The organism is Pseudomonas cedrina subsp. cedrina (assembly GCF_001983175.1).
Classification (GTDB): Bacteria; Pseudomonadota; Gammaproteobacteria; order Pseudomonadales; family Pseudomonadaceae; genus Aquipseudomonas; species Aquipseudomonas cedrina.
This window is the reverse complement of the sequence record NZ_MNPW01000018.1, coordinates 1-56,318: the sequence shown is the minus strand read 5'-3', so window position 1 is coordinate 56,318 and position 56,318 is coordinate 1. Positions and strand designations below refer to the sequence as shown.

Annotated in this window: 52 protein-coding genes, 2 tRNA genes and 3 pseudogenes (1 of these 57 running past the window's edge); 23 read left to right on the top strand and 34 right to left on the bottom strand. The window is 60.5% G+C overall.

Annotation, left to right across the window (positions count from 1 at the left end; genetic code table 11):
- On the bottom strand, positions 1–104 hold the 5' portion of the coding sequence (locus BLL36_RS27705; RefSeq protein ID WP_083735348.1) for a LysR family transcriptional regulator. It extends 850 nt beyond the left edge of the window; only the first 104 of its 954 coding nucleotides appear in the window; it begins with the start codon at positions 102–104; its stop codon lies off the left edge, out of view.
- A gap of 115 nt (positions 105–219) precedes the next feature.
- Here BLL36_RS27705 and argC point away from each other — a divergent pair, with 115 nt between their 5' ends.
- Complete coding sequence (argC, locus tag BLL36_RS27700) at positions 220–1,149, top strand: N-acetyl-gamma-glutamyl-phosphate reductase (protein WP_076954785.1); 930 nt, start codon at positions 220–222, stop codon at positions 1,147–1,149.
- A gap of 69 nt (positions 1,150–1,218) precedes the next feature.
- Here argC and BLL36_RS27695 read toward each other — a convergent pair whose 3' ends face one another.
- The 3 genes from BLL36_RS27695 to BLL36_RS27685 form a co-directional block, all read right to left on the bottom strand.
- Positions 1,219–3,651: a TonB-dependent siderophore receptor gene (locus BLL36_RS27695; protein ID WP_076954784.1), complete on the bottom strand. Its 2,433-nt coding sequence runs from the start codon at positions 3,649–3,651 to the stop codon at positions 1,219–1,221.
- 78 nt (positions 3,652–3,729) lie between these two features.
- Positions 3,730–4,728: a FecR family protein gene (locus BLL36_RS27690; RefSeq protein WP_076954783.1), complete on the bottom strand. Its 999-nt coding sequence runs from the start codon at positions 4,726–4,728 to the stop codon at positions 3,730–3,732.
- A gap of 6 nt (positions 4,729–4,734) precedes the next feature.
- The gene (locus BLL36_RS27685) at positions 4,735–5,253 is read right to left on the bottom strand and encodes a sigma-70 family RNA polymerase sigma factor (protein ID WP_076954782.1); all 519 of its coding nucleotides are present in this window, start codon (positions 5,251–5,253) and stop codon (positions 4,735–4,737) included.
- Positions 5,254–5,454: 201 nt separating this feature from the next.
- Between BLL36_RS27685 and BLL36_RS27680 the strand changes: the two genes are divergently transcribed.
- A tRNA-Val gene (locus BLL36_RS27680) sits at positions 5,455–5,530 on the top strand.
- 19 nt (positions 5,531–5,549) lie between these two features.
- Positions 5,550–5,626, top strand: a tRNA-Asp gene (locus tag BLL36_RS27675).
- A 164-nt stretch (positions 5,627–5,790) separates the two neighbouring features.
- Here BLL36_RS27675 and BLL36_RS27670 read toward each other — a convergent pair.
- Both BLL36_RS27670 and BLL36_RS27665 read right to left on the bottom strand, forming a co-directional pair.
- Entirely contained in the window at positions 5,791–6,753 is a 963-nt protein-coding gene (locus BLL36_RS27670) for a quinone oxidoreductase family protein (protein WP_076954781.1), read from the bottom strand.
- Between the two features lie 112 nt (positions 6,754–6,865).
- Positions 6,866–7,615, bottom strand: coding sequence for an SDR family NAD(P)-dependent oxidoreductase (locus BLL36_RS27665; RefSeq protein ID WP_076954780.1), 750 nt, complete (start codon positions 7,613–7,615; stop codon positions 6,866–6,868).
- 160 nt (positions 7,616–7,775) lie between these two features.
- On the opposite strand from BLL36_RS27665, the gene BLL36_RS27660 reads away from it, so the two are divergent.
- The 5 genes from BLL36_RS27660 (at position 7,776) to BLL36_RS27640 (ending at position 13,217) form a co-directional block, all read left to right on the top strand.
- Positions 7,776–8,681 (top strand): LysR family transcriptional regulator, encoded by a 906-nt coding sequence (locus BLL36_RS27660; RefSeq protein WP_076954779.1) that lies wholly within the window; start codon positions 7,776–7,778, stop codon positions 8,679–8,681.
- Between the two features lie 152 nt (positions 8,682–8,833).
- Positions 8,834–9,685: an AraC family transcriptional regulator gene (locus BLL36_RS27655; RefSeq protein WP_076954778.1), complete on the top strand. Its 852-nt coding sequence runs from the start codon at positions 8,834–8,836 to the stop codon at positions 9,683–9,685.
- Between the two features lie 306 nt (positions 9,686–9,991).
- Positions 9,992–12,301 carry a TonB-dependent siderophore receptor gene (locus BLL36_RS27650; RefSeq protein WP_076954777.1) on the top strand — a complete coding sequence of 770 codons (2,310 nt, stop codon included), beginning with the start codon at positions 9,992–9,994 and terminating at the stop codon, positions 12,299–12,301.
- Between the two features lie 114 nt (positions 12,302–12,415).
- A complete protein-coding gene (locus BLL36_RS27645; protein ID WP_231998955.1) occupies positions 12,416–12,835 on the top strand; it encodes a hypothetical protein in 420 nt (139 codons plus the stop codon).
- The gene (locus BLL36_RS27640; protein WP_076954775.1) at positions 12,816–13,217 is read left to right on the top strand and encodes a hypothetical protein; all 402 of its coding nucleotides are present in this window, start codon (positions 12,816–12,818) and stop codon (positions 13,215–13,217) included. The genes BLL36_RS27645 and BLL36_RS27640 overlap by 20 nt, the downstream gene beginning before the upstream one ends.
- 224 nt (positions 13,218–13,441) lie before the next feature.
- Here BLL36_RS27640 and BLL36_RS27635 read toward each other — a convergent pair whose 3' ends face one another.
- From BLL36_RS27635 to BLL36_RS27625, 3 genes are read right to left on the bottom strand one after another with little or no spacing between them, the layout of a single operon-like run.
- Positions 13,442–13,921 (bottom strand): YbaK/prolyl-tRNA synthetase associated domain-containing protein, encoded by a 480-nt coding sequence (locus BLL36_RS27635; RefSeq protein ID WP_083735347.1) that lies wholly within the window; start codon positions 13,919–13,921, stop codon positions 13,442–13,444.
- A gap of 16 nt (positions 13,922–13,937) precedes the next feature.
- The gene (locus tag BLL36_RS27630; RefSeq protein ID WP_076954774.1) at positions 13,938–14,696 is read right to left on the bottom strand and encodes a sulfite exporter TauE/SafE family protein; all 759 of its coding nucleotides are present in this window, start codon (positions 14,694–14,696) and stop codon (positions 13,938–13,940) included.
- Between the two features lie 4 nt (positions 14,697–14,700).
- Positions 14,701–15,786, bottom strand: a complete 1,086-nt coding sequence (locus BLL36_RS27625; RefSeq protein WP_076954773.1) for a TauD/TfdA family dioxygenase — start codon at positions 15,784–15,786, stop codon at positions 14,701–14,703.
- A gap of 109 nt (positions 15,787–15,895) precedes the next feature.
- Between BLL36_RS27625 and BLL36_RS27620 the strand changes: the two genes are divergently transcribed.
- Complete coding sequence (locus tag BLL36_RS27620) at positions 15,896–16,828, top strand: LysR family transcriptional regulator (protein WP_076954772.1); 933 nt, start codon at positions 15,896–15,898, stop codon at positions 16,826–16,828.
- A 13-nt stretch (positions 16,829–16,841) separates the two neighbouring features.
- Here the strand turns inward: BLL36_RS27620 and BLL36_RS31835 are convergent, their stop codons facing one another.
- Positions 16,842–17,066, bottom strand: a complete 225-nt coding sequence (locus BLL36_RS31835) for a VOC family protein (protein WP_394329504.1) — start codon at positions 17,064–17,066, stop codon at positions 16,842–16,844.
- A 414-nt stretch (positions 17,067–17,480) separates the two neighbouring features.
- Here BLL36_RS31835 and BLL36_RS27610 point away from each other — a divergent pair, with 414 nt between their 5' ends.
- The 3 genes from BLL36_RS27610 (at position 17,481) to BLL36_RS27600 (ending at position 22,178) form a co-directional block, all read left to right on the top strand.
- Positions 17,481–19,064 carry a BCCT family transporter gene (locus BLL36_RS27610; RefSeq protein WP_076954771.1) on the top strand — a complete coding sequence of 528 codons (1,584 nt, stop codon included), beginning with the start codon at positions 17,481–17,483 and terminating at the stop codon, positions 19,062–19,064.
- An 85-nt stretch (positions 19,065–19,149) separates the two neighbouring features.
- Positions 19,150–21,159 (top strand): CocE/NonD family hydrolase, encoded by a 2,010-nt coding sequence (locus BLL36_RS27605; protein ID WP_076954770.1) that lies wholly within the window; start codon positions 19,150–19,152, stop codon positions 21,157–21,159.
- 83 nt (positions 21,160–21,242) lie between these two features.
- A complete protein-coding gene (locus tag BLL36_RS27600) occupies positions 21,243–22,178 on the top strand; it encodes a LysR substrate-binding domain-containing protein (protein ID WP_076954769.1) in 936 nt (311 codons plus the stop codon).
- A 164-nt stretch (positions 22,179–22,342) separates the two neighbouring features.
- On the opposite strand, the gene BLL36_RS27595 is transcribed toward BLL36_RS27600, so the two are convergent.
- The gene (locus BLL36_RS27595; RefSeq protein WP_076954768.1) at positions 22,343–23,512 is read right to left on the bottom strand and encodes a catalase family protein; all 1,170 of its coding nucleotides are present in this window, start codon (positions 23,510–23,512) and stop codon (positions 22,343–22,345) included.
- Complete coding sequence (locus tag BLL36_RS27590; RefSeq protein WP_076954767.1) at positions 23,509–25,317, bottom strand: di-heme-cytochrome C peroxidase; 1,809 nt, start codon at positions 25,315–25,317, stop codon at positions 23,509–23,511. Before BLL36_RS27590 ends, BLL36_RS27595 begins: the two co-directional genes overlap by 4 nt.
- A 257-nt stretch (positions 25,318–25,574) precedes the next feature.
- Here BLL36_RS27590 and BLL36_RS27585 point away from each other — a divergent pair, with 257 nt between their 5' ends.
- From BLL36_RS27585 to BLL36_RS27570, 4 genes are all read left to right on the top strand, one after another.
- A complete protein-coding gene (locus tag BLL36_RS27585) occupies positions 25,575–26,306 on the top strand; it encodes an FKBP-type peptidyl-prolyl cis-trans isomerase (protein ID WP_076954766.1) in 732 nt (243 codons plus the stop codon).
- Positions 26,307–26,788: 482 nt separating this feature from the next.
- Positions 26,789–27,247, top strand: a complete 459-nt coding sequence (locus BLL36_RS27580) for a YkvA family protein (protein WP_076954765.1) — start codon at positions 26,789–26,791, stop codon at positions 27,245–27,247.
- A 106-nt stretch (positions 27,248–27,353) separates the two neighbouring features.
- Positions 27,354–27,695, top strand: a complete 342-nt coding sequence (locus BLL36_RS27575; RefSeq protein WP_076954764.1) for a helix-turn-helix domain-containing protein — start codon at positions 27,354–27,356, stop codon at positions 27,693–27,695.
- On the top strand, positions 27,692–28,063 hold the full coding sequence (locus BLL36_RS27570) for a hypothetical protein (protein WP_076954763.1): 372 nt from the start codon (positions 27,692–27,694) through the stop codon (positions 28,061–28,063). The genes BLL36_RS27575 and BLL36_RS27570 overlap by 4 nt, the downstream gene beginning before the upstream one ends.
- Here the strand turns inward: BLL36_RS27570 and BLL36_RS27565 are convergent.
- The 8 genes from BLL36_RS27565 to BLL36_RS27530 all read right to left on the bottom strand — a co-directional run bounded on the left by BLL36_RS27565 (position 28,060) and on the right by BLL36_RS27530 (position 37,673).
- Positions 28,060–29,829, bottom strand: a complete 1,770-nt coding sequence (locus tag BLL36_RS27565; RefSeq protein WP_076954822.1) for a bifunctional diguanylate cyclase/phosphodiesterase — start codon at positions 29,827–29,829, stop codon at positions 28,060–28,062. The genes BLL36_RS27570 and BLL36_RS27565 overlap by 4 nt on opposite strands.
- Positions 29,830–29,947: 118 nt before the next feature.
- Positions 29,948–32,029, bottom strand: coding sequence for a carboxy terminal-processing peptidase (locus BLL36_RS27560; protein ID WP_197678455.1), 2,082 nt, complete (start codon positions 32,027–32,029; stop codon positions 29,948–29,950).
- 291 nt (positions 32,030–32,320) lie between these two features.
- Positions 32,321–32,974 (bottom strand): HAD family hydrolase, encoded by a 654-nt coding sequence (locus BLL36_RS27555; RefSeq protein WP_076954761.1) that lies wholly within the window; start codon positions 32,972–32,974, stop codon positions 32,321–32,323.
- A gap of 29 nt (positions 32,975–33,003) precedes the next feature.
- Complete coding sequence (locus tag BLL36_RS27550; protein ID WP_076954760.1) at positions 33,004–33,993, bottom strand: ABC transporter ATP-binding protein; 990 nt, start codon at positions 33,991–33,993, stop codon at positions 33,004–33,006.
- Positions 33,990–34,790 (bottom strand): ABC transporter permease, encoded by an 801-nt coding sequence (locus BLL36_RS27545; RefSeq protein ID WP_076954759.1) that lies wholly within the window; start codon positions 34,788–34,790, stop codon positions 33,990–33,992. Before BLL36_RS27545 ends, BLL36_RS27550 begins: the two co-directional genes overlap by 4 nt.
- Positions 34,777–35,613, bottom strand: coding sequence for an ABC transporter permease (locus tag BLL36_RS27540; RefSeq protein ID WP_076954758.1), 837 nt, complete (start codon positions 35,611–35,613; stop codon positions 34,777–34,779). The genes BLL36_RS27545 and BLL36_RS27540 overlap by 14 nt, the downstream gene beginning before the upstream one ends.
- Positions 35,610–36,416 carry an alkaline phosphatase family protein gene (locus BLL36_RS27535; protein WP_076954757.1) on the bottom strand — a complete coding sequence of 269 codons (807 nt, stop codon included), beginning with the start codon at positions 36,414–36,416 and terminating at the stop codon, positions 35,610–35,612. The genes BLL36_RS27540 and BLL36_RS27535 overlap by 4 nt, the downstream gene beginning before the upstream one ends.
- 180 nt (positions 36,417–36,596) lie before the next feature.
- Positions 36,597–37,673: an ABC transporter substrate-binding protein gene (locus tag BLL36_RS27530; protein WP_076954756.1), complete on the bottom strand. Its 1,077-nt coding sequence runs from the start codon at positions 37,671–37,673 to the stop codon at positions 36,597–36,599.
- 347 nt (positions 37,674–38,020) lie between these two features.
- On the opposite strand from BLL36_RS27530, the gene BLL36_RS27525 reads away from it, so the two are divergent.
- On the top strand, positions 38,021–38,734 hold the full coding sequence (locus tag BLL36_RS27525) for a UTRA domain-containing protein (RefSeq protein ID WP_076954755.1): 714 nt from the start codon (positions 38,021–38,023) through the stop codon (positions 38,732–38,734).
- Between the two features lie 714 nt (positions 38,735–39,448).
- Here BLL36_RS27525 and BLL36_RS27520 read toward each other — a convergent pair.
- The 8 genes from BLL36_RS27520 to BLL36_RS27485 are packed head-to-tail and all read right to left on the bottom strand — an operon-like array spanning position 39,449 to position 45,599.
- Positions 39,449–40,402: a metal ABC transporter solute-binding protein, Zn/Mn family gene (locus BLL36_RS27520; protein WP_076954821.1), complete on the bottom strand. Its 954-nt coding sequence runs from the start codon at positions 40,400–40,402 to the stop codon at positions 39,449–39,451.
- A complete protein-coding gene (locus tag BLL36_RS27515; protein ID WP_076954754.1) occupies positions 40,402–41,301 on the bottom strand; it encodes a metal ABC transporter permease in 900 nt (299 codons plus the stop codon). The genes BLL36_RS27520 and BLL36_RS27515 overlap by 1 nt, the downstream gene beginning before the upstream one ends.
- The gene (locus tag BLL36_RS27510; RefSeq protein ID WP_076954753.1) at positions 41,298–42,044 is read right to left on the bottom strand and encodes a metal ABC transporter ATP-binding protein; all 747 of its coding nucleotides are present in this window, start codon (positions 42,042–42,044) and stop codon (positions 41,298–41,300) included. The genes BLL36_RS27515 and BLL36_RS27510 overlap by 4 nt, the downstream gene beginning before the upstream one ends.
- The gene (locus BLL36_RS27505; protein ID WP_076954752.1) at positions 42,041–42,961 is read right to left on the bottom strand and encodes a metal ABC transporter substrate-binding protein; all 921 of its coding nucleotides are present in this window, start codon (positions 42,959–42,961) and stop codon (positions 42,041–42,043) included. Before BLL36_RS27505 ends, BLL36_RS27510 begins: the two co-directional genes overlap by 4 nt.
- Before the next feature lie 19 nt (positions 42,962–42,980).
- The gene (locus BLL36_RS27500) at positions 42,981–43,541 is read right to left on the bottom strand and encodes a DUF6162 family protein (RefSeq protein ID WP_076954751.1); all 561 of its coding nucleotides are present in this window, start codon (positions 43,539–43,541) and stop codon (positions 42,981–42,983) included.
- On the bottom strand, positions 43,538–43,867 hold the full coding sequence (locus BLL36_RS27495; protein ID WP_076954750.1) for a hypothetical protein: 330 nt from the start codon (positions 43,865–43,867) through the stop codon (positions 43,538–43,540). Before BLL36_RS27495 ends, BLL36_RS27500 begins: the two co-directional genes overlap by 4 nt.
- On the bottom strand, positions 43,864–44,400 hold the full coding sequence (locus tag BLL36_RS27490; RefSeq protein WP_076954749.1) for a thiamine pyrophosphate-binding protein: 537 nt from the start codon (positions 44,398–44,400) through the stop codon (positions 43,864–43,866). Before BLL36_RS27490 ends, BLL36_RS27495 begins: the two co-directional genes overlap by 4 nt.
- Positions 44,397–45,599, bottom strand: coding sequence for a PepSY-associated TM helix domain-containing protein (locus tag BLL36_RS27485; protein WP_076954748.1), 1,203 nt, complete (start codon positions 45,597–45,599; stop codon positions 44,397–44,399). Before BLL36_RS27485 ends, BLL36_RS27490 begins: the two co-directional genes overlap by 4 nt.
- A gap of 288 nt (positions 45,600–45,887) precedes the next feature.
- Here BLL36_RS27485 and BLL36_RS27480 point away from each other — a divergent pair.
- Positions 45,888–46,346: pseudogene (locus tag BLL36_RS27480) on the top strand (aconitase family protein); the annotation flags it as partial.
- Positions 46,337–46,710: pseudogene (locus tag BLL36_RS27475) on the top strand (3-isopropylmalate dehydratase small subunit); the annotation flags it as partial. The pseudogenes BLL36_RS27480 and BLL36_RS27475, both read left to right, overlap by 10 nt.
- Before the next feature lie 133 nt (positions 46,711–46,843).
- On the opposite strand, the pseudogene BLL36_RS27470 reads toward BLL36_RS27475, so the two are convergent.
- The 3 genes and pseudogenes from BLL36_RS27470 to soxR all read right to left on the bottom strand — a co-directional run bounded on the left by BLL36_RS27470 (position 46,844) and on the right by soxR (position 48,986).
- Positions 46,844–47,453, bottom strand: a pseudogene (locus BLL36_RS27470) (LysR family transcriptional regulator).
- An 80-nt stretch (positions 47,454–47,533) separates the two neighbouring features.
- Entirely contained in the window at positions 47,534–48,409 is an 876-nt protein-coding gene (locus BLL36_RS27465) for an alpha/beta fold hydrolase (protein WP_076954747.1), read from the bottom strand.
- Between the two features lie 127 nt (positions 48,410–48,536).
- Complete coding sequence (gene soxR / locus BLL36_RS27460) at positions 48,537–48,986, bottom strand: redox-sensitive transcriptional activator SoxR (protein WP_076954746.1); 450 nt, start codon at positions 48,984–48,986, stop codon at positions 48,537–48,539.
- A 101-nt stretch (positions 48,987–49,087) separates the two neighbouring features.
- Here soxR and BLL36_RS27455 point away from each other — a divergent pair, with 101 nt between their 5' ends.
- On the top strand, positions 49,088–49,453 hold the full coding sequence (locus BLL36_RS27455) for an antibiotic biosynthesis monooxygenase (protein ID WP_076954745.1): 366 nt from the start codon (positions 49,088–49,090) through the stop codon (positions 49,451–49,453).
- Here BLL36_RS27455 and BLL36_RS27450 read toward each other — a convergent pair.
- Positions 49,442–50,545 (bottom strand): sigma-54 interaction domain-containing protein, encoded by a 1,104-nt coding sequence (locus BLL36_RS27450; protein ID WP_076954744.1) that lies wholly within the window; start codon positions 50,543–50,545, stop codon positions 49,442–49,444. The genes BLL36_RS27455 and BLL36_RS27450 overlap by 12 nt on opposite strands.
- A gap of 274 nt (positions 50,546–50,819) precedes the next feature.
- On the opposite strand from BLL36_RS27450, the gene BLL36_RS27445 reads away from it, so the two are divergent.
- The 3 genes from BLL36_RS27445 (at position 50,820) to BLL36_RS27435 (ending at position 54,340) form a co-directional block, all read left to right on the top strand.
- The gene (locus BLL36_RS27445) at positions 50,820–51,089 is read left to right on the top strand and encodes a hypothetical protein (protein WP_076954743.1); all 270 of its coding nucleotides are present in this window, start codon (positions 50,820–50,822) and stop codon (positions 51,087–51,089) included.
- Positions 51,090–51,321: 232 nt separating this feature from the next.
- Complete coding sequence (locus BLL36_RS27440) at positions 51,322–52,482, top strand: cysteine desulfurase family protein (protein WP_076954742.1); 1,161 nt, start codon at positions 51,322–51,324, stop codon at positions 52,480–52,482.
- A gap of 49 nt (positions 52,483–52,531) precedes the next feature.
- Positions 52,532–54,340 carry an aminopeptidase P family protein gene (locus BLL36_RS27435; protein WP_076954741.1) on the top strand — a complete coding sequence of 603 codons (1,809 nt, stop codon included), beginning with the start codon at positions 52,532–52,534 and terminating at the stop codon, positions 54,338–54,340.
- A 62-nt stretch (positions 54,341–54,402) separates the two neighbouring features.
- Here BLL36_RS27435 and BLL36_RS27430 read toward each other — a convergent pair whose 3' ends face one another.
- Entirely contained in the window at positions 54,403–54,684 is a 282-nt protein-coding gene (locus tag BLL36_RS27430; protein WP_016980214.1) for a hypothetical protein, read from the bottom strand.
- 164 nt (positions 54,685–54,848) lie between these two features.
- Entirely contained in the window at positions 54,849–55,736 is an 888-nt protein-coding gene (gene rhtA / locus BLL36_RS27425) for a threonine/homoserine exporter RhtA (RefSeq protein ID WP_076954740.1), read from the bottom strand.
- Positions 55,737–56,318 lie beyond the last annotated feature (582 nt).

The window sequence follows — 56,318 nt, the reverse complement described above, 5'->3', positions numbered from 1 at the left end:
ACCGTGGGCGGCGCCAGGTGCAATGCACGCGCCGCCTCGGCAAACGAACCCAGGTCGGCAATGGCAACCAATGTGCGCAGACGGTCCAGGCTGATTTCGCGCATGGCGTCTCCTTTGTTCAGAAAACCTGAATGTGATCGTTGGTAAATGCAACTTTTCCTATCTTAGCCCTTCACGGAGGATGGGCACCCCTTTGATTCCGACCTCCGAGCGCATCCAATGGCAAGTCCTCTTGTATTTATCGATGGCGACCAGGGCACCACCGGGTTGCAAATCCATCAACGCCTGCGCGAGCGCAGCGATCTGCAGCTTATTGCGCTCAGCCCCGAACATCGCAAGGACCCGCAACGTCGCGCCGAAATGATCAATGCCTGCGATATCGCGATTCTCTGCCTGCCCGACCAAGCCGCGAGCGACGCCGTAGCCAGCGTCGAAAACCCCGCGGTGCGGTTGATCGATGCAAGTTCGGCGCATCGCACCCATCCAGACTGGACCTATGGTTTCGCGCAGATGAGCGTGGAGCAGGCCAAACGAATCGCCGGCGCGCGGCGGGTCAGCAACCCCGGTTGTTATCCCACCGGAGCGATCGGCCTGCTGCGGCCCTTGTTGGAGGCCGGGTTGCTGCCCAGGGATTACCCGATGAGCATTCATGCGGTGTCGGGCTATTCCGGACAAGGGCGGGTTGGCGTGCAAGCCCATGAGGGTGAGTCCGCCTCCCAGGCGCCTGCGTTTCAGGTGTATGGCCTGGGGCTGGCGCACAAGCATGTGCCGGAGATCCAGCAGCACAGTGGCTTGACCGAGCGGCCACTGTTTGTGCCGGCATATGGGGCGTTCCGGCAAGGGATCGTGCTCACCATACCGTTGCAGCTTCGGTTGCTGGCGCCCGGCATCGATGCCGGACGGTTGCACGCATGCCTGCTGCAGCACTACGCCGAGATGGAGCATGTGCAAGTAATGTCGATGCACGAGGCCAGGCAATTGACCAGCCTGGATCCGCAGGCGCTTAACGGGACTGACAGCATGCGTTTGGTGGTGTGTGAAAATGCCGAGGCGGGGCAGGTGTTGTTGGCGGCCGTGTTTGACAACCTTGGGAAGGGCGCCGCGGGAGCGGCCGTGCAGAACCTGGATTTGATGCTTGCGCGAACATGACGTCGGCTGACCACCGGTGCAACGCCGCCGATCACTTGTGATGATCGGCGGCGTTGTCCATTCGGGCTTCTAGAAATTCCAGCGAGTAGTGACCATGAAGTTGCGCGGCTCACCGTAAGCGGCGGAGTTATAAAAGCCGATGTTGGTGTAGTAGTGCTTGTCGAACAGGTTGTTGACGTTCAGCGTCGCCGACAGGTTTTTAGTCACCTGATACTTGGTCATCAGGTCCACCAGCCAATAAGCGTCCTGGGAAAATTCTTCGTACTGCTGGTGCGGAGTGTTGTAGATGTCCTGCCAGCCCACGCTCTGCCAGCGCACGCCGCCGCCGACGGTCAGCTTGTCCAGGTTGCCCTTGAGTTTATAGGTCGTGAACAGCTTGACCTGATCTTCAGGCTCGAAGGTGGAGATCTTCACGTCCTTGTCGTCGCGTACGACCTTGTGGGTATAGCCGGCCTGGAGTTGCCAGCCGGGGGCAATTTCGCCGGACATCTCCAGCTCATAACCTTTGGTGACGGCCTTGCTGCTCTTGTAGGCGTAGTTGTTCGGGGTTGGCTTCTGGTTGTTGTACTCGTCATCCGAGAGGGCGCGGTTGGACTCGTGGATTTCAAAGTAGGCCGCGCTGGCGTTCACGCGACCGTCGAGGAAGTCGGCTTTCAGCCCCAGCTCCCAGTTCTGGCCTTCATCCGGCTCAAGCAGTTTATTGTCGCGATCGCGGTTGTAGTTCTCCTGCGGCATGAAGATATCGGTGTAGCTGGCGTAGACCGCGTACGTGTCATTCAAGTCGTACACGGCGCCGATGTACGGCACGAATCGTCCGGACTCGCGATAATTGGGGTTATAGCCCGTGACCTGGTAGTTGACCACGCGCCCGCCCAATAGCAGCTTGAGATCGTCGGCGAGATTCAGGCGGGTGGTCACATAGGCGCCGGTCTGGCGCACGGTGTCATCGGTCAGCGATTGCGCGCGGCCCCAATCGGGGATTGCGGCGTGGCCGTGCCAGTTGTTGAAGTCGACGATATTGGGGGCGAGGTTCCAGTAGCCTTTGCCTTTCCACTCCGAGGCGCTGATGGAACCGCCCAGCACCAACTCGTGTTCGCGGCCGCCCAGGTTGAACGGGCCGCTCACATACAGGTCGGCGGAGTCACTGACAGTTTCGCCGGTGTACTTGCCCGAGGTGAGCTGCGCGGTGCCGTCCGGCTGTGGCTGGTCGCCCTGGATCGAGCCCATCAGGGCGTGGTAGCCGTTGATCTTGTGATCCAGTTGCAGCTTGGTCACCCAGCCATTACCCAGGTCGTGTTCGAGCATCGCGAATACGGTACGGGTGTATTGCTCCCAACTGCTCCAATCGGCAGCGTTATTGAACGAGCGCTTGACGCTGTTGCGGTCGCCGTTGGAATTGATCAGCGGGAAACTGCCCGACCATGAAGAGCCTTTGGGCAGGGTGTCCTGGTAATCGCCGCCGACGGTGAGCAGCGTATCGGGGGACAGGTCGAACTCCATGATGCCGTAGTACGTCGGGCTCTGGCGCGAGTAGTGGTCCATGAACGAATGCTTGTCCTGGTAGGCCGCTACGGCCCTGCCACGCACGTTGCCGCTTTCGGTCATCGGGCCGCTGACATCCAGCTCGCTGCGGTAGTTGTCCCAGGAACCGGCGCCTAGGGTTGCGTGCCCCTGGAAGTCGGCGGTAGGTTTCTTGCGCACCAGGTTGATCGTCGCACCCAGTGAGCCGGCACCGGTGAGCAAGCCGGTGGCACCCTTGAGCACTTCGACACGGTCGTAGATCGCCATGTCGCTCAGGGTATTGCCCGCCGAATAGGCAACGTTGCGCGACGTGGAGGGGATACCGTCGTACTGGAAGTTGTTGATGGAAAAGCCGCGGGCGTAGTAGTTGGTGCGCTCGGTGTCGAAGGCCGAAACGGTGATGCCCGGGGCGTGGCGCATCACGTCGTCGACGTTGTTCAGGCCGAAGTCATCCATGTGCTGGCGGGTGACCACGCTCACCGACTGCGGGGTTTGCTTGGGCGTCAACACCAGGCGCGTGGACGTGGCGATCGTGCCGGGCGTGTAGGAACCAGTGTCTTCGGTGACGTTGCCCAATTGGTTGGCGGTGACGGCGGTCGGGCTCAGTTCCATGGTGCCGTTGCCCGCAATGGGGACGGGCTGCAGTGCATAAACCTGGTCGCCTTTTACCGCACGGTAGCCGCTGCCTTGCAGCAGCCTGTCGAAACCGTCCTGCAGCGCGTAATGACCTTTCAGGCCTGGGCTGTCGAGGCCTTGCAGTTCGCGGGACTGGAACACGATCGCCACACCCGCCTGCTGCGCAAAGCGGTTGAGCGAACTGCCCAGTGGCCCGGCCGGGATGTCGTACGTCTGGGCGGCGACGCTGACGGTATCCGCCCAGGCCAGGCTGACGTTCAGGCTGGTGGCGGTGAATATGGCCAGGGACAGTGGCGCGCTTTTAAGTAGGCGAAAGCGTCCGCGCGGGTAGGAAGGGGTGTGCATGGTGAAGGCAGTCCTTTACGTGTCGAATTACCTTCCTTGACGGGCAGCCTCGAAAAAACCGGAAGCAAATGCGAATAATTATTTATTGGGCGTTGTTTTATTGGAGGGGGTTTCAGGACTCACCACGATTAACCAGGGGGTAAAGGTCTGTACTTGGATCGGCAATGTTTGCGCCAGTAGTTGCAAGGCATGCTCGCTATTATCGAGCGGAATCACGGCAGACACGCGCAGGCCTTGCAGGGCGCGGCGATCAAATTGCACGCGGCCGGCGCGATGCCGGGCAATTTCATCCAGCACCTCGGGCAAAGGCCGGTTTTCCACCACCAACTGGTGGCGGCGCCAGGCTTGATCGATGCTCGAAGGGTCAATAGTGCCGGCCAGGCGCACGTCGTTTGCGCGCATCATGGCCTGCGAGCCGGCGTCGACTTCCAGGGTCTGCTGGCCGTCGGCGCTTTGCGCAGCCACGCGCGACTCCAGCATGCTCAGCACAGTGACATCCCCCTCGCGCTTGACCACGAAGCGCGTGCCCAGCGCACGCAGCGTGCCTTGAGGTGTTTGCACGACAAACGGCCGCGTGCGGTCGTGAGCGACCTCCACCCGAATTTCACCTTGCAACAGTTCAATGCGGCGCTGTTTGTCATCGAAGTACAGATTTGCCGAACTGATGCCGTTAAAGGCCAACACAGAGCCATCCGCCAGGTGCAAGGTTTGCCATTGGCCAGGGCCGTTGCGCACATCGGCCATCCACTGCTGGGGATAAGGGCTGACCAGCAGGGCCGCCGCCGGGATCGCCAGGCTGCACGCCAATGCCAGCGCGCGAACAACGTTTTTGCGGCGACGCTTGTCGGGCTGGGTGAATGCTGCGCTCAACGCCGCCCGCGCCGGTGCTTTCTTGCCGCGCAGGGCCTGCATGCGGAAAATGACGGCTTCCATCCGTGCGGCCGCCGCGGCGTGATGCGGGCCTTGTTGTTTCCAGCTCTCAAACGCCAGGCGCTGGGCCTCGTTCAATTCGCCCTCGTGCAGGCGCAGCAACCATTCGGCGGCTTGCTCTTCGATTTGATGAGGGGTGTGCGACATGCTTGATCAAGTGTCCATACTGTGGCCGCAATGCACGAGCGCCTGGATCAGGTATTTGCGCACGGTGCGTTCCGACAGCTTGAGCCGCCGGGCGATTTGCTGCTGGGTCATTTCTTCAAGGTAATACAGCACGAACGCTTGGCGTGAGTATTCGTGCAAGCCTTCCAGGATAAACGCGATCTGTTCGAGGGCTTCGAGGGTAGCGTGGATCTGTTCCGGGGATTGGAACCCTTCGAGCGCGTCCACGGTGAGCGCCAGCTCCTGCAGGTAAGCCTGTTCAATCTGCCTGCGCCGCGCCTGATCAATGAGCAGGCGCCTGGCCGTGGTGCTCAAGTACGCCCGGGGTTCGCGGATACCGGCAACGGCTTCGCGCGCGTTCAGGATGCGTGCGAATGTATCCTGTGCCAGGTCCGCTGCGTTCTGTCGGCAGCCCAGCTTGCGCCGCAGCCAGGTGAGCAGCCACCCATGATGCTCGCTGTAGAGCTGGGCAATTTCCCTTTGGAATGGCGGTTCACCCACAGACATAAGCGTGGCTCAGGCGTTATTGAGAATAATTTCTAATTGTGCGGCCAAGCGCGGGTTAAACGCAATAGACTCGCATTTGCACGAGCCAAACCCGGTTTTCCAGGGGCTGTGTCGGGATCGAGAAAATATTTGAAATAAACTGCATTTAAATCAAGACATTGCGGATTATTGCTGTATGATGCGGCCCACACCGAAAGTGAAGGGTGATTAGCTCAGCTGGGAGAGCATCTGCCTTACAAGCAGAGGGTCGGCGGTTCGATCCCGTCATCACCCACCATTCGCTTGATGTGTTACGCGCAGCGGTAGTTCAGTCGGTTAGAATACCGGCCTGTCACGCCGGGGGTCGCGGGTTCGAGTCCCGTCCGCTGCGCCATATTCGGTTACCTGGAACGCTGAACGCCAGGTACCACAGGAAGCCCGCTCATTGAGCGGGCTTTTTTTCGTCTGCAAACAGCGTGTTCATCATGAACACCCTGGTGTGCCGCAGAGGCGCCAGCGCAAGAAGCCGGGATTGCCATGAACGGCGGTTGCCCAGCCTCAGGGAATCAGCAAAATCGAGCCGATATGCTTGCGCGACGCGATGGCTTGATGGGCCAGCGAGGCGTCTTCCAGTCGATAACGGGAGAGTTCCACGGAGCCCAGCGCGCCCTCGCGGAAACGCTCGAACAACTCCGATGCCGCCATGTCCTGATTGTTTGCATTGACATACTGCGGCGTTGAAGGCTGAACATATCGAATGCCGTGAGCCGCCAGCAAGGCAGTGTCTGCCGTGACCCCGCCCGAAGCGTTGCCAACGTGAATGAGATCGCCACCGTCGCGCAGCACGTTGATCGAAGCATCCAGCGTGTCCCGACCGACCAGGTCGTACACCACGTCGACGCCAAAACCGCCGTTTTTGGCTTTGATTCGTTTAGCCAGATCGGGCTCGTCCGCATGCAACACGTGATCGAGCCCCCAGCTCTGGACGATGGCAGCCTTGCTCGCTGAACCCACTGTCGCGATGACGGTGGCGCCCAGCGATTTCACCCAACGCACAAGCAAGCTCCCGACGCCGCCGGATGCGCCATGCACCACGACGGTTTCTCCGGCCTGAACCCCATGAACCTGCCTGACCAACGCCCAAGCCGTCAGCCCTTTCGACAGCAGCCCGGCAGCCTGCTCAGTGGAGATGTCGTCAGGCAGTTTGATCAGTGCGCTGGCGTCGATCACCCGACGATCCGCGTAGGCGCCGAACGCGAAGAAGTAGGCGACGCGATCACCCACCTTCAGGTGCTTCACGCCATCGCCGATGGCCTCGACAATGCCCGCCGCCTCGACGCCCATGCCGAATGGCAGCGCAACCTTGAACGTGCCATCCCTGAACATCGTATCGACGAAATTGACCCCGATTGCTTCGTGGCGTATCAGCACCTGCCCATGGGAAGGTGGCTCCAGTTCGAACGTTTCGTGATTCAGAACGTCGGGTGTTCCTTGCTGGTAAATCCGGATGCGTTGATTCATGACGGCCTCGTAATTGGAAATTTTAAAAGCCTAAAATCGACCTTTCGAAGGTAAGCAGTGCCACGCGGAGGGATATCGGCACTGCCAATCGGATCGATGCGCTTGGGGTCTGTCAGGCGCTCTGGCCGCCATCGACGTTGAGGGTGGCGCCCGTGATGTAGGAAGCCTCGGGGCCTGCAAGGAAGGACACGGCAGCGGCGATGTCCTGCGGCTGACCGTAACGTCCCAGCGCAGTCTGGCCTGCAAGGAATGGCGCGTGATCGGCGGTCTCAGGGTTCATCTCGGTATTGATCGCCCCCGGCTGGATGACATTCACGGTAATGTTGCGAGGCCCCAGGTCGCGGGCCCAGCCGCGGCTGTAAGCCGCCACTGCGGCTTTGGTCGCCACATAGTCGGCAGCACCCGGGAACGGCACGTGGTCGGCTCCGGTCGTGCCCACGGAAATAATGCGTCCGCCGTCACTCATCAAGCCGACCGCCGCCCGTACAGCGGTCACCACACCGCCGACGTTTACCGCTTGCTGGCGGTCGAACGCTGCGATGTCGGCATCAGGGTCAGCGACGTGGCCCGTGACAAACACGCCAGCGCTGTTGATCAGAATGTCCAGGCGACCGAAGTGTTGATGAACCCGTTTGACCAGTGCAGTCACTTGCGCGGTATCGCCTTGATCGGCCTGGACGGCCAGCGCCTGCACTCCGTGACGCTCGATGTCGGCAACCACCGCTTGCGCCTGTTCAAGCGATTTTGCATAGCTGAACGCGACATGAGCGCCGTCGGCGGCCAAACGTTTTGCGATGGCGGCGCCAATGCCACGAGAACCACCCGTTACCAGTGCTACCTTGCCTTGCAGTTGCTGAGCCATGTGTGTGATCTCCACTTGGAGCCAGCCGGAATGGATGGCTTCGTTTCGGTGAGATCAATTTAAGAGATAGCGGATGCGGGATAAACCAGCTAAAAAAGACACCACTGTTCCTCTATGCGGGATAATTGCCGCAGCCCCCATTTGATGGATGTGTCATAACGTGGACTATTTCAGCGCAGTCAAAGCGTTTATTCAGGTTGTAGAAGCGGGCAGCTTCGTCAAGGCGGCGCAGACGATGAACCTGCCACGCAACACCGTCACCCGGCACATCCAGACGCTGGAAAATCACCTGCGGGTAAAGCTGCTGAACCGCACCACGCGACGTATTTCGCTCACCAATGATGGAATTGCTTATTACGAGCGCATGGTGCGGGTGGTCGATCAATGGCTGGAAGCCGAGTCGGATTTGGCCAGCGCCCAGGCGCGTCCCCACGGCCGCTTGCGCGTAGACATGGGCTCTACCATGGCGACGATGCTGGTGTTACCTGCGCTGCCGGCATTCCAGAAGCGCTACCCCGAACTGCAACTGGATATTGGGGTGAGTGACAGGCCCGTCGATCTATTGGGCGACCGAGTGGATTGCGTGATTCGCGGCGGTACGTTGAACGATCCATCGTTGATCGCGAGGCGCCTGGGCAGCCTCAAGTTTGTCACGTGCGCCACGCCGCAGTACCTCGCTGCCCATGGCACGCCGCTGCAGCCCAGCGATCTGGATGTTGGCCACCAGATGGTGCGCTACTTTTTTGCGGGGACTAATCAGCGCCTGCCGGTGGAGTTTGTCAGAGGCAATGAGCGCATCACGGTCGATGCGCCTTACTTCGTCTCGGTAAACGACTCCAATGCGCTGCTCGCGGCTGCGCTGGCCGGTATGGGGGTCTTGCAAACGCTGCAGTTCATGGCCGAACCCCACTTCCAGTCCGGCGCGTTGGTTCAACTGCTGGAGGACTGGTCGCTGGAGCCGAATCCGATCTACATCGTCTATTCACCCAACCGCCATTTGAGTACCCGCGTGAGGGTATTCGTCGAATGGCTTGTTGAGCTGTTTGAGGCGAAGGGATTGCGCTGAGGGCTTCGTATACGACGCGTTCAGGTTTAACGGCCTACGCCTATTTGAGGCCCCGATCGTAAGGAGCGGCTAGACGCCATTGAGCAAGTTGATCATAGTATTCTTCGATTAGGCCAAAGCCTCTTCTCTCATCCCAGGCTCTACAAAACAACATGTCTAGCATTGCGATTATCGATTTGATTGTGCCTTGGGACGTCGATAGCATCTCGCGACCTGTTATGGCCTTGAGTGCCACATGGGGAACAAAGGACTGGGAAAATGCGAGGCATCGGCACCGCAAAGCGCAGTTGATCTACTCCGTACGCGGAATACTCAACTGTGAAATTGACGACGGTGTCTGGATCGTGCCGCCGCAGTGCGCCATATGGATACCGGGAGACTTGCCGCACGCGGCGCGAGGGGCGGGCGAAACGGAATGCTATTGCCTGTTCGTCGAGCCAGACGCCGCCCCTGACCTTCCGAAAACCTGTTGCACGATTTCGGTATCGCCCTTGCTACGCGAGTTGCTACTGAAGGCGGCCGGTTTTCCTGAGTTATACGCGCAGGGGGGAAGGGAAGACCGGTTGATTGCTGCATTGCTCGATGAGCTGGTGGCGGCACCGGTGGAAGACTTGCATCTGCCCATGCCACGCGATCCCCGACTGCGCCGCCTCGTGGAAATGATGCTGGCCGCCCCCTCGGACAAAACCTCGAAGGCCGATTGGGCTACTCGAATTGGCCTGAGCGAGCGGAGCATGAGCCGTCTTTTGCTGCATGAAATTGGAATGAGCTTCGGGCGCTGGCGTCGGCAACTGCATGTGATCCTTGCGCTGCAACGTTTGACCAAGGGTGAAAGCGTGCAAACGGTGGCATTGGAGCTGGGATACGAAAACGCCAGCGGTTTCGTAACCATGTTCCGCAAGGCAGTGGGCAAGCCTCCGGCACGATACCTCTCGGATCGCATCAGCGGCTCAGAGCTTGCTTCAGTGCCACGCATCATGCTCACCAATGAAATCCCACCCTGACGCATCAGGCTGATCTTGACTCTGGGTCATCGACCGTCCTCCAACGCCTGTTGTCGTTCCTTGCGGAGTCGCTGATATTTCGCAACCTCGTGCTAATGGTGAAGATTGAATGCTCTCGAGAGCAGAGCCCTCCTCGGATGCCTGCGACTGCAGGTGTTCAAGCAACACCAAGCCTTCAACGAAACTATCAGTGCGCCAATACGACGTCACTTTGGCCTGACTGAATAACAATCTGGCCTGGTTTCGCCATCACTCCCTCTGTGTGTGTTGTTAAATGAAACATCTGAATACAAATGAGTATTGTTGATGTTCATCATCGCAACTGCTGGGAAGTCCTGTTGGCCAATTGATTTGCGTGCAGACCCCGCTGGTTATCCTCATCTGGATGGGTCATACAAGGGTGTAGTCAGGAACGCGCCCCGCGCCGTGCTGGGCTCGGCAGTTGCGGCGGCAATTCTTATTAGCGCACAGGGCGCATTCGCCGCCGAGCCAGGGCAGATTCAAACCAAGGTCGGTGGAAAGCCTCAAGAAGAGATAGCCTTGCCGGCCATCACCGTAACGGGCCCTATGGATACGGCGACCACCGAAGGTACTGGTTCCTACACCACAGGCCAGACGTCGGTGGCGACGCGCCTGCCGCTGTCGCTGCGGGAAACACCGCAGTCGGTGACGGTGATCACCCGCCAGCGCATGGACGACCAGCAATTGAATTCGGTGCAGGACGTGCTGGACAACACCACGGGCGTGTCGTCGTACCAATCCGACAGCGACCGGACGAGTTTCTACTCTCGTGGTTTCTTGATCAACAACGTTCAGTACGACGGCATACCTACCGTCGTCGGCGGCATCGTCAACGGGAGCGGCATCAGCTCCCTCGATACCGCGTTCTATGATCGAGTCGAGGTAGTGCGTGGCGCCTCTGGTTTGCTGACCGGCACCGGCAATCCCTCGGCCGCCATCAACCTGGTGCGCAAACGACCGACCCGCGAATTCTCGGCATCCGCCTCGCTCGGCGCGGGTAGCTGGGATACCCACCGAGAAATGGCCGACGTATCGACTCCGTTGACCGAAGACGGCCGCATCCGCGCCCGTATAGTCGGGACGTCCCAGGAGGGAAACTCGTACATTGATGGCTATAAACCGCAGAGACAGGCGTTCTACGGCATTATCGCGGCAGATCTGACACCCGATACGACGGTGAGTCTGGGCTATGACTACCAAGACATCACGCCGAAGGGCTCGACCTGGGGAGGCATGCCGCTATGGTTCAGCGACGGCACGCAGGCGGAGTATTCACGCGCCAAGAACTACGCGCAGAAGTGGAGCCATTGGGACAACACCCTTAAGACGGCGTTTGCCGAGATCGAGCACCGCTTCGACAACGGCTGGAACCTCCGGGCCGTCGCTAACCAATACCGCACGGAATACGATGCCGAACTACTCGGTCTGATCGGTCGTCCTGACCGTGTCACGGGACTGGGGTCCTTTCCCAACGGGGCTTATCCGGTAGCACTGGCGTTCGGAGGTCGCAGCCGGCAGAACACTGTCGACGTGATGGCGAGCGGCCCCTTCGAACTGCTGGGCCGCCAGCACGACCTGGTGGTGGGGGCCACGAGCTCGCGCCGCAAGGCCGGCCAGGATGCGGCTCCGTTCTCTCTAGGCTTTGCGCCGGTCAATGTCTATGAATTGAGCCCAGCCTATCCTCGCCCTGACTTCGATGCCATGGCGTCGATACCGACCCGCACCCAAATCAAGCAGAGCGGCGTCTATAGCGCGGCCCGTTTTTCGCTAGCTGAGCCTCTGAAACTTATTGTTGGGGGGCGCTTCACCAACTACGAAATCGACGACGACGCCGGCGGCTCATCGTTGCACTACAAAAAGAGCAGTGAATTCACCCCATACGCCGGCTTGATTTACGACATCGACAAGACCTATTCGGCCTACGTGAGCTACACGGGCATATTCAATCCGCAAACCGACTATCGCGACAGCAAGGGCAACGTGCTCACGCCGTCAAAGGGAAAAACCAAGGAAATCGGCCTCAAAGGCGCTTACATGGACGGGCGTCTGAATGCGTCGGTGGCCTTGTTCCATACCGAGCTGGACAACGCGGCACAGATAGTCGCGGGAACCTATACGCCAGCGGGTGCCCAGGCCTATACAGGTTCTGATGGGACGAAGTCGCGCGGGATCGAGCTGGACTTGCAAGGCGAGCTGGCGCGTGGCTGGAACATCTACACAGGTATCGCCCATTTCACGGCGCAAGATGGTGATGGCGTCCGCTTGAATTCGCAAATACCGCGTACCACGGTTCAGCTATTCACCACCTACCAGTTGCCGGGAGAGTGGAAAAAATTGACGCTGGGCGGAGGCGTCAAATGGCAAAGCCGCTTCTACGAGGCGGCCAACACTGGCATTAGTACGTTAGGCGGAGAACAGGATTCTTATGCCCTGGTATCACTGTTGGGGCGCTACGCAATCACGAAGGAGATCACCGCGGCAGTCAACGTCAACAATGTGCTCGACAAGAAGTATGCGTTGCAGAAGGGCGATTTTGACACCGTAGGGTATGGCGCACCACGTAACTTGATGGTGACGCTGGACTATAGGTATTGATTTCCCGCAGGCGAGTGCCTCACCCGTTGGAAATCCGCAGACATACAACAACCATTGATTATCGAGGCCCCCATGCCCCTTCAGCCTTCCCTGAGTACCGCCCAAGACTCGACTATGAACAACCCGCACAAAGTAGCCCTGCTCTGGTTGACGACAGCCACTGGAGCCGTACTTTTTGTAGCCCTACAGGTATTCTCCTACGTGAACGACTTTGTGAGAGCGCACGGAGCGACGCCTGCAATTACGTTTGAGCCCGAACAGCTGTGGATTGCTTCGGCTTTCTATGGTTGTTGGATCGTCACGGTGCTCGTCGCACTGATCGGAAGCCGTAAGGGCCAGTGGGTTGCCCTGGTCCTCGGCAGCCTGCTTGTCATGCTGAATACCCTCGGGGGGATCGTCGACGGGTTGCGCGACGGTTGGCACATTGCCTTTTCGGCGGTGTTCTTCATTACGTTGCCCGGCGTGTTCGCCATTGCGGCCGCGTGTCATCACATCAAAAGCAAAGGAAACCGCCATGTTGATGAACAGTTCTGACTTCCCTTTAGTCTGGATGAACTTCGCGCAAGAACCCGGACATGATCATCAGAATGACTTCGACGAATTCGAGGCTAATTTGCAGCGCGAGGAGTCCTTCGTACTCTTGACCGATACCACTAATGCCGAAGACCATGAGCACTCGCCGGAAGAAAAGAAACGCACTGCGCTCTGGATGAAGAAGCACAAGGTTGAATTGCGAAAGTGGGTTCTGGCGATGATCATGATCGAACCCAACTCGGTAAAACGTCTTGGGTTCAAGGCATATGCGGTCGTGTTTGCCAAGTTCTGGGGCTACCCTCTGCTTCTTGCTGGTTCACATGAGCAGGCAATGGAGATGGCAAGAGAACTGCTCGCAAAGGATGGAGAGTCATCTCACTGATGGCCCATGCCGCCATCCGGCCTTCCATGAAACTCTGCCGCCGCGCATTGTCGCGGCGAGCTGCTGCCCCCTTGCTTGATCCCGTCTTCCACCACACCAGCGAGACCCCAGGCCTACTGGCCGAGCATGACGCGACGACAGTAGATGCCTGCCATGCGCTGTCCATCCGACTTCGGCGGTGATGGCAATGTCCTTGGCTGCCTGCTCCAGCTCAAAACGTCTGCTCAGGCCTGGCTGATATCCAGCAATCGAGGCCTGGCAATCGCCAGATAATCCTGCGTATCGAGCACCATCGACGCATCCAGCCGACCCGCGTTGAAGGCTATTTCGGCGTAGCCTGTGGTCAATCCCGGATCGACGATCAATTGAATCCGCTCATCGAAAACAAAAGGAGGGATGGCGCCGATCCGGCACCCGGTCAGTTCCATGGCGGTTTCGGCCTTCACCAGCTCGGCTTTTTTCCCACCCAGGGCCGCTCCGACTTTCTTCATGTCCAGCTTCTGATCGCCCGGCAGTATCACCAGTGCATAAGGTCCGGCCTTACCCTTGAGGGAGCAAAGCATGGCCTTCGCGCCTTGGCCGGGCTCGGTGCCACGGATTTCGGCGACGCGCGCCGACTGGCCCTCGGCATCGTGCATCAACACCCGGTAGGAGGCTGAGCGAGCATCGAGCAGTGCCACGAGGCGATCGAACATGGGATGCATGGAGTTTTCCTCGGGTTTACAGGAACAGGTCGTAGGACAGTTTGCTGATCAGGATCACCAGTAATACCAGGAATAGAGCCCGGACAAAGGGCACGCCTTTATGAACCGCCAGCCAAGTGCCCGTGAGCGCGCCCAGGATGTTGAATGCCGCCATGGGGATTGCGATCAGGTAGAGCACGTTACCCGTCGGAATGAAGAATATCAGTGCCGCTACGTTGGTCGCGATGTTCACCAGCTTTGCCGATGCCGAGGCATGAAGAAAGTCGAAGGCGAAGCAGCGAATAAACAGGAAGATCAGGAAGCTGCCAGTGCCGGGACCGAACAGACCATCGTAGAAACCGATAGCGCCGCCGATGACGATCGCCAGCAGTTTTTCCTGGGTACCGATGTGCATGGGTTTATGCAGGGCGCCGAAATCTTTTTTCCAGAAGGTGTAGATCGCCATCAGAACAATCAACACCAGCACCGCCGGCCGGATCATCGACTGGGGTACGAACGACACCGTGGCGGCTCCGAAGAAAGCCATGACAAAGGCCGCGCAGGCGGCGGGGATCACAAGGCCCCAATCGATCACCACCTTGCGCACGAAGGACCGGGCCGCGAATGCCGTGCCGCAGGCGGCCGCGACCTTATTGGTCCCCAGCAGCGCCGCCGGTTGAGCGGTGGGTAGCACGTTGAATAGCGCGGGAATCTGGATCAGTCCGCCGCCGCCCACCGCCGCATCGATCAGGCCGGCGGCGAAGGCGAACACGCAAAGGATGACAATATCGACCATGAAATCAGGCTCTGGCTATGTAGGGCTGATGAGGGTCCAGCGGCACCACGCGTGCCGGATCGTTGACCCCGAAGACACGCAGCATCCAGCGATCACGGCCGTCGTAGCGGGGGGTAAAACCATCCCGGGCGTGCAGGGTTTGCTGGTTCTTGAAAATCAACATGTCCCCTGGTTGCAGCAGTATGTGGTGCACGACATCGGGATGATTGGCGGCGGCGGCGAACAGTTGCAGGGCAAACTGCGCATTGGCGCAGGTCGTTTCGACACTCGCTTTGTTGTAGCGGCAATACAGGCCAGCGGTTGCGCTTCTGTACAGCAAGGGGACGTTTTCCAGCACATTCCCCTGTTTGCCGAAAGAGGCCGGTCGGCGAACGGTGAAGTTCGGACGTGACAATTCTTCTTCGACGCAGGCCGGCAGAATGGCCAGCACCTCGTCAATGGCGACGATGCGCGTCGGCACGTCGAGCTCGCAGCGCAGGCCGGTCAGGGACAGGTACTCCGGACAGGCCGACAACTGCGAGACGGGTTCGCAGGTCAACGGCAGGTGAGGATTGTCGACATGCATGTCCAGATCTGCGCGCGAGCCATAGGAGCTCTTTTCAGTCTCTCGCTTGTGCTTGGGCGACACGTGACGGAACACTGTGTTGTTGCTTTCACCCTCGTATGCCAGCGGGCGGGTTTGCAGCGTTTGCAGCACGGACAGAATAGCCCCGGCCAGAATCGACAAGTTCTCGATACCCGGCTCCAGGTCGTAGGGCGTGGCGGGCAGTTGCGGGTCCAGCGGCAGCCCCCTGACGATCATCGCCACTTCACGGGCCTGGGGAAAATTACGTAGCTGCTGGATTTTCTCGGTGCACAGGACACTTTCCAGCAACAACCCCAGGGCCGGCATGTGGCGGATACCCGAGGCGCTATCGGTCACGTCCAGCGATGCCAGACCAGCCTGAAGTGTGCGTTGTTCTTCGAGCGACAGATGAATTTGCGGTATCTCCCGTCGGGTCGAAGTCACTGATTTTTTTTCCAGCCCTTCATGAGTTGCTTCATCAACACACGCTGCGGCTTTCCCGATTACTTCATCCAGCTTCGACACGTCCTTGCGCTCCTGTTTGCCCCATCCTTGTGGGTTGAACGGGAAGGTTAACGGAAGGGCCTTTTTTGTGTTGCAATGCCGCGTTGTGAAAAACGCAATGAGGTGGACAGTGGCATTGAATATGTTGGCGGAACTTGAAGCTTTCGCCACCGTGGCTCGCAAGCGCAGCTTCGTCGCCGCGGCACGGACGCTGGGACGCTCCCCCAGCGCACTGACCCGCGCCGTTCAAGCCCTGGAGGAAAGTGTGGGGCTCAAGTTGTTCAATCGCTCGTCCAACGCCGTGAGCTTGACCGAAGCGGGCGAATGCTTATTGCCCCACGCCTACAAAATGCTCGACCTGCAACGTGAGGTGGATGAAGACCTGGCCGGTCTCAGCGGCCTGGCCTCCGGCTGGATTCGTTTTTCCGCCCCCGAGTTTCTCGGACACGGGGTATTGCCCCGGTTGATCGCGCAATACTGCGAGCGTTATCCCGACGTTAATATCGATGTGATTTTCACCGATGAGATCATCGACCCGGCCAAGAGCAAACTGGACTTTTCGATTCGCGGCGCGTTTCCACAATCCAGCGACTTGATCGGCTTTGCGCTCTGGAATTATTCACGTTATTTGTATGCCAGCCCCGACTACCTGGCGCGCAACGGTATGCCCGACTCCATCGAGGCACTGGAGTCGCATTCGCTGATTCTGCATACGGCGCCGCGGATTCTCAAGGAGTGGAATTTTCGCAGTGAGGAGCAGGCCATCAGCTTTCGGGTTCATCCAAAATTTCGTTTCAGCTCCGGTCTGGCGGTATTCCAGGCAGCCCTGGCGGGCGTCGGGATCGCCCGCTTGGCGGATTGGATGGCGGAGCCCGAAGTAGAAGCGGGGCGCCTGCTCCGGGTTTGTCCTGAGTACAAGCTCACCTCCAGCAGCGGTGAGAGCCCACAGATGCACGCGGTGTACCCGGCCGCAAATTTGCCGCTGCGGGTCAAGGCATTGATGGAGATGATCCGTGGCTTAGGTGAAAGCCTGGAATGTAAACGCGGCTCAGCACTGATATGAGGCCACGGGTCGTTCAGCCCTGTCCTACTCTTCTTTGTGAGAGGCAGCGGCGATCCCTACAAATGCCTGAGGCCGGGGCCGTCGGGTCAATAGCGATGACTTCCAGATAGAAACTCGTGCCCAGTCGCAGCAGTTTGTTGTGGGTTCCCATAAGCGGATGACAACCGCCTTGGTTTTGTAGTGAGCGGGCTTGTCCCGCGCTGGGTGGCGAAGCCGACCCAAAACAAGTCGCCCCAATTTAACCTGACACACCGCGGCGGTCCGATTGGGGCGGCTTCGCCACCCAGCGCGGGACAAGCCCGCTCACTACAGGGGGTATTTGTCAGCCTTTGAAAGTGTAGATACCTATGCCCTGACGGAGGAAGGACGTGAACACTACATTCAGGGGAATTGCCCCGAGCTGATCGATCAATATCACGGGTTATACATTCCCTCCCGCGCCTCGCCATTGTGCATTGCCTATGCGCCTTGAACTGCGCAGGTGCGTCATGACCTGGCGGAATACCCCCATGCACATTGGTTGATTGCACCTTTGGCCGCTTAAACGGTTATCTATAGCCACGCGAAGACTTCCAGGCGAGTGACCGGCAGCAGGATGCTGCGGTGCACGCTATCCAAACTAAAAAACAGTCTGCAAGGGGAATGGCTCATCATGAAATATCCATTGCGTCCGTTGGTGTTCTGGCCAACGTTCCTGATTCTGCTGGCGGCGGTGGTCGCCAGCTACATCGACCTGAATGCCTTCCTTGCGGTGAGCAAACAGCTCAACACCTTGATCCTCACGAACTTCTCCTGGCTGTTCAGCGCCGGCTCGTTTGCCATGGTTGTGCTCACCGCTATCGTCTACTTCTCCGCGCTGGGCAAGGTGCGTATCGGCGGTGCAGACGCCCAGCCGTTGCTGAGCAAGTGGCGCTGGTTCATGGTGGCGCTGTGCACCACGCTGGCGGTGGGCGTGCTGTTCTGGACCACCGCCGAACCGCTCTATCATCTGTATGGGCCGCCGACCAGCCTGCCGATCGAGGCGGGCAGCGCGGCGGCGAAGAGCTTTGCCATGTCGACGATGTTCCTGCACTGGACCATCACGCCCTACGCCATTTACCTGGTGCCCTCGCTGGTGTTTGCGCTGGTGTTCTACAACCGTCGCAGCAACTTTTCCATCGGCGCCATGCTCGAGCCGCTGCTCGGCAGCGCGCGGGTCAAGCGCTACGCCGGGCTGATCGACACCCTGGCGATGTTCGCCCTGGTGGCCGGCATGGCGTCGTCGCTGGGTACTGGCGCGCTGACCTTGGCCGGTGGCCTGGCCCAGTACATCGGCGGTGAAACCACGCCGTTACGCCTGGCCGTCATCATTACGATCATCGTCATCACCTTTGTCGCGTCGGCCGCCAGCGGCCTGCAGAAGGGCATTGTGATGTTGTCGTCATTCAACACCTGGATCATGCTGGCCCTGGGGCTGTTCGTGCTGTTGTGCGGGCCGACCCTGTACATGTTCAGCCTCGGCGTCGAGTCGCTGGGTGTGTACCTCGACACCTTCTTCAGCCGCAGCCTGTTCACCGGCGCCGCCAGTGGCGACAGCTGGCCACACAGTTGGACAGTGTTCTACTGGTCGGTGTGGTTTGCCTGGGCGCCGGTGAGTGCGCTGTTCCTGGGCAAGATCGGCCGTGGTTATACCGTGCGTGAATTCATCCACATCAACATGCTCTACCCGGCGCTGTTCACCGCGGTGTGGATTTGCATCTTCTCCGGCACCAGCCTGTACTTCGACGCTCTGGGCGACGGCAGCCTCAACCGCGTGCTGAACGAGCAGGGCGTGGAGCACGTGCTGTACCAGATGTTCCAGCAGTTGCCGGCCAGTGGCCTGATGATCGCATTCCTGCTGTTCGTGGCGTTCATCTCGTTTGTCACCGCGGCGGACTCCAGCACCGATGTGATCGCCAACCTGTGCAGCAAAGGCGTGACGGCCGATTCCGACCTCGACGGCAACCCGCTGTTGAAAATTATCTGGGGCCTGATCATCGGTACGGTGTCGTGGGTGATGGTCGCGTTTGTCGGGGTTGACGGGGTGAAGATGCTGTCCAATCTCGGCGGCTTGCCGGGGATGATCCTGGTATTGCTCGCCAGTACTTCGCTGATCTTCTGGCTGAAAAACCCGGCGCTGCTCGAGGTGAAAAGCCCCATGCCGGCCACTGAAACCGAGCTGGGTGGCGCCGACTCCGTGGCTGAGTTCGCCCGCTGAGCCATACAACCCGTGTGTTTCCCTCTGCGCTTTTTTCCGGCGCGAGGGAGCCGTTTGCCCGCACTGAATGCGTTTGGAGTTACCGATGGAAATCGTTACCGAGTTTGCCTATACGGTCCGTGAAATCGAGCACTGCCTGATCCCCTTGAAGGACGGCACACAGTTGGCCGCCCGCATCTGGCTGCCGGACGTCGCCGGCGCGCAGGCCTTCCCGGCAATCCTGGAATACCTGCCGTACCGCAAGCGCGATGGCACCGCCGTGCGTGATGCGCTGACTCACCCGTGGATGGCTGGGCAGGGCTATGTCTGTGTGCGTGTGGACATGCGCGGCAACGGCGAATCCGAAGGCTTGATGGCCGACGAATACCTGGCGCAGGAGCAGGATGACGCCCTCGAAGTGATCGAGTGGCTGTGCCAGCAACCTTGGTGCGATGGCAACGTCGGCATGATGGGCATCTCCTGGGGCGGTTTCAACAGCCTGCAAGTCGCGGCGCGCCAGCCCGAGGCGTTGAAGGCGATCATCACCCTGTGCTCCACCGATGACCGTTTCGCCGACGACATTCACTACAAGGGCGGCAACCTGTTGATGGAGAACTTCGGTTGGGCCGCCACCATGCTCAACTTCAGCGCTGCGGTGCCCGACCCGTTGCTGGTCGGCGACGACTGGAAAAGCCTCTGGCATCAACGCCTGGAAGCCATGCCGCTGCTCGCCGAAACCTGGCTGCAACACCAGACACGCGATGACTACTGGCGCCACGGCTCGGTGTGCGAGGATTACTCGCAGATCAAGGCGGCGGTGTATGCCGTGGGCGGCTGGGGCGATGCCTACCGCAATACCGTGTCGCGCCTGATGCAAAACCTGCCCGGGCCGAAGAAGGCCATGATCGGGCCGTGGATTCACAAGTACCCGCATTTCGCCGTGCCCAATCCGGCCATCGGCTTTCTGCAAGAAGCCAAACGCTGGTGGGATCACTGGCTCAAAGGCCTCGATAACGGGGTGATGAATGACGCATCCTGCACTTTTTACCTACAGGATATTCTGCCGCCGAAGGGCAGTTATGCCGAACGGCCGGGGATCTGGGTGCAGACAGCCGGCTGGCCGGACCCGCAGGTGCAATGGACCGATTTCAGCCTGGGCGAAGAGGGCCTTGAAGCCGGCGCGCAGGTCTTGAGCACACCGCGCAGCATCTGCTCGCCGCTGACCACCGGCCTGCATCAGGGTGAGTACTGCGCCATCTGGTTTGGCCCCGATGGCCCCACGGACCAACGTCGCGATGACGCCCATTCGCTGTGCTTCGACTCCCAGCCACTGACCGAGCCGTTGGCGCTGCTGGGCGATGCACGCCTCAAACTGCGCCTGGCCAGCGACACCGCCTGCGGGCAATTGGTCGCGCGCCTGAATGCGGTGGCGCCGGATGGCCAAGTCACGCAGATCAGCTATGGCGTACTCAATCTCACGCTTCGTGAAGACCTTTCCCAGGTCACACCTGTCGTCCCGGGCGAACCGATGGACGTGCATTTGAACCTCGACCACATCGGCATGCGCCTGCCCGTCGGCTATCGTTTGCGCCTGGCGCTGAGTACGGCGAGCTTCCCGCTGCTGTGGCCAAGTCGCGAGCTGACCACGCTGACCTTGCTGCCGGCCCTGCAAACCTTGCAGTTGCCGGTGTTTACCGGCGCGGCCGTCGCTTGCCCGTTCGAGGCGCCCCAATCGGCGACCCCGGTGAACCTGGAAGTGCTGCGTGCCGCCGCGCCGAAACGCACGCTGAGCGAAGACGTGGGCAGTGGCGAAGTCTGCGTGACCATCGAAGACGACCTGGGCGCGGTGCGGTTTACCGACCATGGCCTGTCGGTGGACCAGCGTTGCACCGAGCAATACCGCACCTTGCCGTGGGACCCATTGTCGACCCGTGCCGATATCGAGTGGCATTACCTTGTCGGCCGCGACGCATGGGCCGTGGAAGTGGAAAGCCGCTTGAGCGTGCACGCCGATGCGCAGTGGTTTTACATCGAGGCGGAGCAGACGGCCTGGGAAAATGGCCAGCTGGAACACCGCCGGCAATGGAGTAAACGTGTGGCGAGGGTCGCGCTGTGAGCCGGCAACTGGCAGGATGCATGCCACGTTGATCTTCTCGGGCCTGGTTACAACCGGGCCCGTATTTGCCGATGGAAGTGCTCATGTCGCGCCGAAACGTCGATCTTCCGCCGCTCAACTGTCTGCAGACCTTCGAAGCGGCGGCCCGTCATTTGAGCTTTACCCAGGCGGCCCATGAACTGAACCTGACCCAGAGTGCGGTCAGTCGCCAGGTCAAACGCCTGGAGGAAGACCTGGCGCGTCCGCTGTTTTATCGGCTGGCCCAGGGTCTGAGCCTGACACCCGCCGGCGTGCGTTACTTTCGCACCATCCAGCGCCTGTTGCGCGAACTCGACCGTGAGTCCGCCGAGTTGCGCCGTCGCGGCGCCGATCGCCAGTTGACCCTGGCCAGCACACCCACCATCAGTTCTATCTGGCTCGCCGGCTTGTTGCCGCAGTTCCAGCGCGAACACCCGGACCTGGATATCCGCGTCCTGTGCAGTGAAAGCCCCAGCCATCTGGATGTCAGTGAATATGACCTGGGCCTGTTTTATCACTTGGATGAACTGCCAGCGCCCCACGGCCTGGAATTGTCGCCGGTGTTCGCCAGCGAGCAGGTCATCACCGTGTGCAGCCCCGGCTACCTGGCGCGCCACGGCCCGATTCGCGACGTGCACCATTTGCTGCACGCCCACACGTTGCTGATCGTGGAAGACCACTACCACGACTGGCTGACCTGGGCCGACTGGTTTGCCGGCGTCGGTGCCGACTACTACACCCCACGCCATGCGCTGCGTACCAACAGCTATCAACTGGTGATGCAATCGGCGGTAATGGGGCATGGCGTGGCGCTCGGCTGGAAGAGCCTGCTGGACGGCGAATTTGCCGCCGGCCGCCTGCAAATGGCCCTGCCGGACGCCCTGCACAGCCAGGGGCGCTTGCACTTGATGCAGCCCTTGCACCGTAACCCGCCCGCGGCGGCGCGCAGTTTTCAGCAATGGCTGCTGGCGAGTGGGCAAGCCCCAATGCCGATCAGTTAAGCGAACGCAATGCTCAAAGCAACGAGGATTAAATGTGGGAGCGGGCTTGCTCGCGAAAGCGGTGTGTCAGTGAATACATCTTTGACTGAACCACCGCCTTCGCGAGCAAGCCCGCTCCCACAGGGAGATTCATCAATCTTGTAATATGTTTCCAGGCGCGGGTGTCACTGTGACACGTTGCGGCTGTGCCGGTAGTCGCTGACCGCTTCATACACCGCCTTGCGCAAGCGGTTGATGCCGCCGACAGGGCGGTGTTCCGCGACGCCGAACCAGGGGTTGAACGATTGGTTGTCGCACGCCAGGTTCTGCTCGGGCGTGTCGAAATCCTGTGCCGGGATACGCACCTTGGCCACGGTTTCATAGGGCGCATCGCTCTCCTTCCATTCGATGCTGGTGTCTTCGATCGGCATGAATTTCTGCGGATTCTGGCGCTGGATCTGTAGCACGAAACACGCAGGCACGCGGTCGGTGGACAGCTGCTGGCTCAAGGCGCCGCGCAGGAAGTTCGGCAGGTCCTGGTTCTGCCTGGGCAGTTGATACTGCGGGCAACTCTGCGGGTCGGGGGCGACGCGGAACTTGGCGTTGGCCGCGCCGAACTTGTAGGGCGAGACCGAAAAGTACGTCGTCTGCGTCGGGCTGGCCGGTGCGGGCGCCAGGGTCGCCAAAGCGATGAACAAGTGGCGCACTTGCCAGCTGCGCGGGTCGACCTTGGGGAAGAACGCCAGCACTTTCTTGCCATCCGCTTGCGCGCCGATGTTCTGCGCGTACTCCGCCACGTCGCTGACAAAGAAGTTCGGGTGGCTGAACATCACGAAGTCCTGCTCCGTGCGGGTTTGCTGATCGGCCAACAGTTGCTTGCCCGGCACGTCCAGCAGCTTGAGCGCCATGCCGCGCGCATCGCGGATGCTGTCGAACTGCGGGTAGGCGTTGCCGTTGGACAAGCGCATCAGCGCCTGCCAAGTCTTGCCAGGCTCGGCGAACACGCCCTGGCGCAGCGTCGGATCGAGGTCGGCCAGCACGCTGACTTCGGCTTTCACGCAGCCATGGGCCTTGGCGTGGGCGTCGCGCAGGTAGCGCGTGCCCTCGCGGTGCTGGTCGACGATGCGCACCGCCGTCTGGATGATGCCTTGGGTCATCGCCGCTTCGCCCGGCGGCACTTGCTCATCGGCCGACACCGGGCCGCTGTGCTGCCAGGCGTACCAGGCAGTCGCCGCCAGCCAGACGAGCAGGCCGAGGCACGCCAGCCACAGCAAGGTCTTGCCGAGAAACGCGCCGATGCGCAGCCAGAGGCGGGCGAGCAGGGAAGGTCGGTCGTATCGGGAACGGATAATCATGGCAGTTGTTGCTCCAGCGGGCCGCCCAGCACTTTGAGGTATTCCAGCAGCGCCCAGCGTTCCTGCGGCGCCAAGCCGCGGCCGATGACGCCATTGCCACGCTTGCCGGCACGGAATTCGTGGCCGCTGTTGTGGTTGCCGGTGATTCTGGTATCGAACAGGAAGGCATTCTTGAACGCGCCGGTCTCAAAGCCGAGATGGCGCGGGTCATAGTTGAAGGTGCCTTTATAGAAGGTGGTGCTGCGCTCGTCCTGGGGCGAAAGCAACTGGTAGATCGTCGGCACTGAACCGTTATGCAGGAACGGTGGGGTGGCCCACACGCCCGCCAGCGGCCGCGCTTTGTAGGCGCGCAATTCGCGCACGCCGATGGGCAGGCCGTAACCGTCCAGGCGCGGACGTTCGGCCGGGGTCACGCCGGCGGCACGGTAGGCATGGGCTTCGACGAAGGCAGTGACGTACGCCAGGCCCTTGGCCACGGACATCTTCTTCAGGTCCAGGGGCTCGCTTGGCGTGGGGTGCAGCTCGACATTGAGCTGGGCCAGTTCCGCAGGCTCCCATTGCAGCGCGCTGAGGTCGTAGCGCTGGTCGGCAATGTTGCTGGCGGTGCTGGGGTCGGTGCCGATGTCATCCACGGGCAGCATGTTCAGGTGCTGCACGGGGTGGCCATTGTCCTCGGTGACACGGGGCACATGGCAGCCGGCGCAGTTCTCGGCGAACAGCGCGCGGCCTTGGGCGGCAAGTGGCTTGTCGATGGCGCCGAACAGCTCCTCGGGCCAGGTTGGCGGCTTGAGACGCTGCAAGGTTTCTTCGATCAGGCTGAGGTCGCGCACGCGTACGCTGGACGGGTAGCGCGCATCGCCCTGGAGTGGCTGGCCGGCGGCGTCAAAAAAGGCCAGCGTCGCGCCAACACCCAGGGCCTCACCGATATTGCGCGCCATGGGCTGCTGGGCGGAGCCGTTCCATTGCACCCAGTCGAAGGTCCAGATATCCCACAATTGCGGGTAGTCCACCGGTGCGTTGGCGACGCGATAATTGTCTGGGGAAATGGCATCGCCAAAGCTGGCGTTGGCAATACGGCCAAAGGCGTCCGTGCGGCCGGGGCCTTCTTCTGTAGGGTAGAGGCCACGGTGGGTGTCGTTCCAGGCCACCTTGAGGAACTGGTTCAGCGAGGCTTTGAAGTCCTGGCGCAGTTTCGTGTGCTCGGCCTCGTAGCGATCCCCCAGTACCTGGCGGGCAAAGCGCTCGAACTTCCACGGGTTGTAGTAGGTGGCCGCAAGGCTCGCGACCAGGGCCTGGCCGAAACTGCCGCCGCGCAGGGTCGGCACGCTGGAAGGCAGCACATGCTGGGCGGATCCGCCGTCGATGCGCAGGGCCTGGTTATTGAAGTGCAATTGGCCGGTGTGGCAGGCGGCGCAGGTGATGTCCAGGTATTCGACGTTGCTGCCGGCGTTCTTGTGCCGGGCGAACCCCACCGGCAGGTTGCCGGGGTTTTGCGCGGTAGGCACCTGCTTGGGGTCCACCAGGAAACCGAAGCGCGCCAGATAATCCGGCGCGGCGAAGCGTTGCTCGGAAAACGGCAGCTCCAGGGCGGTGAACCAGTCGTAGTGCAGGCCTTTTACCTGCGTGCCCTGGGGTGTGAAGTAGTAGGTCTGGCGGTCGGCTGCACTCCATTGCTCCTGGTAATGCACCTGCTCCACCGGCACGTAGTCGGGCAGCTTGGGGTTGATGGTGTAATAGATCACCACGGCCAGCAAAAGGGCCACAAGGGTGAATACCAGCAGTAGAACACGGGAAAAAATGCGCAAGAGGGCTATCCTTGTCTCGGTCTTGTCGAGTCGTCTCGTTGTTATGCCACTACGCCACAGGTGCGGCAAGTGGCCATGAGCCTGGCGACAGGCAGTCCGCGATCCGTCGCGGGCTTCCATCATGAATGAAAATGCGTTTAAACACGTGAACTTATCAGACGTTTCCTGCTCACATGCCGGTAGCCATTGGTCGTGGCCGCCTGATAAGCTCGCGACTTTATTCGAATGCCCTTTTGGCGCATGAACAAGGAAATAGCATGAAACAGCATCGGTTGGCGGCGGCGGTGGCCCTGGTTAGCCTGGTACTTGCGGGTTGTGATTCGCAGACCAGCGTAGAGCTGAAAACCCCGGCGCAGAAAGCTTCCTACGGCATCGGCCTGAACATGGGCAAGAGCCTTGCCCAAGAAGGCATGGATGACCTGGATTCCAAAGCAGTAGCCCAGGGCATCGAAGATGCCGTCGGCAAGAAAGAGCAGAAGCTCAAGGACGACGAACTGGTTGAGGCGTTTGCCGCACTGCAAAAGCGTGCTGAAGAACGCATGACCAAGATGAGCGAAGAGTCGGCAACCGCCGGCAAGAAATTCCTCGAAGACAACGCCAAGAAAGACGGCGTCGTCACCACCGCTTCCGGCCTGCAGTACAAGGTCGTGAAGAAAGCCGATGGCCCTCAGCCTAAGCCGACTGACGTGGTGACCGTTCACTACACCGGCAAGCTGACCAATGGCACTACCTTTGACAGCTCCGTGGATCGCGGCAGCCCGATTGACCTGCCGGTCAGCGGCGTGATCCCGGGTTGGGTCGAAGGCCTGCAACTGATGCACGTGGGCGAGAAGGTCGAGTTGTACATCCCGTCCGACCTGGCCTACGGCGCACAGAGCCCGAGCCCGGCGATCCCGGCCAACTCCGTGCTGGTATTCGACCTGGAGCTGCTGGCCATCAAGGACCCAGCCAAGGCTGAAGCCCCTGCTGCACCGGCTGCCAAGAAGTAACAGGCGCCTGAACACCCAACGCCCCGTCTCGACGGGGCGTTGTTGTATCTGGCGTTACCTACCTCCACATGTGTTCGCCGGGCACCTACACAATTCTGTAGTGAGCGGGCTTGCCCCGCGCTGGGGGGCGAAGCCGCCCTAAACCAAGCACTGGGTTGTTTCGGTTAAAACTGAGGTGTCTGGATTAGGGGCGGCTTCGCCCCCCAGCGCGGGCGGTGCGACGATTCGACAAGCCCGCTCATTACAAATCCAAACGAACGTCCATACCTGGCAACAGTCTGATATAAGACTCGAGCACGGGTATCCGCACAGCAACGCCAAGTCAATGAAATCTTGGGTTTTTTTTCAGTGCGCAAAAAACGCCCGATCTGACTGCAAGCCTTGTAACCCGTGGCTTTCAGCCCGGAAAACAGGCTCTGTTCACAAGGTTATCCACAATTTGTGTGGATAACCTTTTATGTCGCCTGGAACTGGAGTGACAAATGAAACCACCCTTCAATTTCACCCGTTTCCTACCCATGGCCGCACGTCTGCTGGGTCGTGGACGTTTGCCGACGCTGCTGTTTGCCGTCGCCGCCAAAGGCTCAAGCCAGGGCAATCGCCTGGGCAAGCTCAAGGATGATCTCAAGCTGCTCCAGGCCCTGTGCCTGGCCTACTGGCGCGGCGAGTACCGGGCGATCAGTGTCAAGGCGCTGATCTCGGTGGTAGCGGGGCTGATGTACTTCGTGAGCCCGATCGATGCGATCCCGGATTTCCTGCCCATGTTTGGCATGCTCGATGACATCGCCGTGCTGGCGTGGGTCATGAAGACCCTGGACGGCGAACTGAGCGCTTTTCGCGCGTGGCGTGACGCCCAGCGTCCGGAAAAGCTCGCCGTGGTTGAGCGCCTGCCAGCGACGCCAGCCTTGCTGTCCAAGGAAAACCCGCAAAAAAACGGATGACACGGCATATCCCCCTGCGACCTTTGTGGCTGTTAGGATTACACTCCTAAGGAAGAGCTTAAGGAAAAAGCCTACTAAGCAAGTGCAGTTATCCTACGGGGCAGTCATGGATATTCAGATAATTACACGCGATGGCGCACCCGAATACGCGGTGCTGCCATGGGACCAGTACCAGGCGCTGCTAAAGGCCGCCGGTCAGCAACAACCTTCGCCGCCTCCTTCTTCATCGCCTGCCCAAGCCGCTTGCGAACAGGTGCTGCGCCCGCTCGCAGACCTGCGCGGCTTGCGCGAGGCCAAGGGCCTGGCCGTCGAGACCCTCGCCCGCACCGTGGGTATCAGCCCTTCCTATCTCGGATTGATCGAAAGCGGTGAACGCCAGCCGGATGCCGCAATTCGCCGCAGCCTGGCCTGGGAATTGGGCGTTGCAGGATGGAGGGATGAATCTTGAGCCTACGTATCAGTCGCCAGCATTGGGATGGGTTGCTCAATGAGCTGGATCAGGCGCGCCGCCAGCGGCATCTGCTGACCTACCGCGCGTTGCTCGAGCGCCTGCAGTTCCCCACGCCGGCCATGCAAACCCTGGCCGCCGCGCTGGAGCACTTGGCCGCGCTGGACGCCAAGGCCGAACAGCCGTTGCGCAGCTCGCTGGTGATCAGCCAGGGTGCCAGCCGCCTGCCGCGTACCGGCTTCTTTGAGTGTGTAGAGCGCCTGGGGCGTTTCAGCGGGCCGTCCGATGGCGTGGCCGCTGCCTCCTGGCATGCCTCGGAGGTGGTGCGGGTGTTCGAATACGCGTACCCGGAATCCGCCGAGGCTTAAATAGCTTGAGGTAGAGCATCCATGCTGTCGATCACATGGATGCTGTAGCCGGCAACGTTCTTGGCATGGTGCTTGGCCTGCGACGCCAACTCCGCCAGTTGGCTGGCGTCCAGATGCCCGCAGGCCTCTGGATATAAATGCACCACGCCGATGGACAGCGACAGCAGTGCAAACTCCTGGCGTGCGCCCTGGCGGTTCAACGCTACGAAACAGCCTGCATCGAGGTGTTCGGCACGGTAGAAGCGCCGGCATTGGGTGTGGAAGTCATCCAGCAGTTGATTGAGCCGCTTGCGCCAATCCTGCGGGCCCAGTACCAGCAAAAAGTCATCGCCCCCGATATGCCCGACAAAGTCGCGGCTGGGATCGACGCGGTCGTTGAGGCACTGCGCCAGGCACAACAGCACTTCATCCCCACGTCCGTAGCCGTAGATATCGTTGAATGGCTTGAAGCTGTCAATGTCCACGTAGCAGATCACCGACTCGCGCTGTTGTTGCAGCAGGCGCGTCAGGCATTGCTGGATCGGCACATTGCCCGGTAGCAGGGTCAGCGGGTTGGCATAACGCGCCTGCTGGATTTTCAGCTCGGTAATCAGCTTGAGCACGTCGATCACCCGGCCCAGGCCCAGGTAGTCGCCGTTGAGCGTGATGATGAAATCTTCTTCGATGCGCTGCCGGGCACGACTGGTCAGCAGGCGGCTGACCTGTTGCAGGGACTGGCTCAGCTCGACGGCGAGAAAGTCGATACTCATCAGGCGGCTGATCGGCTTGCGCGCAAACAGGTCGGTCGCGAACGGCTTGAGCAGCGCATCCGACAGCGAGTGCCGGTGCACGATACCGATCGGTTGCCCACGTGCGTCCAGCACCGCCAGGGAGTTGAGGTTGGCCTGGCGACGAAAGGCTTCAAGCACCTGGGCAGTGGCGGTGTCCTGGTCCACTGCCGGCTGTTCGTTGAGCAGCGCGCTGAGGTCACTGCCTTCGTCGTTCAGTGCCACGTTGGCGCTGTCCGGCTTGGGCAACATCAGGCGCGCTTCTTGCGGCGGCTGCTCTTGCGGGCGGCAAAGCAGGTAGCCCTGGACCAGGTCCACGCCCATTTCCGTCAGTACAGCCAACTCTTCGGGCAACTCGATGCCTTCGGCAATCACCTGGGCGCGCGAAGCCTTGGCGATCTGCAGGATGGAGCCGACGAACTCGCGCTTGAGCGCGTCCTGATGAATGCCATCGATGAAATGCCGGTCGATTTTCACGTAGTCCGGGCGCAGCTCCGACCACAACCGCAGGCTGGAGTACCCGGCGCCGAGGTCATCGAGGGCGATGGCGAAACCCATGTCACGGTAATGATGCAGGGCGGTTTGCAGCAGGTCGAAGTCGTCGGTCGGCGTCTGCTCGGTGAGTTCGATCACCACTTGGCTGGGCGGGATACCGAAGTCGCGCAGCAGTTGCAGGGTGCGCCCCGGTTGGTGCGCGGTTTCCATCAGGGATTCCGGCGAGATATTCAGGAACAGCTTGCCCGGCAGTTTCTGTTCGTTGAAGCGTCGGCACGCGCTTTCGCGGCACGCCATCTCCAGTTCGCTGAGGCGCCCGGCATGACGGGCCACGGAGAACAGCGCGATTGGCGAGTGCAGCGGGCTGTTGGAGGGGCCGCGGCTAAGGGCTTCGTAGCCGAGAATGCGCCGTTCGGACAGGCAAATGATCGGTTGGAACAGGCTGTGCAAACTGCCATGAGCCAGGATAGAGCCCAGTGCATTCAGCTGTTCGGTCATGGTCATGGCGATCTCGATCGAAAAAAAAGGACCGCAGGTTGGAAACCTGCGGTCCTTCATTTCACGACAGAATGATGTCTATATGATGACACTCCAAGGAGGGATCACATTAATTCGCCATCATTTACTGCTTGGCTACCTGCTTGGTGATCTTCAGGTAGTCCAGCAGGATCCGGCCCGTCTCGGCCAGGTAGGCGTCATCTTCCGGTTTGGTTTTTTCCGCTTCGGTCGGCAGCGCATCTTCGTCTTCTTTCTTCAGCTCCTTGAGTGGATCCTCACCCTTGGCCTTGCGGCGGATGTTTTCCAGTACGAGTTGCTTGTTTTCGATATCGGAATGCTGCGCGCGGCGGTCGACTTCGTTGAGGCTGACGGTTTTTTCTTCCATCAGCTTCTTGGCCAGGGCCAGCTTGTCGCGGATGAACACGAACTCGGCATCCTTGGCGGAGCGGGCATCGTGGTCAGCCTTCAACTGTGCCAGGAATGGCTTGAACGGGTCCGACGCCGGCTTGATCGCAGGGCGGATGGTGTCCCACGGCATGGCTTCGGGCAGGGCACTTTCGCCGATTTCCTTGGTGTCGATGATCGATGGGAAATCAATGTCCGGCAGTACGCCCTGATGCTGGGTGCTCTGCCCGGAAACCCGGTAGAACTTGGCCAGTGTCAGTTTCAGCTCGCCATGGTTCAGCGGCTGGATCGTCTGCACGGTGCCTTTGCCGAAGGTCTGGCCACCGATGATCAAAGCGCGGTGGTAGTCCTGCATGGCGCCGGCGAAAATCTCCGAAGCCGATGCCGACAGGCGGTTGACCAGCAACGCCATCGGGCCTTTGTAGAAGGCGCCCGGGTTCTCGTCTTCGAGCACGTCGACACGGCCGTCGGCATTGCGGACCAACACGGTCGGGCCCTTGTCGATGAACAGGCTGGTCAGCTCGGTGGCTTCCTGCAAGGAACCGCCGCCGTTGTTGCGCAGGTCGATCACCACGCCGTCGACTTTTTCCTTCTGCAGCTCGGTCAGGATTTTCTTCACGTCGCGGGTGGTGGACTTGTAGTCCGGGTCGCCGGCACGGAAAGCCTTGAAGTCCAGGTAGAAGGCTGGGATTTCAATCACGCCCAACTTGTAGTCCTTGCCATCCTGCTTGAGGTTGAGGACTTTCTTCTGCACGGCCTGGTCTTCGAGCTTCACCGCTTCACGCGTAATGGACACGATCTTGCTGGTCTGGTCGTTCGGTGCGTTGGTGTGCGGAATCACTTCCAGGCGCACCACGCTGCCTTTCGGCCCGCGGATCAGCTTGACCACTTCATCCAGGCGCCAGCCGACCACGTCGACCATCTCTTTGTCAGCCTGGGCCACGCCGATGATCTTGTCGGCCGGGGCAACCTGCTTGGTCTTGTCCGCCGGACCTGCCGGCACCAAGCGCACGATCTTGACCTGGTCATTGTCGCTTTGCAGGACGGCACCGATGCCTTCCAGCGACAGACTCATATTGATATCGAAATTTTCCGCGTTATCTGGCGACAGATAATTGGTGTGCGGGTCGTAGGACATCGCGAAAGTGTTGATATAGGCCTGGAAGATATCTTCGGCGCGGGTCTGGTCCAGGCGCGCGAGCTGATTCTTGTAGCGCTTGGTCAACAGTTCCTGGATGGCCTTGGGTTCTTTACCGGCGATCTTCAGGCGCAGCACTTCGTCCTTGACGCGTTTGCGCCACAGGTCGTCAAGCGCGGCGTTGCTGGTCAGCCAAGGGGCGTCCTTGCGGTCCACCAGGAGGGTTTCCTTCTGGGTGAAGTCGAGCTTGTCGACGCCTTTGTTCAACTCACCCAGGGCGAAGTCCAGACGCGCTTTGACGCGGTCCAGGTAACGCTTGTAGATGGTGAAGCCGGGCTGCAGGTCGCCGCTCTTGAGGAGGTCGTCGAACTGGGTCTTCCACTTGTCGAACTCAGCGATATCGCTGGCCAGGAAGTAGCTGCGCGACGGGTCCAGCAGCTTGAGGTAGCTGTCGTAGATGATCACCGAGCGAGCGTCGTCCAGCGGCGGCTTGCTGTAGTGATGACGCTTGAGCAACTCGACGACGTTGAGGCTGGCAATCACCTCATCGCGATCCGGCTGAAGGTTGTCCCAGCTGTTGGCAGCGAACGTATTGGTCGACATCGACGCGAAGCCGAGACCAATGAAAAGAGCGAGGGCGGTGCTTGGGAACAGATGCTTCATGCTGATTCGACGCGGGGGCAATTGATAACGCATATTAGGCCGTCTTTGAGGGAGCCGGTTCCATATGGTCCGGTCGCATAATGCAAAAAGCCCGGCGGTACAGCGACGGGCTCAGTCCAGACTCACTATGGAGGCACTGTGAGAGCATTGCAAGGCGTTGACGGTCATGTGACGTTGTTAGAACAACCCGGTCCTACAGGCGATGTAGGCCAGGTTCAATTTGCAATGCAGTCAATGTGGGAGCTGGAAGCCAGCTCCCACAGGGATTGGGTTTTCAATTCAAGGGCGTAGTCAGGCCCAATGGTGAATGGGCCAGCCGGCTTTTGCGGCATGTTCGCGCAACACCGGATCAGGGTTCACGACTTGCGGGTGATCGACCTTCAGCAGCAACGGCAGATCATTGCGCGAGTCCGAATAGAAGTACGCCCCTTCCAACGTTTCACCTTCCTGCTCCAACCATTCCAGCAACCGCGTGATCTTGCCTTCGCGATAGGTCAGTACGCCGGCCGTGCGCCCGCTGTATACGCCATGGCTGACGTCAAGGTTGATCCCCAGCACTTCATCGATGCCGATCCGCGCCGCAATCGGCGTGACCAGGTGCGTGCCCGACGCGGAGATCACCAGGATCCGGTCACCGTTTGCGCGGTGACGGGCGATGGTTCTGGTGGCATCGCTGTAGATCAACGGCTCGATCACGTCCTCGACCCAGGGTTCGACAAGGTGCTCGATTTCTGCCGGTGTGCGGCCGATCATCGGCTCCAGGCTGAAGTCCATGAAGTCTTCCATCTTCAGCTTGCCTTGGCTGTAGGCGTCCATCAGTTCATTGTTCCTGCGCATGAACGATTCCGGGTCGACCCAGCCCAGGCGGCCCATCTGTTCGCTCCACAGGGTCGCGCAGTCGCCGTGGATCAGGGTGTCGTCCAGGTCAAAAATTACCAATGCCATCCTTCGTGCTCTCTGAAATAAACGTTGCGTCAGGCTACTTCACACAGGGCGCTCGGGTCGATGGAAAGTGCCAGGCGCTGGCCGTTGGGGTGCAGGTCATCGGCCGAGCGGTTGAGTACGTCCACCACCAGTTCCACGCCGCGCGCTTCGATGCGGTAGCGAATCACGTTGCCCAACAGGCTGTGGCTGCGCACCAGCGCATCCAGTTTGCCCTCGCGGCTCAGCTCGATGGCCTCCGGGCGAATGGCAATTCGCCCTTTGATTGGCCGTTGCAGCAACTGACTGGCCTTGTCGGCATCAAGCAGGTTGTAGTTGCCGATAAACCCGGCGGCAAATACATCCACCGGAGCGGTATAGAGGGTTTCGGCATCGCCGCTCTGCACGATCTTGCCCTGGTTCATCAGGAAGATGCGGTCGGACATGGTCAGGGCTTCTTCCTGGTCATGGGTCACGAAAATCGTGGTCAGCCCCAGCTCGCGCTGGATCTGGCGAATCTGCTCGCGCAAGTGCTTGCGAATACGTGCATCCAATGCCGACAGCGGCTCATCCAGCAACAGCAGGCGCGGACGTGTCACCAGTGAGCGGGCGAGGGCGACACGCTGGCACTGGCCGCCGGACATCTGATGCGGATAGCGTCCGGCCAGGTCTTTGAGTTCCACCAATTGCAGCACTTGCTGCACGCGCTTGTGGCTGTCGTCGGCGTTGACCTTTTGCATGCGCAGGCCGAAGGCGACGTTCTGTTCCACGGTCATGTTGGGGAACAGCGCATAACTCTGGAACACCATGCCGATATGCCGTTTTTGCGGGCTCAGCGGCACGATGTCCTGGCCATCCAGCAGGATTTTCCCGCTGTCTACCGAGGTCAGCCCTGCGATGCAGCGCAGCAGCGTGGACTTGCCGCAGCCGGACGGGCCAAGCAGGGTGACGAACTCACCCTTGGCGACTTCGCAGTTGATATCGCTGAACACCGGGGTGCCGGCGTAGCTTTTTTGCAGGTGTTGGACGCTGACGAAGCTCATTGGCTTTTGTCCTTGTTCAAGATGTTGGCGGCCCAGGTCAGCACCAGCACAAAGAAGAAATAGGAAATCACGACGGCGCTGGTGAAGTGGCCGCTGCTGTTGCGCATGTTGTTCAGGTACACCTGCAGGGTTTCGTAGCGGGTGCCGACCAGGATATTGGCAAACACGAACTCACCGAACAGGAACGAGAACGACAACAGCAGCGCGACCATCAGGCCTTTGCGCAGGTTTGGCAGCACCACCAGGATCGCCGCCTGCCAGGTGCTGGCGCCGAGCAATTGCGAGGCGTCCATCAGGTCGCGCAGGTTGATGGCTTGCAGGTTGTTGGTAATCGCCCGGTACATGAACGGCAAGGCCACGGTGAAATAGCAGCCGATCAGGATCCATGGCGTGCCGACCATCGCCATCGGCCCCGAACCATAAAGTTGCAGCAGGCCCACCGACGACACCACGGGCGGCACCGCAAAAGGCAGCAGGATCAGGATGTTCATCAGCGCGTCGAGCCTGGGGAAGTGGTAATGCACCACGAACAGCAGCGGCAGGATCAGCACCACCGACAGGATCAGCGCGCCGACGCACACCAGCAAGGATTGCCCGAAGGCCATTAAAAAGCGCGGGTCGCTCCACAGCTGTATGTACCACTTCAGAGTAAAGCCAGCCGGCAGGATGGTCGCCGACCAGCTGCTGGCGATCGAGTAGACAAAGGTGCCCACCAGGGGCAGCACCAGGATGGCAAACAGTACGTACACCACGACCCGATGGTAGAGCGAGGCCGGGCCTGCTTCAGCGCGAGACATGGTAGCTCCTCTTGAGCAGCAGTTGATGGACCACGGTGACCACGGTCATCAGGGCCACCAGCACCACGGCCAGGGCGCTGGCCAGGTTCGGGTCAAGCGACACGTCGCCGGACACCAGCCCCGCGATGCGGATCGGCAGCACGTTGAAGTTGCCGGTGGTCAAGGCGTAGACCGTTGCATAGGCGCCCAAGGCATTGGCCAGCAGAATCACGAAAGTCCCCAGCAGCGCCGGAGTGAGCACCGGCAGGCCGATATGCCGCCAGAACTGCCAGCCATTGGCGCCGAGCAGGGCGGCGGACTCGCGCCAGTCTTCGCGCAGCGCGTCGAAGGCCGGGTACAACAGCAACACGCCCAGTGGAATCTGGAAGTAGGTATAGAGAATGATCAGCCCAGTCTTGGAGTACAGGTTGAAATCCTGAATGATCCCCGCCTGCTTGAGCATGATGGTGATGCTGCCATTGAAGCCCAGCAGGATGATGAACGCGAACGCCAGGGGCACGCCGGCAAAGTTGCTGGTCATGTTGGCGAACGCGGTGACGAAATTGCGCAGCGGCGAATCCACGCGCCGCAGGGAGTAGCTGCCCAGCGTGGCGATGATGATGCCGAAGACACTGGAGTAGAAGCTGATCTCCAGACTGAATTGGATGGCTTGCAGGTAAAACTTCGAGCTGAAGATGCGTACGAAGTTTTCCACGCCCCAGCCGGCTTCTTCGGTTTGCAGGCTATTGATCAGCACCCACACCAGCGGTGCGATTTCGAACACGATAAAGAACAGTGCGAAAGGCACCAGGCACAGCAGCGCCAGCCATTTGCCACGGTTCATTTCAACAGCTCCCGGCACACAGGTTTGTCATGGGGCACGCCCAGCAGCTCGCAGACGGTGCCGCAGAGTTCGGTCTGTTTCGGCGCGGCATTGGGGTCCAGGCTGAAGGCTTCACCGAGCACGAACAGCGGCACTTCGCGTTCTTCCGGCAGCAGGCCGTTGTGGGAGCGGTCGTTGTTCATGCCGTGGTCGGCGGTTACCAGCACTTGGTAGCCGGCGTCGAGCCAGGCTTGCAGGTAGTCGGCCAGGATGATGTCGGCCGAGCGTGCGCTGTTGCGGTACTGCGGGGTGTCGAGGCCGTGCTTGTGGCCGGCGTCGTCGATGTTCATCGGGTGCACCAGCAAAAAGTGCGGTGCGTGCTTGAGGCGCAGGCTTTCGGCATCGGCGAACAGGTGGGAATCGGGGTAATGGTCATGCCAGTAGAAATGCCCGTGCTGGATCGCCAGCGCCTTGTCGTCGGTATGACGGTCGCGGGCGGCGAGAAAGGGCGTGCGGTTATACAACTCGCTGACCCAGTGATAAGCCGCCGCCGCCGTGGTAAGGCCGGCGTCGGTGGCGTAATGGAAAATGCTGCGCTGGGTGGACAGGCGCGAGACGTTGTTGTGCACGATGCCGCTTCGGATCGGAGGCACGCCGGTCAGGATGCATTCATACAGCGGGCGGGACAGGGCGGGCAGTTCACATTCCAGTGTGTAGAGAGCTGCGCGTCCTGCGCCGACATAGGCCTGCAAGTGCCCCATGGCGAGCCTCGCAACCTCGAAATTCAGGCCGTCGAGCACGACAAGGATGACAGTGTGCTTCATGGGGGGCTGGCGCTCCGCAACAGTAGGCTTGACTCAAATTCTCTGGCACAACCGGGTCAAAATGTGGGAGCTGGCTTGCCTGCGATGGCGGTGCATCAGTCGACACAGAGGTTGAACGTCAGACCGCTATCGCAGGCAAGCCAGCTCCCACACTGACTGCATTTCAGGCCGGGAACCTGATTACTTCATCTCCACAATGACCTGCTCGTTCCACAACTGCGGCAGCTTCTTGGACGTCGCTTCCCAGGCGTCTGCATCCTTGATCGGCTGCGGGTTGGCCTTGGTGTACTGCTCGCCCGGAATCAGGTTCTTGGCGATATCGGCCGGCAGCTTCAGGTCGGTTTCGGCGCGGATCGGACGTGCATTACCCTTCGCCAGGTTGAGCTGGCCGGCATCGCTGAAGATGTATTCGCGGGTCAGCTTGGCGGCATTCGGGTGCTTGGCATACTTGTTGATGATGGTGGTGTAGCCGGATTTCACCGAGCCATCCGATGGGATCAGCACCACGTAGTCATCCGGGTTGGCCATCTTGGCCTTGTAGCTCAGGCCGTTGAAGTCCCAGACGATACCCACTTCGACTTCGCCTTTTTCCATGGTCGCGATGGTCGGGTTTGACAAGCCGAGACGGCCTTGCTGGGCGATCTTGGTGAAGAACTGCAGGCCTGGAGCGATGTTCTTTTCGTCGCCTTTATTGGCAATGGCCGCGGCGAGCACGGCGTTGGACGCCTGGGCCGCGGTGCTTACGTCACCCACGGAGACTTTGTATTTGCCGGTTTGCAGATCCGCCCAACTGGTAGGGACTTCGGAGCCGTGCAGCAGCTTCTTGTTGACAATAAACGCGATGGTACCGGTGTAGGCCAGGGCCCAATGACCGTCCTTGTCTTTTGCCCAATCCGGCACCGAAGCCCAAGTGGACGGTTTGTAAGGCTGGGTCACCTCCTGCTTCACCGCGATTGGGCCGAATGCTGCGCCCACGTCGCCGATATCGGCGCTGGCGTTGTCTTTTTCGGCCTTGAACTTGGCGATTTCCTGGGCCGAACTCATGTCGGTGTCCATGTGCTTGAGGCCGTACTTGGAGGCGAGGTCTTCCCAGGTGCCTTTCCAGTTGGCCCAGTCATCGGGCATGCCGACGCTGTTGACGGCGCCTTCCGCTTTCGCGGCGGCTTCCAAGGTTTTTAGATCGGTATCAGCGGCCATGGCGGCGGTACACATGGCGATGGTCGAGCCTAACAGTGATGCCAGGAAAAGCTGTTTCATCCGAAGCTCCTTTGGGCGTTTTCAACGCGGCGTTTATTCAGGCGGTGTTGTTGGTCTAGGTCAGAGCAATACCTGAGCCAATCTAGACGGGATGGATGACAGTTTCATGTCGATGTCGTTTTCAAAGCCGTGAAGTCGTTAAGCGCAGACTCAGCGTAGACCATGCTCAACGGCCCGCAGGTATTGGACTTGGCCGATGTATTGCAGCGTGTGCTGTCGGGGCTCGGCAGGGGTTGTCATCTGTCGGTCATCTGCAATGCCTAGGCTGGGGCGCAGCAGTGCAAGCCCAGTTACGGCGCGGTTTGTGCACCTGATCGGTGCTGGTCTAGTCCAGATAGGTAACATTGATGCGTGATGAGGCAATCAAGGCGGTGACATCCATTGGCCTGGCGCTGCAGGAGCAGATCGACCACGGTTTGCTGCCGCCCGCCAGCAAATTGCCCGCCGAGCGCAAGCTCAGCGAGTTGTTTGGTACCACCCGGATTACCGTGCGGGAAGCCTTGTTACAACTTGAGGCCCAGGGGCAGATCTATCGGGAGGAACGTCGCGGCTGGTTTGTCTCGCCGCCACGGCTGGCCTACAACCTGATGCAACGCAGCCACTTCCACGCGATGGTGAGTGACCAGGGGCGCGTGGCGTCCACTGAAGTGATCAGCGCGCGGCTGCAGCCGGCGTCGGCGGCGGTGTGTGCATGGTTGCAATTGCCGGCACTGTCCAGCGTGATCCAGATTTGCCGGGGCCGGCGCATCGATGGGCGTTTGGTGTTGTATGTGGAACACTACCTGAACCCGCAGTATTTTCCCGAAATCCTGGCGTGCGATTTGAATCAGTCGATGACCGAGCTGTATGCGCGCAAGTACGACTTGCACTATGGGCGGGTGCGCTTCGAGATCGTGCCGACGTCACTGCCGGTGGAAGCGGCGGCTGCGTTGCGTGTGTCGGTGGGTAGCCCTGGCTTGCGGATAGCCCGGGTCAACTATGACCAGCACCAGCGGTTGATCGACTGCGATCTGGAGTTCTGGCGGCATGATGCGATTCATGTGGGTGTGGATGTGATTTAACAGCATTTATTAGATTTGCCGAGGCCCAATGTGGGAGCTGGCTTGCCTGCGATGCGCACGGGTATCTACACAACTTTCAACGGTGTGTGGCGAGGAGCTTGCTTGGCGGCCTTCGGGCCGACCGTTTTTTTGGGTTTGACCGAGTACATATCCGTTGCTGCGGTAACGGCGGCTTAGGGTTCCGCCCTTACGGCGGGTCACTTTTTGAAGAGCGCAAAAAGTAACCCAAAACGCTTCGCCCCACCACTCGGTGCCTCGCCTAGGCTCGGCATGTCCGTAATCCGACATTGATTTGGGGGGCCGCCGCCACGCGCCATCCATGGCGCGGGGCGGCTAAACCGGCGTCCTGCCGGTTTACCCCCCAAATCAATGTCGAATTACGGCCAGCGTGGTTGACGGGGCGCCTCAGATCAAGATCAAAAACAAAGCGCGGCGGCCTTAGAGCCGACCGGTATTCATGTCGAACTCGGTTCAAAATGTGGGAGCTGTCGAGCCCCAGCGAGGCTGCGAAGGCGGCGGCACTGCTGGCATTTTCTTCGCCTGACCCACCGCTTTCGCAGCCTCGCTAAAGCTCGACAGCTCCCACAGGGAGGTTGGTCAACTGAAAGTTGTGTAGATACCCATGCTGCGATGCGGGCGCCGCGGTACATCAGGTACACCGAGTCGATGCCATCGCAGCGGTGCGGCGATCCGACAAGCCAGCTCCCACATTGCCTATGGCATCAGCGCCTTGATCACCTGATCCACATTGGTTTCCAGCTCTGTCACAGGCGTCGCACCGTCCACATTCAATACCAGCAACTGCGCACCACCGGCGGTGACAGCGGCTTTCACCGCCTCACTCGGTTGGCGATGATGCAGCACCAGCGCGACATCGTTGTCCTTTAGCTCGGTACTGAGCTTCTGCAGCGCCTCGGGCGTCCAATCGGCATCCGGTCGCGCATCGGTGCTGAGCAGTTCCAGGTTCAAACTGCTGACCAGATACGCAAAATGATCACTCAAGCTGATCACGCTCAGGTTATCCGCCTTGGCCAGGCGCGCCTCGCTGTCGGCGGTGAGCTTGAGCAGGCGTTGTTTGAGGGCGGCGAGGTTGGCGTCGATCTTCGGCTTGGCGCTGGGCGCCAGGCGGCTCAGGTCAGCGGCCAGCACATCGGCCATGCGCCCCATGTTGTTGCTTGATTGCCAGGGCTGGCTGTTCAAGCCATCGCTGACGCCTGGCTGCACTGCGATGCCCGGCAAACCGCCGTCCACCGGGCGCGCGGCGTCGACTTCAACGATGCGGATATTGCTGCGCCGCGCCACCGGGTACAGCGGATCATCGGCCCACAACGAGCGCAGGCCGATGGCGGCGTCGGCGTCCAGTGCCAACGTGCTCAACGCCGGCGCACCCCGCCCGGTGAAGTAGGACACCTGCCGCGAACCGGGCAGGTTGGCCGGCGCGGCGCGCTCAAGTTGGACATCGGTGTCTTTGAGCAGCACCTCGGCCAGGCCGTAGGTGATCGGCAGCGACGCCAGGACCTTCACCGGCTTTACCGACTTGGCCTTGCTCAGTGCGGCGTGGCCCAGCCCCTGATGGATCTTGAGGGGCTCTGAACCTTCGACAGCCAGTGCCGAGGTGCTGATCAAGCAAGCGATGGCCAGGGCCAATGGTCTAATTGCAGGGTGCATCATCCGAGATTCCCTTTGAGGCTGGGCACCGTGCCGCGCGCGACGGCGGCCAGTGCGAAGGCGATACCGGCAACCAGAATGATCGCGGCGCCGGACGGGATGGGCAGGTCGAAGATGATCGGCAGCAGGATCCCACACAGGGTACTGACCGTTGCAATCACCACCGACACCCAGAAAAATCCTTTGAGCGACTGGCTCAACAGGCGTGCCGCCGCGGCTGGAATCACCAGCAATGCACCCACCAGGATCGCGCCGATGACCTTGACCGCCGCGACGGTGATCAGTGTCACCAGGATCACGAACAGGTAGTCCAGGGTCTTCACCGCCACCCCGCGCACCGCCGCCAGTTGCGGGTTGAAGCTGGCCAGCATGATGCGGTTGTACAGCGGCAATGCCAGCGCCATCACCAGCGAACCGACGATTGCCAGCACCAGCAGGTCGTTGCCGTTGACCGTCAACACCGAGCCAAACAGTACGTTTTCGAGGATATGCACGTTGATCTTGCCCGCCAGGATCAGCAGCAGGCTCGCCCCCAGCGCAAGCGACACCGACAGGAACACGCCGATCAAGGTGTCCGGCGCCAGGCCGGTGCGGTTGCGCAAGTAGTTGAGCAGGATGCCGAACAGCAGGCAGTAACCGAACAGGCTGCCATAGGGCCCGGTGTAGGGTTCGCCCAACAGGATGCCCACGGCCACGCCGGTCAGCGCGGCATGGCCGACCGCTTCGGAAAAAAACGCGAAGCGCTTGACCACTACCAGGGTTCCCAAGCCGCCCAGCACGGGGCCGATCAGCAAGCCGGCGAGCAAGGCATTGACCACGAAACCATAGGCCAGCGCCTCCGGCAGGTAACCGGAAGAGGCCCAGCCCTGGACCATCAAGCGAAAGGCTTCATAACTCATTGCGCCGGGCTCCGAGGGTGGGTGGAGAACAACGTCAGCAGACGATCCGGCGTCAGCGCGTCTTTGGGCATGGCATCGAACAGCACGCGGCGGTTCAGGCCCGTGACGCGGTCGGCCAGGCGGCCCACGGCTTCCAGGTCGTGCTCGATCCACAATACGGTGATCCCGGCCAGTCGCCAGTCACTCAGCAAGCGTTCGAACACCTGGATACCGGCTTCGTCCAGCGCCGACATCGGCTCATCCAGCACCAGCAACTGCGGCGCCGGGATCAGCCCCTGAGCCAGCAGCACGCGCTGGCGTTCACCGCCGGACAGAGCGCCCATGCGCCGCTTGCGTTTTTCCTGCATGCCAACGCGCTCCAGCGCCTCACCGATCGCGCCGGCGTAATGCCTGGACAGGCCAAGAAACGCCGGACGCCGCTGGCACATGGCAGCCATGAAGTCATCGACGGTCATCGGCAAGCCCCGGTCGAATTCCAGGGCCTGGGGCACATAACCGATGGTGCCGGGCGTGGTTGGCCAATGCAGGCTCAGCCGTCCCTGATGCGGCGTTTGCCCCAGCAGCGTCTTGATCAGCGAGCTTTTACCGCCACCGTTGGGGCCCACCAGCGCATGGATGCTGCCCGGCTGTACCTGAAAGTTCACCTGGTCGAGGATCACCGTGCGACCCAGGGTCAGCGATACGTTATCGAAGTCCAGGGTCGGGCCGACGCTGACCGCATTCAGGTGCTGCGCCGCCGTCATGCTCCCGACTCCTGTATTGCGCGTACCACGGTGTTGAGGTTGCCGGTCATTTCCACTTCGTATTTTTCGGCGCTGTATTCGCCGTAGGAAATATGCGACAGCGGGTACAGCTTGACCCCGGACTCACGCTGGATGGTATCGACATAGGTGGATGGGAAATCCATCTCCGAGAAGATCACCTTGACGTCCAGGGCGCGCAGCTCGTCGATGGTTTTCTTCAACTGGCTGGGGCTGGGCTCGATCCCGTGGGCCGGTTCGACCACGGCGGTAACCTCCAGGCCGAATTCACGCAGCAGGTAGTCGTAGGCCGCGTGCACCGTGGCCACGCGCAGGTCCGGGTTGGGGGCGCTGGTCAACTTGGCCAGGGCATCGGCGCGCATCTGGCGCAGGCGTTTGCCATAGGCGCGGGCGTTCTGGGTGTAGGTCTTGGCGTTGTCCGGGTCGAGCTTGCCCAGTTCGCGGGCGATGTTGTTGACCTGGGCAATCGATGCGCTGATCGACAGGAACGTATGCGGGTTGACTACCTTGCCCGCGCCGCGCGCGGCATTACCGGTGGCGGCCAGCAGCGGCACATTGGCGTTGGCCTCGATGACCGGGATATCCGGGCGTTCGCTGGTGGCGATCATGCGGTCGGCGAAATCGTCATGGCCGACGCCGTTGAGCACGATCACGTCCAGGGTGCCGATGCGCTTGATGTCTTCGGCGCGCGGCTCGTAGGCATGCGGGTTGAAACCGGCCGGAATCAGCGGCACCACTTCAGCCTTGTCGCCGACGATATTGGCCACGTAGCTGTAATAAGGGTGCAGGGTAATGCCGATGCGCAGGCGTTTGGCCTCTTCGGCATTGGCCAGGGGAGCGAGCATCAGGCTGAACAGGCCAACCAGCAACAGGCGCAACAGGGGAGATGAAATAGACATGGGCAATCGGTCTTCTCGTTCAGTGACGGTGCTGGCGGGTGACGCCGGCATCGAATTGCGCGACCACCTGCCGCCAGCCGGCTGCGATCAGCGCCTGGTCAGAGAGGTCGGAGGGGGCGGCCAGGTTGGCCTGGCGATTGAGCCAGATATCCGGCTCGGCACCGTGCACGCGCATGAGCAGCGAGCCACTGGTGGCGGGCGCCTGGCTCAAGCCCAGGTAGGCGGAAGGCGCCAGCAGTTGCCAGCGATGATCGCCACGGCTGACCGAACTGGCGTCCTGGGCAAACGGCGCGAAGCCTTCCTCGGCCAGTTGCGCAGGGGTTGGCAGCGCGCTTTGCTCCTGCTGCAACAGCTGGATTTCATCCAGGGTCACGCGCAGGTCGGCGTAAATGCCTTGCTCGGAGGCGCTCAGGTCACGCCGGGCGTCCAGTTGGTGACTGGGCACGGCCGCGACTTTCCGGGTTTCTCCGTGCAGGGCCACCACCGTGCCGGCCACCGCCAGGATGATCAGGCACAGGAGCAGTACGTAGAGGGTTTCGTGACCGGCACCGGCGGGGCGTACAACCTGGGTGGTCGTCATTGCGGCTGGATATCCGCTTGGTCGATTTCCACAACGTGGCCGGGGCCTGCATCGAACAGCACGTAGAATTCGGCGGACGGTTTCTTGAACGTCAGCGTCGAATCCTCGCCAAGCTTGCCGGGCACCAGGATGGTTTCGTCGTAGCCGATCACGTCCAGGGTCACGCCGGGGGCACCGCTGCCGTCGGAGAAGCCGCCTTTGCACTGGATCTGCTCGCCGGGGATTTCCTTGCACTCGCACATCGGGTTGTGGGCGAGGGCGACGGTACTGAAGCCGGTGCCGATCAGTAGTACGGCCGCGGCGCGGGTCAGGCGCATCAACGTCATGGTTTAACTCCTTGCTTGTTCAGCCAGGCAATAGTGGCAGGCGAGGCCTGGCTCAACGGGATGGAACCCTGGTGCATGGCGCCGTCCCAGCCTTCCATGGTCACCCACAGTTCGGCGTCGGCCGGCGTGCGTTCCGAGATCGGCAGGCCCGCGCCCATGCGGTATGGCGTGCCGAAGAAGATCACCCCGGCGGCGCGCAGGCTGCGTGGCTTGCCAATGCGCAGATAGGTGGCCTTGACCTGGTCGGCACAGGTGTCGCACAGGGCCGCGTTGAAAAACTTCATCGGGCCGGCCGGATCGGGGCGCGGGCCTTCATTGCGAAATTCCGCGAGGGTCAGGCTCCAGGGCCCGACCTGCACCTGGCCGGCCACGCGCTCGCCGATGCCGGTATCGCCACGAAACAGCGCGGCATCGGCGAAGTACTTGGGCATGAAGCCCAGGGGGACCAGCAGCAACAGTACATTGATGTGAAAACGCCATTTCAGCCAGAACGCCCGCAACGGCGAAGGCTTTGCAGCAGCGGCCTTGCTCATGGGTTGGCCTCCGAGGTTTCTGCCCGCATCGCCGGGATGGGCGCCAGCGCATGTTGTGCCTTGGTTTCGCGCTTGAAGGCGTTGAGCGTGGCCAGTGCGGTGCGCTTGGTCCAGATCAGCAGGCCGCTCAACACCATCATGCTCATGATCAGCCCGAAGAACGCCCAGATCAGCTTGATCCACAGCCCGCCAAAGTCGCCGGTGTGCAGTGGGCGCATGGATTCGGTGACGAATTCCAGCTTCGAACGGTCGGACAGCAAGTGCGCCGCGGCGACCTCCCCGTCATACGGGTTGATCTGCGCGGTCTGGAACATCAAGGGGTACCAGCCCCGCCCGCCGATCTGCAGGTGGCTGTAGGCGTTGAGCGGCAGACTGATGAAACTCGCCTCCAGCCCCGGGATGCGCTGGGTGGCGATCCTGATGGCCTCGTCCACCGCAATCATCGGCGCCGGCACGCCCGGCGCCGACAGGGGCACCTTCTCCCGGGCAATCACCGGGATGACGGGTTCGGTTGAAATCGAGATCTGGTTGTCGCCCAGGATCGCCCGGATCAGGAACCAGATGCCGGTGACGGAAATCACCGCGATAAACCAGATCGACCAGATGCCGCTCAAACGGTGGAAGTCGCCCCAGAAGATCCGCGCGCCATGGCGCACACGCAATGTGGGGCGCAGGAAGCCCTTCCAGAAACGCTTGTACACCACCAGCCCGGTCACCAGCGACGCCAGCAGTGGAATGCCGAGCGCCGACACCAGGTACCAGCCCCAGCTGTAGCCATTGGTGAAGGGCACCAGCCACCAGCCGTGCAGGGCGCGGGTAAATGCCTTGAAGTCGAATGACGGGCTGATGCCCTGGATCGCCCCGGTGTAGGGGTTGACGTAGACCTCGACGGAACGCCCGTCGGGGTAGCTGAGGTCGACACTGAGGGCGAAATGGGACTCGTCGGGACGGCTGATCGACTGGACGAACACCTGGGGTTCATCGCGCTTGATGGCGGCGATCACCTGGTCGTAGCTCAGCGGTTCGGCATCCTGCGTCGGTTTGCTCGCACGGATATCCGGGTTGGCCAGCCAGACGATCTCCTGGCTGACGACCGCGAGGGTGCCGGTGACGCAGACGATCAGTACGAAGAACCAGATGGGCAATGCCAGCCAGCTATGGACGAGAAACCAGAGTTTGGAGCGTGACTTCTTCGACATGTGAATGAGGGTCTTGATCGGAGGAGGGCAGTGCAGGCCCGAAAAGGCCAGTCGTAGCTTTTGCTGACGCGACGGGCTGTATCTAAGTTAAGACGGATGAGAATGAGAAATCCCTAACCCAGATATGAAAGAAAATGTTTCAGCTTCACATTCGGGGCGCTTTAACGCCTCGATCGAACACGAAACATGTTCCAAGCCAACACTCAAGCGCCATTGATGGCGCCTGGGCGCTGCGTAGGATGGGCTCATACCGTTGAGCGAGCGCCTACATAAGTGAGTCCAGCAAAGATGACTGCCAGAACCCTCTACGACAAACACATCGACTCCCATACGGTGTGTCCCCTGGATGACCAGGGCCATGTCCTGCTTTATATAGATCGCCAGGTCATCAACGAATACACCAGCCCCCAGGCCTTCAGCGGTTTGCGTGAGGCCGGGCGCAACGTGTGGCGACCGGGTACGGCGTTGGCCGTGGTTGACCATGTGAACCCCACCACGCCCAAGCGTATTGCGGCCATGCCCGATGCCGGTGGGGCGCGGCAAGTGTCATACCTGGCCGAGAACTGCCGGGACTTCGGCATCGAGCTGCTGGATATCCTCAACAAGCGTCAAGGCATTGAGCATGTGATCGCGCCGGAACAGGGCTTTATCCTGCCGGGCATGGTGATCGCCGCCGGCGACAGCCACACCACCACCTACGGCGCCCTCGGGGCCTTTGGTTTTGGCATTGGTACTTCGGAAATCGACGTGAGCACGCGGTGTGGGGCTTGAAGCAGATGGGCATCCGCGCGTTGATCGGCAGCAGTTTCGCCGGGATTTTCTATGACAACTGCCAACGAAACGGGGTGTTGTTGATCTCCTTGGACGAGTCGGTGCTGCAGCAGTTGGGCAAGACCGTCAGCCAGGCTGAGCAGGCGCAGATCAGTGTCGACCTTGAAGCCCAGCAGATTCATTTGACCGAAGGTCAGGTGATCCCCCGTTCCAGATTGACACCTTGCGCAAGACCGCGCTGTTGCTTGGCTTGGACGCTATTGGCAGCACGTTGCAGCGCAGCGAGCAGATCAAAGCGTTCGAACGCCAGCACCTCCAGGTTAACCCCTGGCTCAGCTGACACTGCGGTTCAAATTGTGGGAGCTGGCTTGCCTGCGAAGGCGGTGCATCAGTGAAAGATGAGCAAGCTGACACACCGCTTTCGCAGGCAAGCCAGCTCCCACATTGGAACCCGTTTCAAATCGGGAGCGAGGCTAGATCGACAATCCCTTGAAATGCTCCTGCAAAAACTCCACACACGCCCTCAGCTTTCCGGAATACGCCAACTGTGTCGGGTACACCGCCCACACGTTGGCGCTCTGAATATAACCATGCAGCACCTGAACCAGCTTGCCTTGTTCCGTCGCCCACGCGGATCTCCAGATCGAAGCCTTCGCTGACGATATCCACCACACGGTCGAACAGGTCCAGGCGGATTTCCAGGCCCGGATACTGTTGCGCCAGTAACGACACGGCGGGGGCCACATGGTTGCGTCCGAAACCGAAGCTGCTGCACAGGTGCAAGCGCCCGCGCGGGCTGGCATGGGCGTCGCTGAGCTCATCCGAGAGTTGTTGGAAATCTTCCAGGATACGCACCGCCCAGCGCTGCACCCGTTCGCCGTCTTCGGTCAGTGCGATGCGCCGACTGGTGCGGTGCAACAAGCGGGTGGCCAGGGTGGTTTCGAGGATCTGGATGCGCTTGCTGACATATGCCGGCGACAAGCCGAGTTCATCGGCGGCCGCTGCGAAGCCGGCCTTGCGGATCACGGTCAGGAACACCCGCAGGTCTTCGGGTAGGGGCACGGTATCTTTCTTGTGAGTCATCAGAAACAGGCGTGGCGGCATAAGCCGCCAGAATAGCACCGGATCGGCGTGCCTTCCGGCGCGCCTGGGCGTATTCGGGCTCAGCGAAGGAAGGCCAGGACTTCGCCAAGCAGCAACTCGGGGGCTTCTTCGGCAATGTAGTGGCCGGCCGGCAGGGCCTTGCCGCGCACGTCGGTGGCGACTTTCTGCCATTCCTTGAGCGGCTCGAAACAGCGGCCTACGGTGCCTTCGGCGCCCCACATAACCAGCAACGGCAGGCTCAGGTGATGGCCGGCGTCGATGTCCGCCTGGTCGTGTTGAAGGTCGATTCCGGCAGCGGCGCGGTAGTCCTCACAGATACCGGTGGCGCTGCCCGGCAGTTTCAGGCAACGCAGGTATTCGGCGAAGGCCTCATCGGTGAACGGCTTGAGCCCGGCGCTGCGACTGCCCATCACGCTGCGCAGGTACAGCTCAGGGTTACCTTCTATCAAGGCTTCCGGCAGCGGCGCCGGGCGGATCAGGAAGAACCAGTGCCAGTAAGCGCGGGCAAAGGCTTCGTCGGTTTGCGCATACATCGACAGGGTGGGGGCAATATCCAGCAACACCATACGTTGCACTGCGCCCGGGTGGTCCAGGGCCAGGCGATGGGCCACCCGGGCGCCACGGTCGTGAGCCAGGACAGAGAACTGCTCGAAGCCCAAGGCCTTCATCAGTTCGACGCCGTCGCGGGCCATCTCCCGCTTTGAATAGTTTGTGTGGTGGTCATTGGCGGGCGGCCTGCTGCTATCGCCATAGCCGCGCAGGTCGGCTGCCACCACGGTGAAGTGTTCAGCCAGTTGTTCGGCGACTTTGTGCCAGATGATGTGGGTTTGCGGGTGCCCGTGCAGCAGGAGCAGACCGGGACCTGTACCGCCTTTGCGGTAACTGATGCTGACGCCATTGACGTGGCACTGGCCTTTTTGAAATCCGGCGAACATGGGATGACTCCTTGTGATGAGTGCTTGCATCCTGGAATCACGCGGCGGTCGGGGCAAGGGTAAAAACGTGGAGGGGTTGTTCATGAAGTGTGTAGGAGCCCCACCGCATTGTTGATTCGCCATCACTTCAAGGTGCAGGAGTGGGCTCAAGCAATTGAGCTCCTGGCCCGCGTTCACCGAGCTGATCATCCTGATTGCGCAGCGGGCACGCCTCCATCGACAAGCACCCGCAGCCGATACAGCCATTGAGCTTGTCGCGCAGCAGCATCAGCTTGTTGATGCGATCATCCAGGTCTTCGCGCCACAACGCCGACAAACGCTCCCAGTCCTGAGCGGTGGGCGTGCGTCCGTCCGGCAACGCGCGCAACGCCTCGCCAATCGTCGCCAACGGAATGCCCAGGCGCTGCGCGATCTTGATCACCACCACGCGGCGCAACACATCCCGTGGATAACGCCGTTGGTTACCCGCGTTGCGATTGCTCTTGATCAGCCCCTTGGTCTCGTAGAAGTGCAGGGCCGTCACGGCTACGCCACTGCGGGCGGCCAATTGGCCGACGGTGAGTTCCTTGGTAATCATGCAAAAACTCCCTGACAGTGCTTGACCTTGACTTAACTAGAGGTTTTACCCTGCGTGGCATCGAATCGCAAGATTCTGCCTACAGAGAAAGGGGAGTGTTCATGCAGGTATCAGAGAAAAATCGCAGCTTCACTCAGTTGATCGAGTTTCAGATCGAACCCCGGCAACAGTTCGCCCTGGTGGCGGCCTTGACCCTCCAGAGCGAACGCTTGGCCCAGGGTCATGGCGGTTTTATCACCGCGAGTGTGCAGGTCAGCGAAGATGGACGCCGTGTGCTCAACTACCTGCAATGGCGCACGCGTGAAGAGGGCGAGGCAGCCTTCAAGTGCTTCGAGCACGGCGAGGAAGATTTCTGGACGCTGATTCGCGCCCATCAAGCCACGGCGGTGACCTTTGGTTCGTTCCAAGTGCTGCGCAGTTTCGAGCGCAGTCATGATGACGCGTTGCACTGCCGCCTAAACGGATAAATGCAACATGCGCTCGCCTTGCAGGTTTTCGCCGGGGCGACGCTTGTTTACCGCCAGCTCGCCGATCTTGATCAGGCGGGTGCGCGTGACGTTGCGGCTCAAGCCCAGCAAGTTGGCGGTGTGCACCTGGTTGTAGTGGCTGAAGCGATAGGCGGCGCGTAACAAGGCGTCTTCGACTTTTTCGTGCAGGGCCCCGGCCTGTTCTTCGAACAGTTTCTGGAACGCCCGGGCAAGCAACGCTTCGGCGCTGTTGTCGGCGGCGTGCTGGCTGTCGTCCTGACGCTCGATGCGCAGGTTCGACAGGCGCAAGTCGTCACGTTCGATCACGCCGTGGCGGCAAATCAGCAGGGTGTGGTGAATCACGTTTTCCAGCTCGCGGATATTGCCCGGCCAGCTGTAGTGCTTGAGTTTGTGCTCGGCCTCGCGGCTGATGGTGATCGGGCCATAGCCCAGGCGCCGGCTGTAGGCTTCGATAAAGTGCCGGGTCAGCGGCAGGATATCGCCAGGGCGCTCGCGCAGCGGGCTGAGCTCCAGGCTCACCACGTCGAGACGGTAATAGAGGTCTTCGCGAAAATGTCCGGCGTTGATGGCTTTTTCCAGTTGCACGTTGGTGGCGGCAAGCACCCGCACATCAATCGGGATGCTCTTGCGCGAACCCAGGCGCACGACTTCGCGCTCCTGTAGCACACGCAGCAGCTTGACCTGGATCGGCATCGGCAAATCGCCGATCTCATCGAGGAACAAGGTGCCGCCGTCGGCCTCTTCGAACCACCCGGCCTTGGCACTCAGAGCACCGGTGAACGCGCCTTTTTCATGGCCGAACAGCTCGGCTTCCACCAGGGATTCGGAGAAGGCCCCGCAGTTCACCGCCACGAACGGCCGGTTGCGCCGCCCGCTGAGGTTATGGATGTGGCGCGCCACCAGCTCTTTACCGGTGCCTGTCTCGCCGATGATCAGTACGCTGGCTTCGCTGGGGGCCACTTGCTGGATATGGTCGAGCAGCGCCTGGGATTTCGGGTCTTCGAAGACCTGGGCCGTGGCGCGGATCGACGTCGCGAGGGCGGGCGAGGGCGGTAGGGTCAAAAGCTGCATGGGCACCTCTCTGGTCAATCTGGCTGGTGATGTGTTCACGGGCTGTTGCGGGGGCAACAGCGCCGGTGGGTGCAGCGCCCTTTATAGAGACTTATGTTTATTCCGTAAATGAACGTATTTCCATATTTATAGATCATAAAGAAATATCAGCGAAACGCTATCAAGGGTGCTCGTGCGGTTGATAGCAACTATCACGGGAGGTGATTTTTCACCCATCAAGGTCGGGAGTAGCCTGTGTTCATTGACTCGACACCATCTTTGCAGGGCCACCGCCATGAACCGATTCCTCGCTGTTTGCTTATTGATTGTCAGCTCCGTGCTCGCCGGGTGTGCGACCCACCCCGCGCCGGAATTGCGCCCCTACACGGCCGAAGAAACCAGACAGTTGGCGCTGGAAGCGTTGAGCCGGCGTGGTTTGTCGTTTGATGAATATCAACAGCAGCGTGCCGCGCTGACCCGGCAGCCACAGAAGCCTTTCGGCTTTGATCGCCAGGGTGAAATGAACGCCGAGCGCAGCGGGACCCTGCAGGGCCGTCCCAGTTGAGCCTGCGCTCATTGGCAAAAAGCCCGAGGCTTCCCAGAGAAACCTCGGGCTTTTTGTTTTCCATGGCGCGACTTCAGCCTGTTAAGCTGAATTTAAGGAGCGTTCCTACGCACATTTTCATAAAGTTGCCCTTCTTTAATGGCATTCGATCGGTTAAACCTGACAACCTCTGTCCCGGTCCGTGCCCCTGAGACGCTGCTCTCGGGAACCTGCCCTGCGAGTTTTTAACCTCATGAAGAAACGTCCGTTATATTTCGACTACGCCGCTACTACCCCGGTGGACGAGCGGGTCATCCAGGTGATGGTCGAGTGTCTGGGGTTCAACGCCAATTTCGGTAATCCCGCGTCCAGTTCCCATGCGTTCGGCCAAGCGGCCCGGCAAACGGTTGAACAGGCGCGTCGCCAGGTGGCCGAGTTGGTCGGTGCCAACCCTGAACACATCGTCTGGACCTCCGGCGCCACGGAGTCGAACAACCTTGCGATCAAGGGCGTGGCCCAGGCGCGAGGCGTTGCGGGTGGGCATATCATCACCAGCCAGATCGAACACAAAGCCACGCTGGATACCGCGCGGCAATTGCAGGAAGCCGGCGTGGTCGTCACCTACCTGGTGCCGGACGCGGATGGGTTGATCAGCGTCGAGGCGGTCAGCGAGGCGTTGCGTGAGGACACCTTTCTGGTGTCGCTGATGCTGGTGAATAACGAACTGGGCACCCTCAACGATATCCCAGCCATCGGCGCGCGGGTGCGTGAGCAGGGTGCGTTGTTGCATGTGGATGCGGCGCAAGGCGCGGGCAAGGTCGCAATCGACCTGGCGCAGTGGCCGGTGGATTTGATGTCGTTTTCCGCCCACAAGCTCTATGGCCCTAAAGGTATCGGCGCTTTATATGTCGGGCCGCGGGCGCAACAGAAAGTCCTGGCGCAGATCCACGGGGGAGGCCACGAAGGCGGCCTGCGCTCCGGTACCTTGGCGACCCACCAGATTGCCGGCATGGGCGCGGCGTTTGCCCTGGCGGCGGCATCGTTTGCTGAAGAAAAGGCGCGGATCGTGGCCTTGCGTCAGCGTCTGTTGGATCAGTTGGCATCGGTTCCCGGTGTGCGCCTCAACGGCAGTGCTACACAACGTATCCCACACACCCTGAGCCTCACGTTCGGCGAAGGCGAGTTCAATTCCGCAGCACTGAGTGCCGGCATCGCGTTTTCTGCGACCTCGGCGTGCAATTCGGCAAGTAATGCACCGTCCCATGTGCTGCTCGCCCTCGGGCATGATGCGCGCAGCGCAGGGCGTACGATTCGCTTGAGCCTGGGCCGGTATACCACCGAGCAGGATATCGACCAGGCCGTGCAATTGATCAAGGCGGCCCTCGCCAGCGCACCGGCGTTCTGGGCGGTCTGATTCATCTATCGCAACACATAACAATTATTCGTGGTTAGCAGGAGACACAATGAGTACGCAGCCTTTGACCCCTGGAACGGTTCCCCAGCGCCTGGCGCGCACCCGTGAACTGATGCGCCGCGAGGGCATACACGCCCTGCTGGTACCGTCGGCCGACCCGCATTTGTCTGAATACTTGCCGGGATACTGGCAAGGGCGGCAATGGTTGTCTGGGTTTCATGGTTCGGTGGGAACGCTGATTGTTACTGCGAATTTCGCCGGGGTATGGGCCGACAGCCGCTACTGGGAACAGGCGACCAAGGAACTCAAGGGCAGCGGCATCGAACTGGTGAAGCTGCAACCGGGCCAGCCAGGTCCGCTGGAATGGCTGGCCGAGCAAACGCCGGAAGGTGGCGTGGTGGCGGTCGACGGTGCGGTCATGGCCGTGGCCTCCGCGCGAACGTTGGGCGGCAAGCTGGCGGAGCGCAGTGCACGGTTGCGTACCGATATCGACTTGCTGAATGAGGTGTGGGAAGGCCGCCCTACGCTGCCAGACCAGCCCATCTATCAGCACTTGCCTCCGCAGGCCACGGTCAGCCGCACTGAAAAACTCGCTTCGTTGCGCGCCGCGTTGAAAGAAAAGGACGCCGATTGGCACTTCATCGCCACCCTGGATGACATCGCCTGGCTGTTCAACCTGCGCGGCGCTGATGTTTCGTTCAACCCGGTATTCGTGTCGTTTGCGCTGATCAGTCAGCAGCAGGCCACGTTATTTGTGGCGCTGAGCAAAGTCGATGCCGAGCTGCGGGCTGTGCTGGAGCAGGATGGTGTGACACTGCGCGACTACAGCGAAGTGGCGGACGCGCTGCGCGCGGTGCCGTCGGGCGTGAGCTTGCAGGTCGACCCGGCTCGCGTCACCGCGGGGTTGCTGGAAAACCTCGATAGCGGTGTGAAGCTGGTGGAAGGGCTCAACCCGACCACGCTGGCCAAATCGCGCAAGAGCCTGGCCGATGCGGAGCACATCCGCCACGCCATGGAACAGGACGGCGCGGCCTTGTGCGAATTCTTCGCCTGGCTGGACAGTGCGTTGGGTCGCGAACGCATTACCGAATTGACCATCGACGAGCACTTGACGGCTGCGCGTGCCCGTCGCCCGGGTTATGTGTCGTTGAGTTTCAACACCATTGCCGCTTACAACGCCAACGGTGCGATGCCGCATTACCACGCTACCGAAGAAGAGCATGCGCTGATCGAAGGCGATGGCTTGCTGCTGATTGACTCGGGCGGGCAGTACCTGGGTGGCACCACGGATATCACGCGGATGGTGCCGATCGGTACGCCAAGTGAGGAGCAAAAGCGTGACTGCACCCGTGTGCTCAAGGGCGTTATTGCCTTGTCCCGTGCGCATTTCCCGAAAGGAATCCTGTCACCGCTGCTGGACGCGATTGCCCGCGCGCCGATCTGGGCCGAAGGCGTGGATTACGGCCACGGTACCGGGCACGGGGTAGGCTATTTCCTTAACGTGCATGAAGGACCGCAAGTGATCGCCTATCAGGCTGCCACTGCCCCGCAAACGGCGATGCAACCGGGGATGATCACTTCCATTGAGCCCGGAACTTATCGTCCTGGACGCTGGGGCGTGCGCATCGAAAACCTGGTGCTGAACCGCGAAGCCGGCAAGACCGAGTTCGGCGAGTTCCTCAAGTTTGAAACGCTGACCCTTTGCCCGATCGACACCCGCTGCCTGGAACCTTCGTTGCTCACGGCCGACGAGCGTGAATGGTTCAACGCGTACCACGCCCAAGTGCGCGAGCGCCTGAGCCCATTGCTCAGCGGTGCGGCACTTGAGTGGCTGCAGGTTCGTACTGCGGCTATTTGATTGCTTGCAAGGTGGTGTCTGGAGTTTTGATATGAGCAGTCAAGGAATGACTGCTCGGACACTTACTTGCAGATGACGATCATGCTGCGGCTGGTATAGCCGGCAGGGTTGAGACCGAAGGGATAGTCGCCGGGTTCTTCGGAGTTGTCACCGGACTTTGCGATTACCCGGTAGCCCTTGGCACCGCACGAGTTGGTTGCACTGGTGTAGCACTGGTCCCAGGAAGAAGACAGGCCGGAGCAATTGATATGCAACCCTTTTTTGCCACGTTTTACTTCTGTCTTGGTGGTCGCGGCACAGCCAGCAATGGCCATGACCATTAACAGTATCAAAATTCGCTTCATTCCTATCCTTAATAGCCGCCTCGCAAAGCGTGAAGCCGGCTCTACTCGCTCTCAGGTGTAGCGTTCGCGCAGTCCTTGCCGAAATTCTCCATGAATGACATTCGTTTACGGCTTAAACATGGCCTAAATGGACGCCAAATGCCAGAGCTACATTCAAACAGATCTCAATCGGCTGGAACCAACGGCTTCGACTCGTTGCGCATCGTCACCGTGGCACCTACCGAGGCCAGGATGATGCAAATGATGGCCAGCCATTGCGCCAGGGACAGGTGCTCGTGCAGGAAGAACAGGCCCGAGAGGGCGCCGAAAGCCGGTTCGATGCTCATGAGCGTACCGAAGGTGCGGGCGGGGAGACGCGTCAAAGCGACCATTTCCAGGGTGTAGGGCAGGGCGGTAGACAGGATGGCGACAGCGATGGCGACCGGGATCAAGGCGGGCGTCAGCAAGGCGCTGCCCGCATGGACGATGCCGACAGGCGCGACAAACAAGGCGGCGATCATCACGCCAAGGGCGGCGGTTTGGACGCCGTTGTCGTTACCGGCCTTCTGACCGTACAGAATATAGAGCGCCCAGCAGACACCCGCTCCCAGAGCGTAGGCGGCGCCCACCAAGTCGATACCGCTGCTGGTTTCGCCCATGGGAATGAGCAGGAGCAAGCCAACGATCGCGAGGGCGATCCACAGGAAATCTACCACACGACGTGAGGCGTAGAGCGCCACGGCAAGCGGCCCAGTGAATTCTAGTGCAACTGCGATACCCAGGGGCACGCTGCGCAAGGACATATAGAAGAGCAAGTTCATGCCGCCCAGAGCCATCCCATAGATGATCACGGTGCGCAGGGAGCTGGCAGTCAGTTTGGCCCGCCATGGACGTAATAGAAGCAGCATGATCACGCTGGCGAAAATCAGGCGCAGGGTCGTGGTGCCTTGGGCGCCGACGAAGGGGAACATGCTTTTGGCCAGCGAGGCGCCCGATTGAATTGAAGCCATCGCGATCAGCAGCAGGCCGACAGGAAACAATGTCGAACCCAGGCTGCGAGGGGAGGTGGTCATTAGGGTGTTCGTCCGAAGTCATAGTAAGAGAGCGTGGGCGCTATGATGCTCAACTGTTCAGTAATGAGCAATATAGTGCTCAATTATTCGTTTCGACGGTTGATAGGCCGTGGATTTTGGAGGTTTATGGGTCAGTTGATAGGAAAACCAAATAAAGGGTTGACGGCAGATTCTGGAAGTCTATAATTCGCCCCGCTTCCGGCGCAGTCGAAACGGAAAACTCCTTGGTAAACAAAGAGTTATGCGAGATTCGACAGCGACCTGCTTCAGTTCATCGAAGCCCAGAAGGAGTTGGTAGAGCGGTGTTGTTTGGCTCTATTAACGTTTCGATCTTCTCGGTCGAAAGCGGAGAAAAAGAGGTGTTGACAGCAGCGTGTAACGCTGTAGAATTCGCCTCCCGCTAACGAGAGATCGGAAGCGCAAGTGGTTGAAGTTGTTGAAGAATTCTTCGAAAACTTCTGAAAATAATCACTTGACAGCAAATGAGGCTGCTGTAGAATGCGCGCCTCGGTTGAGACGAAAGATCTTAACCAACCGCTCTTTAACAACTGAATCAAGCAATTCGTGTGGGTGCTTGTGGAG

Coding starts and splice junctions, on each gene's coding strand:
- BLL36_RS27670 (WP_076954781.1), bottom strand. CDS start 6,753: ATGAATCAACGCATCCGGATTTACCAGCAAGGAACACCCGACGTTCTG.
- BLL36_RS27600 (WP_076954769.1), top strand. CDS start 21,243: ATGTCGCGCCGAAACGTCGATCTTCCGCCGCTCAACTGTCTGCAGACC.
- BLL36_RS27635 (WP_083735347.1), bottom strand. CDS start 13,921: ATGCATCCCATGTTCGATCGCCTCGTGGCACTGCTCGATGCTCGCTCA.
- BLL36_RS27430 (WP_016980214.1), bottom strand. CDS start 54,684: ATGAAGCGAATTTTGATACTGTTAATGGTCATGGCCATTGCTGGCTGT.
- BLL36_RS27585 (WP_076954766.1), top strand. CDS start 25,575: ATGAAACAGCATCGGTTGGCGGCGGCGGTGGCCCTGGTTAGCCTGGTA.
- BLL36_RS27490 (WP_076954749.1), bottom strand. CDS start 44,400: ATGAGCAAGGCCGCTGCTGCAAAGCCTTCGCCGTTGCGGGCGTTCTGG.
- BLL36_RS27540 (WP_076954758.1), bottom strand. CDS start 35,613: ATGAACCGTGGCAAATGGCTGGCGCTGCTGTGCCTGGTGCCTTTCGCA.
- BLL36_RS27555 (WP_076954761.1), bottom strand. CDS start 32,974: ATGGCATTGGTAATTTTTGACCTGGACGACACCCTGATCCACGGCGAC.
- BLL36_RS27485 (WP_076954748.1), bottom strand. CDS start 45,599: ATGTCGAAGAAGTCACGCTCCAAACTCTGGTTTCTCGTCCATAGCTGG.
- BLL36_RS27640 (WP_076954775.1), top strand. CDS start 12,816: ATGTTGATGAACAGTTCTGACTTCCCTTTAGTCTGGATGAACTTCGCG.
- BLL36_RS27435 (WP_076954741.1), top strand. CDS start 52,532: ATGAGTACGCAGCCTTTGACCCCTGGAACGGTTCCCCAGCGCCTGGCG.
- BLL36_RS27530 (WP_076954756.1), bottom strand. CDS start 37,673: ATGAAACAGCTTTTCCTGGCATCACTGTTAGGCTCGACCATCGCCATG.
- BLL36_RS27545 (WP_076954759.1), bottom strand. CDS start 34,790: ATGTCTCGCGCTGAAGCAGGCCCGGCCTCGCTCTACCATCGGGTCGTG.
- BLL36_RS27550 (WP_076954760.1), bottom strand. CDS start 33,993: ATGAGCTTCGTCAGCGTCCAACACCTGCAAAAAAGCTACGCCGGCACC.
- BLL36_RS27505 (WP_076954752.1), bottom strand. CDS start 42,961: ATGTCTATTTCATCTCCCCTGTTGCGCCTGTTGCTGGTTGGCCTGTTC.
- BLL36_RS27445 (WP_076954743.1), top strand. CDS start 50,820: ATGAACCGATTCCTCGCTGTTTGCTTATTGATTGTCAGCTCCGTGCTC.
- BLL36_RS27455 (WP_076954745.1), top strand. CDS start 49,088: ATGCAGGTATCAGAGAAAAATCGCAGCTTCACTCAGTTGATCGAGTTT.
- rhtA (WP_076954740.1), bottom strand. CDS start 55,736: ATGACCACCTCCCCTCGCAGCCTGGGTTCGACATTGTTTCCTGTCGGC.
- BLL36_RS27690 (WP_076954783.1), bottom strand. CDS start 4,728: ATGTCGCACACCCCTCATCAAATCGAAGAGCAAGCCGCCGAATGGTTG.
- BLL36_RS27525 (WP_076954755.1), top strand. CDS start 38,021: ATGCGTGATGAGGCAATCAAGGCGGTGACATCCATTGGCCTGGCGCTG.
- BLL36_RS27495 (WP_076954750.1), bottom strand. CDS start 43,867: ATGACGTTGATGCGCCTGACCCGCGCCGCGGCCGTACTACTGATCGGC.
- soxR (WP_076954746.1), bottom strand. CDS start 48,986: ATGATTACCAAGGAACTCACCGTCGGCCAATTGGCCGCCCGCAGTGGC.
- BLL36_RS27515 (WP_076954754.1), bottom strand. CDS start 41,301: ATGAGTTATGAAGCCTTTCGCTTGATGGTCCAGGGCTGGGCCTCTTCC.
- BLL36_RS27510 (WP_076954753.1), bottom strand. CDS start 42,044: ATGACGGCGGCGCAGCACCTGAATGCGGTCAGCGTCGGCCCGACCCTG.
- BLL36_RS27595 (WP_076954768.1), bottom strand. CDS start 23,512: ATGATTATCCGTTCCCGATACGACCGACCTTCCCTGCTCGCCCGCCTC.
- BLL36_RS27685 (WP_076954782.1), bottom strand. CDS start 5,253: ATGTCTGTGGGTGAACCGCCATTCCAAAGGGAAATTGCCCAGCTCTAC.
- BLL36_RS27575 (WP_076954764.1), top strand. CDS start 27,354: ATGGATATTCAGATAATTACACGCGATGGCGCACCCGAATACGCGGTG.
- BLL36_RS27630 (WP_076954774.1), bottom strand. CDS start 14,696: ATGGTCGATATTGTCATCCTTTGCGTGTTCGCCTTCGCCGCCGGCCTG.
- BLL36_RS27565 (WP_076954822.1), bottom strand. CDS start 29,829: ATGACCATGACCGAACAGCTGAATGCACTGGGCTCTATCCTGGCTCAT.
- BLL36_RS27500 (WP_076954751.1), bottom strand. CDS start 43,541: ATGACGACCACCCAGGTTGTACGCCCCGCCGGTGCCGGTCACGAAACC.
- BLL36_RS27650 (WP_076954777.1), top strand. CDS start 9,992: ATGTTCATCATCGCAACTGCTGGGAAGTCCTGTTGGCCAATTGATTTG.
- argC (WP_076954785.1), top strand. CDS start 220: ATGGCAAGTCCTCTTGTATTTATCGATGGCGACCAGGGCACCACCGGG.
- BLL36_RS27535 (WP_076954757.1), bottom strand. CDS start 36,416: ATGAAGCACACTGTCATCCTTGTCGTGCTCGACGGCCTGAATTTCGAG.
- BLL36_RS27465 (WP_076954747.1), bottom strand. CDS start 48,409: ATGTTCGCCGGATTTCAAAAAGGCCAGTGCCACGTCAATGGCGTCAGC.
- BLL36_RS27580 (WP_076954765.1), top strand. CDS start 26,789: ATGAAACCACCCTTCAATTTCACCCGTTTCCTACCCATGGCCGCACGT.
- BLL36_RS27520 (WP_076954821.1), bottom strand. CDS start 40,402: ATGCACCCTGCAATTAGACCATTGGCCCTGGCCATCGCTTGCTTGATC.
- BLL36_RS27655 (WP_076954778.1), top strand. CDS start 8,834: ATGTCTAGCATTGCGATTATCGATTTGATTGTGCCTTGGGACGTCGAT.
- BLL36_RS27645 (WP_231998955.1), top strand. CDS start 12,416: ATGAACAACCCGCACAAAGTAGCCCTGCTCTGGTTGACGACAGCCACT.
- BLL36_RS27560 (WP_197678455.1), bottom strand. CDS start 32,029: ATGAAGCATCTGTTCCCAAGCACCGCCCTCGCTCTTTTCATTGGTCTC.
- BLL36_RS27695 (WP_076954784.1), bottom strand. CDS start 3,651: ATGCACACCCCTTCCTACCCGCGCGGACGCTTTCGCCTACTTAAAAGC.
- BLL36_RS27605 (WP_076954770.1), top strand. CDS start 19,150: ATGGAAATCGTTACCGAGTTTGCCTATACGGTCCGTGAAATCGAGCAC.
- BLL36_RS27610 (WP_076954771.1), top strand. CDS start 17,481: ATGAAATATCCATTGCGTCCGTTGGTGTTCTGGCCAACGTTCCTGATT.
- BLL36_RS27440 (WP_076954742.1), top strand. CDS start 51,322: ATGAAGAAACGTCCGTTATATTTCGACTACGCCGCTACTACCCCGGTG.
- BLL36_RS27665 (WP_076954780.1), bottom strand. CDS start 7,615: ATGGCTCAGCAACTGCAAGGCAAGGTAGCACTGGTAACGGGTGGTTCT.
- BLL36_RS27450 (WP_076954744.1), bottom strand. CDS start 50,545: ATGCAGCTTTTGACCCTACCGCCCTCGCCCGCCCTCGCGACGTCGATC.